At 67.0% G+C, this 57,671-nt stretch carries 42 protein-coding genes, 1 tRNA gene and 3 pseudogenes (1 of these 46 running past the window's edge); 25 read left to right on the top strand and 21 right to left on the bottom strand.

Translation table 11 applies throughout. The annotated features are described in order from the left end of the window. A protein-coding gene (locus tag AB4Z47_RS10400; RefSeq protein ID WP_441949851.1) for a 5-(carboxyamino)imidazole ribonucleotide synthase crosses the window boundary here: on the bottom strand, window positions 1–185 show its start. It extends 1,036 nt beyond the left edge of the window; 185 of the gene's 1,221 nt are visible here — the first part of the coding sequence; its start codon is at window positions 183–185; its stop codon lies beyond the left edge, outside the window. Window positions 186–224: 39 nt separating this feature from the next. Between AB4Z47_RS10400 and AB4Z47_RS10395 the strand changes: the two genes are divergently transcribed. Beyond that, window positions 225–764 carry a GtrA family protein gene (locus AB4Z47_RS10395; protein ID WP_441949850.1) on the top strand — a complete coding sequence of 180 codons (540 nt, stop codon included), beginning with the start codon at window positions 225–227 and terminating at the stop codon, window positions 762–764. Between the two features lies 1 nt (window position 765). Here AB4Z47_RS10395 and AB4Z47_RS10390 read toward each other — a convergent pair whose 3' ends face one another. The 5 genes from AB4Z47_RS10390 to AB4Z47_RS10370 form a co-directional block, all read right to left on the bottom strand. Further along, a complete protein-coding gene (locus AB4Z47_RS10390) occupies window positions 766–2,073 on the bottom strand; it encodes a sensor histidine kinase (protein WP_441949848.1) in 1,308 nt (435 codons plus the stop codon). 1 nt (window position 2,074) lies between these two features. Continuing rightward, on the bottom strand, window positions 2,075–2,752 hold the full coding sequence (locus AB4Z47_RS10385; protein ID WP_441949846.1) for a response regulator transcription factor: 678 nt from the start codon (window positions 2,750–2,752) through the stop codon (window positions 2,075–2,077). Between the two features lie 16 nt (window positions 2,753–2,768). Further along, on the bottom strand, window positions 2,769–3,311 hold the full coding sequence (locus AB4Z47_RS10380; RefSeq protein ID WP_441949844.1) for a PH domain-containing protein: 543 nt from the start codon (window positions 3,309–3,311) through the stop codon (window positions 2,769–2,771). A 195-nt stretch (window positions 3,312–3,506) separates the two neighbouring features. After that, window positions 3,507–4,307, bottom strand: a complete 801-nt coding sequence (locus tag AB4Z47_RS10375) for a biotin--[acetyl-CoA-carboxylase] ligase (protein ID WP_441949843.1) — start codon at window positions 4,305–4,307, stop codon at window positions 3,507–3,509. Window positions 4,308–4,329: 22 nt separating this feature from the next. Then, the gene (locus AB4Z47_RS10370) at window positions 4,330–4,518 is read right to left on the bottom strand and encodes a hypothetical protein (protein ID WP_441949841.1); all 189 of its coding nucleotides are present in this window, start codon (window positions 4,516–4,518) and stop codon (window positions 4,330–4,332) included. Between the two features lie 204 nt (window positions 4,519–4,722). Here AB4Z47_RS10370 and AB4Z47_RS10365 point away from each other — a divergent pair, with 204 nt between their 5' ends. The 3 genes from AB4Z47_RS10365 to AB4Z47_RS10355 all read left to right on the top strand — a co-directional run bounded on the left by AB4Z47_RS10365 (window position 4,723) and on the right by AB4Z47_RS10355 (window position 7,474). After that, window positions 4,723–6,363, top strand: a complete 1,641-nt coding sequence (locus AB4Z47_RS10365; RefSeq protein WP_441949839.1) for an acyl-CoA carboxylase subunit beta — start codon at window positions 4,723–4,725, stop codon at window positions 6,361–6,363. Between the two features lie 143 nt (window positions 6,364–6,506). Next, complete coding sequence (locus AB4Z47_RS10360) at window positions 6,507–6,845, top strand: acyl-CoA carboxylase subunit epsilon (RefSeq protein WP_441949837.1); 339 nt, start codon at window positions 6,507–6,509, stop codon at window positions 6,843–6,845. After that, a complete protein-coding gene (locus tag AB4Z47_RS10355; RefSeq protein WP_441949836.1) occupies window positions 6,842–7,474 on the top strand; it encodes a Maf family protein in 633 nt (210 codons plus the stop codon). Before AB4Z47_RS10360 ends, AB4Z47_RS10355 begins: the two co-directional genes overlap by 4 nt. On the opposite strand, the gene AB4Z47_RS10350 is transcribed toward AB4Z47_RS10355, so the two are convergent. Further along, window positions 7,403–8,188 carry a helix-turn-helix transcriptional regulator gene (locus AB4Z47_RS10350; RefSeq protein ID WP_441949834.1) on the bottom strand — a complete coding sequence of 262 codons (786 nt, stop codon included), beginning with the start codon at window positions 8,186–8,188 and terminating at the stop codon, window positions 7,403–7,405. The two genes, AB4Z47_RS10355 and AB4Z47_RS10350, sit on opposite strands and share 72 nt — an antisense overlap. Before the next feature lie 334 nt (window positions 8,189–8,522). On the opposite strand from AB4Z47_RS10350, the gene AB4Z47_RS10345 reads away from it, so the two are divergent. The 3 genes from AB4Z47_RS10345 to AB4Z47_RS10335 all read left to right on the top strand — a co-directional run bounded on the left by AB4Z47_RS10345 (window position 8,523) and on the right by AB4Z47_RS10335 (window position 12,035). Then, window positions 8,523–8,711 carry a hypothetical protein gene (locus AB4Z47_RS10345; protein ID WP_441949832.1) on the top strand — a complete coding sequence of 63 codons (189 nt, stop codon included), beginning with the start codon at window positions 8,523–8,525 and terminating at the stop codon, window positions 8,709–8,711. 443 nt (window positions 8,712–9,154) lie between these two features. Beyond that, complete coding sequence (locus AB4Z47_RS10340; RefSeq protein WP_441949830.1) at window positions 9,155–10,960, top strand: acetyl/propionyl/methylcrotonyl-CoA carboxylase subunit alpha; 1,806 nt, start codon at window positions 9,155–9,157, stop codon at window positions 10,958–10,960. 139 nt (window positions 10,961–11,099) lie between these two features. Then, window positions 11,100–12,035 (top strand): patatin-like phospholipase family protein, encoded by a 936-nt coding sequence (locus tag AB4Z47_RS10335; protein ID WP_441949829.1) that lies wholly within the window; start codon window positions 11,100–11,102, stop codon window positions 12,033–12,035. A 38-nt stretch (window positions 12,036–12,073) separates the two neighbouring features. Here the strand turns inward: AB4Z47_RS10335 and AB4Z47_RS10330 are convergent, their stop codons facing one another. Further along, window positions 12,074–14,125 carry a protein kinase domain-containing protein gene (locus AB4Z47_RS10330; protein WP_441949827.1) on the bottom strand — a complete coding sequence of 684 codons (2,052 nt, stop codon included), beginning with the start codon at window positions 14,123–14,125 and terminating at the stop codon, window positions 12,074–12,076. Window positions 14,126–14,382: 257 nt separating this feature from the next. Between AB4Z47_RS10330 and AB4Z47_RS10325 the strand changes: the two genes are divergently transcribed. Together AB4Z47_RS10325 and AB4Z47_RS10320 are read left to right on the top strand one after the other, a co-directional pair. After that, the gene (locus AB4Z47_RS10325; RefSeq protein ID WP_441949826.1) at window positions 14,383–14,769 is read left to right on the top strand and encodes a DUF1707 SHOCT-like domain-containing protein; all 387 of its coding nucleotides are present in this window, start codon (window positions 14,383–14,385) and stop codon (window positions 14,767–14,769) included. Further along, entirely contained in the window at window positions 14,769–15,113 is a 345-nt protein-coding gene (locus tag AB4Z47_RS10320; protein WP_441949824.1) for a hypothetical protein, read from the top strand. The genes AB4Z47_RS10325 and AB4Z47_RS10320 overlap by 1 nt, the downstream gene beginning before the upstream one ends. Before the next feature lie 133 nt (window positions 15,114–15,246). Here the strand turns inward: AB4Z47_RS10320 and AB4Z47_RS10315 are convergent, their stop codons facing one another. The 3 genes from AB4Z47_RS10315 to AB4Z47_RS10305 all read right to left on the bottom strand — a co-directional run bounded on the left by AB4Z47_RS10315 (window position 15,247) and on the right by AB4Z47_RS10305 (window position 18,435). Next, complete coding sequence (locus tag AB4Z47_RS10315) at window positions 15,247–16,404, bottom strand: YVTN family beta-propeller repeat protein (RefSeq protein ID WP_441949822.1); 1,158 nt, start codon at window positions 16,402–16,404, stop codon at window positions 15,247–15,249. 170 nt (window positions 16,405–16,574) lie between these two features. Next, a complete protein-coding gene (gene lat, locus AB4Z47_RS10310; RefSeq protein WP_441949820.1) occupies window positions 16,575–17,918 on the bottom strand; it encodes an L-lysine 6-transaminase in 1,344 nt (447 codons plus the stop codon). 64 nt (window positions 17,919–17,982) lie between these two features. After that, window positions 17,983–18,435: an Lrp/AsnC family transcriptional regulator gene (locus AB4Z47_RS10305; RefSeq protein ID WP_040686931.1), complete on the bottom strand. Its 453-nt coding sequence runs from the start codon at window positions 18,433–18,435 to the stop codon at window positions 17,983–17,985. A gap of 112 nt (window positions 18,436–18,547) precedes the next feature. On the opposite strand from AB4Z47_RS10305, the gene amaB reads away from it, so the two are divergent. The 6 genes from amaB (at window position 18,548) to AB4Z47_RS10275 (ending at window position 27,196) form a co-directional block, all read left to right on the top strand. Beyond that, complete coding sequence (amaB, locus tag AB4Z47_RS10300; RefSeq protein WP_441949818.1) at window positions 18,548–20,077, top strand: L-piperidine-6-carboxylate dehydrogenase; 1,530 nt, start codon at window positions 18,548–18,550, stop codon at window positions 20,075–20,077. A gap of 74 nt (window positions 20,078–20,151) precedes the next feature. Beyond that, window positions 20,152–20,225: transfer RNA gene (locus AB4Z47_RS10295), tRNA-Met, on the top strand. Between the two features lie 653 nt (window positions 20,226–20,878). After that, a complete protein-coding gene (locus AB4Z47_RS10290; RefSeq protein WP_441949816.1) occupies window positions 20,879–21,025 on the top strand; it encodes a hypothetical protein in 147 nt (48 codons plus the stop codon). Window positions 21,026–21,082: 57 nt separating this feature from the next. Then, window positions 21,083–22,177 carry a hypothetical protein gene (locus AB4Z47_RS10285; protein ID WP_441949814.1) on the top strand — a complete coding sequence of 365 codons (1,095 nt, stop codon included), beginning with the start codon at window positions 21,083–21,085 and terminating at the stop codon, window positions 22,175–22,177. A 192-nt stretch (window positions 22,178–22,369) separates the two neighbouring features. Continuing rightward, on the top strand, window positions 22,370–23,431 hold the full coding sequence (locus AB4Z47_RS10280; RefSeq protein ID WP_441949812.1) for an LLM class flavin-dependent oxidoreductase: 1,062 nt from the start codon (window positions 22,370–22,372) through the stop codon (window positions 23,429–23,431). A gap of 153 nt (window positions 23,432–23,584) precedes the next feature. Then, the gene (locus AB4Z47_RS10275; RefSeq protein ID WP_441949975.1) at window positions 23,585–27,196 is read left to right on the top strand and encodes an ABC transporter ATP-binding protein; all 3,612 of its coding nucleotides are present in this window, start codon (window positions 23,585–23,587) and stop codon (window positions 27,194–27,196) included. Window positions 27,197–27,593: 397 nt separating this feature from the next. Here AB4Z47_RS10275 and metG read toward each other — a convergent pair whose 3' ends face one another. Further along, window positions 27,594–29,378 (bottom strand): methionine--tRNA ligase, encoded by a 1,785-nt coding sequence (gene metG, locus AB4Z47_RS10270; RefSeq protein WP_441949811.1) that lies wholly within the window; start codon window positions 29,376–29,378, stop codon window positions 27,594–27,596. A gap of 368 nt (window positions 29,379–29,746) precedes the next feature. Then, window positions 29,747–33,220 (bottom strand): indolepyruvate ferredoxin oxidoreductase family protein, encoded by a 3,474-nt coding sequence (locus tag AB4Z47_RS10265; protein WP_441949809.1) that lies wholly within the window; start codon window positions 33,218–33,220, stop codon window positions 29,747–29,749. 926 nt (window positions 33,221–34,146) lie between these two features. Between AB4Z47_RS10265 and AB4Z47_RS10260 the strand changes: the two genes are divergently transcribed. Then, entirely contained in the window at window positions 34,147–34,635 is a 489-nt protein-coding gene (locus tag AB4Z47_RS10260) for a hypothetical protein (RefSeq protein ID WP_441949808.1), read from the top strand. Between the two features lie 281 nt (window positions 34,636–34,916). Beyond that, window positions 34,917–36,092, top strand: a complete 1,176-nt coding sequence (locus AB4Z47_RS10255) for a lipase family protein (protein ID WP_441949973.1) — start codon at window positions 34,917–34,919, stop codon at window positions 36,090–36,092. A 219-nt stretch (window positions 36,093–36,311) separates the two neighbouring features. Here AB4Z47_RS10255 and AB4Z47_RS10250 read toward each other — a convergent pair whose 3' ends face one another. After that, window positions 36,312–36,857, bottom strand: a complete 546-nt coding sequence (locus AB4Z47_RS10250) for a histidine phosphatase family protein (protein ID WP_441949806.1) — start codon at window positions 36,855–36,857, stop codon at window positions 36,312–36,314. Window positions 36,858–36,964: 107 nt separating this feature from the next. On the opposite strand from AB4Z47_RS10250, the pseudogene AB4Z47_RS10245 reads away from it, so the two are divergent. The 6 genes and pseudogenes from AB4Z47_RS10245 to AB4Z47_RS10220 form a co-directional block, all read left to right on the top strand. Further along, a pseudogene (locus tag AB4Z47_RS10245) lies at window positions 36,965–40,876 on the top strand (Lhr family ATP-dependent helicase); the annotation flags it as partial. Between the two features lie 309 nt (window positions 40,877–41,185). After that, window positions 41,186–42,115: pseudogene (locus AB4Z47_RS10240) on the top strand (Lhr family helicase); the annotation flags it as partial. Between the two features lie 54 nt (window positions 42,116–42,169). Continuing rightward, window positions 42,170–42,952 carry a DNA-formamidopyrimidine glycosylase family protein gene (locus tag AB4Z47_RS10235; protein ID WP_441949804.1) on the top strand — a complete coding sequence of 261 codons (783 nt, stop codon included), beginning with the start codon at window positions 42,170–42,172 and terminating at the stop codon, window positions 42,950–42,952. Between the two features lie 110 nt (window positions 42,953–43,062). Further along, on the top strand, window positions 43,063–43,245 hold the full coding sequence (locus tag AB4Z47_RS10230) for a hypothetical protein (RefSeq protein ID WP_441949802.1): 183 nt from the start codon (window positions 43,063–43,065) through the stop codon (window positions 43,243–43,245). Between the two features lie 57 nt (window positions 43,246–43,302). Continuing rightward, entirely contained in the window at window positions 43,303–44,667 is a 1,365-nt protein-coding gene (gene hpnE / locus AB4Z47_RS10225) for a hydroxysqualene dehydroxylase HpnE (protein WP_441949801.1), read from the top strand. A gap of 44 nt (window positions 44,668–44,711) precedes the next feature. Then, window positions 44,712–45,284, top strand: a complete 573-nt coding sequence (locus AB4Z47_RS10220; protein WP_441949799.1) for a TetR/AcrR family transcriptional regulator — start codon at window positions 44,712–44,714, stop codon at window positions 45,282–45,284. Between the two features lie 93 nt (window positions 45,285–45,377). Here the strand turns inward: AB4Z47_RS10220 and AB4Z47_RS10215 are convergent, their stop codons facing one another. Next, the gene (locus AB4Z47_RS10215) at window positions 45,378–47,111 is read right to left on the bottom strand and encodes a glycerol-3-phosphate dehydrogenase/oxidase (RefSeq protein WP_441949798.1); all 1,734 of its coding nucleotides are present in this window, start codon (window positions 47,109–47,111) and stop codon (window positions 45,378–45,380) included. Window positions 47,112–47,464: 353 nt separating this feature from the next. Here AB4Z47_RS10215 and glpK point away from each other — a divergent pair, with 353 nt between their 5' ends. Next, complete coding sequence (gene glpK / locus AB4Z47_RS10210; protein WP_441949796.1) at window positions 47,465–48,964, top strand: glycerol kinase GlpK; 1,500 nt, start codon at window positions 47,465–47,467, stop codon at window positions 48,962–48,964. A 184-nt stretch (window positions 48,965–49,148) separates the two neighbouring features. Here glpK and AB4Z47_RS10205 read toward each other — a convergent pair whose 3' ends face one another. The 4 genes from AB4Z47_RS10205 to AB4Z47_RS10190 all read right to left on the bottom strand — a co-directional run bounded on the left by AB4Z47_RS10205 (window position 49,149) and on the right by AB4Z47_RS10190 (window position 54,215). Then, window positions 49,149–50,327, bottom strand: coding sequence for an aminotransferase-like domain-containing protein (locus AB4Z47_RS10205; protein WP_441949794.1), 1,179 nt, complete (start codon window positions 50,325–50,327; stop codon window positions 49,149–49,151). A gap of 93 nt (window positions 50,328–50,420) precedes the next feature. Further along, window positions 50,421–51,428 (bottom strand): hypothetical protein, encoded by a 1,008-nt coding sequence (locus tag AB4Z47_RS10200; RefSeq protein ID WP_441949792.1) that lies wholly within the window; start codon window positions 51,426–51,428, stop codon window positions 50,421–50,423. A gap of 75 nt (window positions 51,429–51,503) precedes the next feature. Continuing rightward, window positions 51,504–52,478, bottom strand: a complete 975-nt coding sequence (locus AB4Z47_RS10195; RefSeq protein WP_441949790.1) for a hypothetical protein — start codon at window positions 52,476–52,478, stop codon at window positions 51,504–51,506. 333 nt (window positions 52,479–52,811) lie between these two features. Next, window positions 52,812–54,215 carry an NAD(P)H-quinone dehydrogenase gene (locus AB4Z47_RS10190; RefSeq protein WP_441949789.1) on the bottom strand — a complete coding sequence of 468 codons (1,404 nt, stop codon included), beginning with the start codon at window positions 54,213–54,215 and terminating at the stop codon, window positions 52,812–52,814. A gap of 169 nt (window positions 54,216–54,384) precedes the next feature. On the opposite strand from AB4Z47_RS10190, the pseudogene AB4Z47_RS10185 reads away from it, so the two are divergent. Beyond that, window positions 54,385–54,711 (top strand): annotated as a pseudogene (locus AB4Z47_RS10185) (gamma-glutamylcyclotransferase family protein); the annotation flags it as partial. A 44-nt stretch (window positions 54,712–54,755) separates the two neighbouring features. Here AB4Z47_RS10185 and AB4Z47_RS10180 read toward each other — a convergent pair. Both AB4Z47_RS10180 and AB4Z47_RS10175 read right to left on the bottom strand, forming a co-directional pair. Next, the gene (locus tag AB4Z47_RS10180) at window positions 54,756–55,916 is read right to left on the bottom strand and encodes a M20 family metallopeptidase (protein WP_441949787.1); all 1,161 of its coding nucleotides are present in this window, start codon (window positions 55,914–55,916) and stop codon (window positions 54,756–54,758) included. An 83-nt stretch (window positions 55,917–55,999) separates the two neighbouring features. Further along, window positions 56,000–57,142 carry a M20 family metallopeptidase gene (locus AB4Z47_RS10175; RefSeq protein WP_441949971.1) on the bottom strand — a complete coding sequence of 381 codons (1,143 nt, stop codon included), beginning with the start codon at window positions 57,140–57,142 and terminating at the stop codon, window positions 56,000–56,002. Between the last annotated feature and the right edge of the window lie 529 nt (window positions 57,143–57,671).

The following is a 57,671-nucleotide window of genomic DNA, read 5'->3' as shown; positions in this document are numbered from 1 at the left end:
ACCACCTCGGGGCTCACCTGCGCAGCCGGGTCGTCCGGGTTCTCCGCGAGCACGCGGAGCCGCTGGCCCAGCGCGATCGCCGCCTGGTGGGTCATACGCGACAACTGTCCGCCACCGACCATGGTGACGGTGGGCATGGTTGACGGATCGAAAGAACGTGCGCTCACGTCGGACAATACTGTCACGTCCGGTGCGAACGAGCCGTACCGGTACACTCCGGTCTTGTGACATTCGTCGACGAGGTGGTCAGCGTCCTCCCCAAGCCGCTGCAAGACATCGCGTACCGGCAGCGGGAATTGATCAAGTTCGCGATCGTCGGCGCGACCACCTTCGTGATCGACAGCGGCATCTTCTACATGCTGAAGTGGACGGTGCTCGCCGAGAAACCGGTCACCGCCAAGATCATTTCCGGCGTCATCGCCGTGATCGCGTCCTACATCCTCAACCGGGAATGGTCGTTCAAGAACCGGGGCGGACGCGAACGCCATCATGAGGCAGCGCTCTTCTTCGGCGTCAGCGGCGTCGGCGTTGTGCTCTCCTTCACGCCGCTGTGGATCTCCAGCTACGTTTTCGATCTGCGCCAGCCCAATGTGAGCTTCACCCTCGAGAACGTCGCCGACTTCATCAGCGCCTTCGTCATCGGCAACCTGCTGCAGATGGCCTTCCGTTTCTGGGCGATGCGCCGCTGGGTCTTCCCCGACGAAATGAACGAGATCGTCGCGGAATTCGAGGACCTCGTGGAAGAGGAATTCGGCCACAGCTGAGTCACCTCGGCTCGGCAACCACCGAGTTGGGCGCCCGGTACGCCGACGACCCGAGGAAAACCGCGAACAACGCCGGCCTGCGTCGCTGCAATTCCAGGCGACCGCCGTCGGCCTCGACCAGCGCCCGCGCCAGCGCCAGTCCCACGCCGGTAGAACCGCCTGCCGAGAACCCCCGATCGAAGATGTGCGGCGCCAGCTCGTCGCGTACCCCGTCGCCCTCGTCTGCGACTTCGACACATACCAGCGGCTCGCGATCACCGCCCGGCCGCACCGTGCGCACCGATACCGTGCAGGTCCCGCCGCCATGCATGAGCGCGTTGTCCACCAGCACTGCCACCGCCTCGCGCAGCCGCGAGCCGGTGAGCGGCGCGCGCAGCGACTCGTCCCCGATCAGCGTCAGCGTCCGGCCCGCCTCGGCGAACGGGTGGGTCCATTCGGCGATCACGCCGCGCAGCTCGTCCATGACCGGCACCGGATCGCGGTCCGCCGCGTCCTCGTCCCGCGAGGCCCGCACCAGATCGTCGATTGCTTCGGTGAGCCGGTCCACCTGGGCCATCGCCTCCTCGGCCTCGTGTACCACCTCCGGATCGGAGTGCGCGGAGAGCTCGTCCAAGCGCAGCCGCACGGCGGTAAGCCTGCTGCGCAGCTGGTGCGACACATCGGCGACCAGGGCGTGCTCCCGCTGCAGCCGCCCGGCGATCTCCACCGTCGCCGAATCGAGCACGTCCGAGACGCGGTCCAGTTCCGAGATACCGTGTCTACGCGCATCGGGCCGGAAATCGCCCATCGCCAGACGCGCAGCGCGCGCCGCGACGTCGCGCAGCGGATCGGCCACCCGGCGGGCGGTGACCACCGCGACCGCAACCGCCGCTCCCAGCGAGGCGAGCACCGCGAGCCCCACCACCGCAACCGCCTGACGTTGCATGGCGTGCATCGGCGCCGAGGGCACCTCCAGGCGCAGCGACCCCGATGTGCCCATCGACAGCGACTCCACCAACGGGTCGGACACATCGTTCGCCCCGACGTCCTGCCGGGAGGCGTTGTCCTGCGGCGACGGGTAGACGATGGTGAGCTTGCCGTTCTCGGGCACCAACGGTGCCACCGACCGTGTGTCCAGCTCGCCGAGCACCGTGCCGTCGCCGCGCTCCTGCGCGATGATCTCCGCGGCCATCCGGTCCAGCCGGTTCTGCAAGTCGTTGCGGGTGATGTCCTCCACCCACAGCCAAGCCGTATAGATGAGCGGCACGCCGAGCACGACCGTGGTGAGGGTCAGCACGGTGAGCATCGAACGCAGAATCCGACGACGCATGTCAGTCGGTGTTCAGTCGGAAGCCGACACCGCGGACGGTGACGATGCGCCGCTCGGCCATCGGGCCTTCGTCGCCGATCTTGCGGCGCAGCCAGGACATGTGCATATCCAGGGTCTTGGAGCCGCGCAGCTCGGCGTCACCCCACACCTCGCGCAGGATGGTCTCGCGTGGCACCACCTGCCCGGCCCGGTCGATCAGCACCTTGAGTAACTCGTATTCCTTGTTGGCCAGACCGATTTCGACGCCGTTCACCAGCACCCGTCGCGCCGCCGGTTCCATACGGATGCCGCCGACTTCGATCGCGTCGTCACCGATTCCGCTGCGGCGCAACAATGCTCGCACCCGGGCCAACAGCTCGGCGAGCCGGAAGGGCTTGCCGACGTAGTCGTCGGCGCCCGCGTCCAGCCCGACCACGAAGTCCACCTCGTCGGTGCGCGCGGTGAGCATCAGCACGGCCAGATCCGCGCCGCGGGCGCGCACCTGACGACACACCTCCAGCCCGTCCATGCCGGGCAGGCCGAGGTCGAGGATGAGCAGATCGTGGTCGCCCTCCAGTGCCCGCTTCAGCACGGCGGGCCCGAAACGCTCGACGGTCACCGAATAACCCTCACGCCCGAGTGCGCGCGACAGCGGCGCGGCGATGGCCTCGTCGTCCTCGGCCAACAGTACAGCGGTCATCTGCCCAGGTTACGGCTTATCGGTAGCCGCCACGGTCGTCCCAGCCGCCGCGACCGCTGTGGCCGCGCTCCACCTCGAACACCTGGTGATACAGCAGCGCGTGCACCTGCTGCACGGCCGGGATGTCGTCGTACTCGAGCGGTTCGGAGGAGGACGACTCGATGATCAGCGTCCCGGTCCCGAGCATCCGGTCGAACAGCCCGTGCCGGAACTGGACACTCGAGATCCGGCTCATCGGAATGTCGATGCCGGTGTGTGTGAGCACGCCCTGGCGCACGAGCACTCTTCGGTCGGTGATGATGAAATGCGTCGACTTCCAGCTGACAACCGGTGCGACACAACGCCATCCGAGAACGACCAGGTACACCACCAGCACCGCGATCAGCAGCACGGATCGTGTGCTTTCCTCGGCTTTGCGTGAGATGAGCCCGCCCGCGAAACCGGCGAGTGCGGTGGCGACGATGAGCGTCACGATGGGCCAGAACAGCATTTTCCAATGCGGATGACGATGGAGTATCAGCTGTTCTTCGGGCGCCAGCACATCCTCCGGATAACCCATGTCAGGCACCCTACCGCGTGCGGATGCCGGAATAGCCGACAGTGCAGCGCGTGGTGCTACACAATCGTCTGCCAGCGTGTCGATTCCGCAATGTTCGCCGGGGAGACCGTCTACCCCGCCTTCCAGCCCGTCTAACGCATTCAGCCCCCGCACTTTCCGGTTCCCGAGCGATCGGGAAGTGCGCACTCGAGTGGGTCAGTTCTCCGCGCGCAGATGGGCGACGTCGGCCGCGGATACCGCCTGGTCGCCGATGAGCAGGCGGCCGGCGTCGTCGACGCCGTCGGCCACGCCGGTCAGCACCTGGCCGCCGGGCAGCTCGGCCCGGACCTGGGCGCCGATCGTGGCGCACCGTTCGCGGTAGGCGGCGGCCAGCTCGGCGTTCGCCCAGTTCCCGTCACGCCACGCGGTGAAGCGGCGGGCGAATTCGGCCAGCAGCGACCGCACCAGCACCGTGCGGTCGGTCTCCTTCGCGCCCGCAAGGGTGAGCGACGTGGCATGCGGCACCGGCAGTTCCGCCTCAGTGAGGCTCACGTTGAGTCCGACTCCGATCACCACGGCCGGCGCGCCGCCACCTGCCGCGACCTCGGCGAGGATGCCCGCGACCTTGCGTCCGTCGATCAGCACGTCGTTCGGCCACTTGAGGTCCGCGGCGACTCCCGCCGTTGCGCGCAGCGCGTCCACCACGCTGACGCCGGTCAGCAGCGACAGCCAGGCGAGCAAGGTCGGGTCGATCCCGCGCAACCGCACCAGCAGCGACATCGCGATCTGCGCCCGCGGCGGGCTGACCCAGGTCCGCGCATGTCGACCGCGGCCGTGCTCCTGCGTCTCCGCCAGCAACACCAGGCGATCGGCGTCCGGCTCGCCCGCCCGCGCGATCAGGTCCGCGTTCGTGGACCCGGTCGTCTCCACCACGTCGATATGGGAGAAGAACGACAGCTCGGGCGACTCGATGACACTGCGCCGCAATTGCTCTGCATCCAACGGTGGCCTCTGCACACCGGGCAGGCTACTCGCCGCGCTATCCGACGAGGTCGTACACGCCGATCCGGTCGCCTGCCGCCATCGCCACCCCATCGCCTTCCGCGGACTCGCCCTCGACGGATTCGGCCCAGTATTCGGGGTCGACGTACTTCGCCTCGGTCTGCTCGGTCCGCATCCACGCCGCGGCGGCGGCGTATTCGGTGACCGTCCTGCTCCATTCCCACATTGCGGGCTCCTCCCCTGAGCTCGAAAATCGGTCGTTATCAAGCTATCTGGACACCCCCCGGCGGCGATACTCGTTTTCCGCCGATGGCGCCCGTCGATCGACCGGGAACTTTGCGCTCCGCAACCTGATCTAGCTGGGGTTTTACTCGCCGGTAGCCCGGCCTCGGTTAGAAAGAAGCACTGGCACTCGTTACACTCCGGAGCCATGACGAGTGTCCAGCAGCAGCCCGCTTCAGGTCCGGCGGGCTCCCCCGATATCCACACCACCGCCGGGAAGCTGGCTGACCTGCGGAATCGGCTGGAAGAGGCCAAGCACCCGATGGGTGAGGCCGCCGTCGACAAGGTGCACGCGAAGGGCAAGATGACCGCCCGCGAGCGCATCCTTGCCCTGTTGGACGAGGGCTCGTTCGTCGAACTCGACGCGCTGGCACGCCACCGCAGCGTGAACTTCGGCCTGGAGAACAACCGGCCGCTCGGCGACGGCGTGGTGACCGGCTACGGCACGATCGACGGCCGCGACGTCTGCATCTTCAGCCAGGACGTCACGGTGTTCGGTGGCAGCCTCGGCGAGGTCTACGGCGAGAAGATCGTCAAAGTGATGGACTTGGCCCTGAAGACCGGCCGTCCGCTGATCGGCATCAACGAGGGTGCGGGCGCGCGCATCCAGGAGGGCGTGGTCTCGCTCGGCCTCTACGGGGAGATCTTCCACCGCAACATCCAGGCCTCCGGCGTGATCCCGCAGATCTCGCTGATCATGGGCCCGGCCGCCGGTGGCCACGTGTACTCCCCCGCGCTGACCGACTTCGTGGTGATGGTCGACGGCACCAGCCAGATGTTCGTCACCGGGCCGGACGTCATCAAGACGGTGACCGGCGAGGACGTCACCATGGAGGACCTGGGCGGTGCGCACACGCACATGACCAAGTCCGGCGTCGCGCACTACGTCGCCTCCGGCGAGCAGGATGCGCTGGACTACGTCAAGGACCTGCTGTCCTACCTGCCGAGCAACAACCGGGCCGAGGCGCCGCGGTTCCCGGCCACCGACCCGATCGCCGGCGCGATCGAGGACTCGCTCACCGACGAGGACCTCGAGCTGGACACGATCATCCCAGACTCACCGAACCAGCCCTACGACATGCACGAGGTGATCCGTCGTCTGCTGGACGACGACGAGTTCCTCGAGGTGCAGGCCGAGCGCGCGATGAACGTCATCGTTGGCTTCGGCCGAATCGACGGCCGCAGCGTGGGTATCGTGGCCAACCAGCCCACCCAGTTCGCCGGCTGTCTGGACATCGACGCCTCGGAGAAGGCTGCTCGGTTCGTGCGCACCTGCGACGCGTTCAACATCCCGATCGTCACCCTGGTCGATGTTCCCGGCTTCCTGCCCGGCACCGGCCAGGAGTACAACGGCATCATCCGGCGTGGCGCGAAGCTGCTCTACGCCTACGGCGAGGCCACTGTGGGCAAAATCACGATCATCACCCGCAAGGCCTACGGTGGCGCCTACGACGTCATGGGTTCCAAGCACATGGGTGCGGACGTGAACCTCGCCTGGCCGTCCGCCCAGATCGCCGTGATGGGCGCTTCCGGCGCCGTCGGATTCGTCTACCGCAAGCAACTGCAGCAGGCCGCCGCGGAGGGCGGAGACGTCGATGCGCTGCGGCTCGAGCTGCAGAACGAGTACGAAGACACGCTCGTGAACCCGTACATCGCCGCCGAGCGCGGCTACGTGGACGCGGTCATCCCGCCGTCGCACACGCGCGGTCAAATCGTGTCGGCGCTGCGATTGCTCGAACGCAAAATGGTTACTCTTCCGCCGAAGAAACACGGCAACATCCCGCTGTGATCAAGCGATATCCTCGTAGGCCGCGCACACTTGCGCAAGACGCGATGAGTGGATCCGAGGATGATCTGCTTTGTTCGGGTATTTCGAAATATGGGAACGCCTGATCAATCAACGCGATCGAGGCAAAGAGAGGATCTGGCACCGTGACGACCGTGGCAGAAGAAGATGTATTGAGCGCCGTCGAACTGGAACTCGCAGTCGACCCGATCGTCGATCAGGTCCGAGTGGCCGCCGACGCGAACGCGGCCGCCGCGGTGCCGGCCGGAGCCACCGTGGAGCCCTTCTTCCGTGTAGTGAAGGGCGCACCTACCGACGAGGAACTCGCCGCGCTGGTATGCGTCCTGTCCGCCGTCGCCAACGGTGCGGCACCGGCGGGCCGGTCCGGTCCGGCGGACCTGTGGGGTCGCCCGACGCTGATGCACCGCGGCAGTTCGCCGTTCTCCCCGTACGCCTTCCCGCAACTGTCCCACCTGCGCGAGTGACGCGCCTGGTTCTCGCTTCCGCGTCCCCTGCCCGCAGGGAAGTTCTCCGTTCGGCGGGCATCGACCCGATCGTCCGAGTATCCGACGTGGACGAGGATGCGGTGGCCCGTGCCCTTCCCCATGACACCGCGCCCCAGCTGGTCGTGGTCGAGCTGGCCCGCGCCAAGGCGGCAGCCGTAGCCGCCGACATTCCCGAACTCGCCGCCGATTGTGTTGTGGTGGCCTGCGATTCGATGCTGCTCGTCGATGGCGAGCTGCAGGGCAAGCCATACACTCCCGAGGTCGCACGCGCCCGCTGGGGCTATATGGCGGGGCGCAGTGCGGACCTGGTGACCGGCCACTGTGTGCTGCGACTCCGGAACGGACAGGTCACCGCCGAGGCGGTCGACCACAGTTCCACCACGGTGCATTTCGCCGAGCCGGAGCCCGACGAGCTGGACGCCTACATCGCGACCGGCGAGCCGTTGCAGGTGGCGGGCGCGTTCACCCTCGACGGTTTGGGCGGCTGGTTCGTCGATCGCATCGACGGCGATCCGTCCAGCGTCATCGGAATCGGGCTACCACTGCTGCGCCGATTGCTTGATGACGTTGGGGTCGGAGTTACGCAGTTGTGGGGCCACACGGCCTGACGGCGCGGTCAGCGGCTCAGGAATCTCCACATCACCACCCGCGGGCACCGTCGCCGCCTCGTGGGCTTCGGCGTGCCGCGCGGCGATGAGTTCCAGTCGCGCCACACATAGCTCCGGCTCGACGAACGGATGCATCTGGACATCGACCTCGCCGCGCGCACCGTTGCGGTCGAGCACCTCTTCGATCAGGCCGAGATGCACGCCGCACACCACCTCGGAATGCGTCCGCGCGAGCTCGCGCAGCGGACAGGCCGTCAGCCGGATCAACACCCGCTCGTCGGTCTCCGAGGAAGGGTCGCGTTCCGGTGCGAAGCCGAGCTCCGACATCAGCGTCATGGTGACGTCTTTGGCGTCCTCCAGCGATTCGATCCGATGGTCACCGACATCGAGTTTGGCACCCCAGGACCGGCCTGCCGCGACGGCAGCCTCCGACCGACGCCGCGGATCCGGCCCCAACTGGTCAGCGAGAACCTGCGCCAAATCCTGGTAGCCGACCGATCGCTGTACGGCGCTGTATCCGATGCGCGGACGCCCGCGGCCGCGGGGTGGCTGCTGGAATTGCCGGACGAGGGATTCCCTGGTGAGCACGTCTAAGTGAAACCGAACCGTGGTGACGTGCTGTCCGGTGATCCTGGCCAGTTCTTGGGCATCGAGAGGTTCGCTGGCGCCACGTAGGATCGCGAGCAGTCGCCGCCGCGGCCAAGAATCGGACATAGCTCACCCCTCCTCTCGGGAGACTTTATCGGATGTAGGTGCCATTAATTCGCCCCTCAGCCGATTTGTGATCTGAAACGAGAGTCACTATCGCCTCACACCATCGCTGTGAGACCCGAAGCGCCGTCACCACCGCCTACACACGCGTGAAGGACCACTCCGTGGCTGTTACTCCGGATCCTCATTCCTCATTCGGTTCCTACGCACATCCTCACCGACTAGTAACCACCGAATGGCTGTCGGCAAACATCGGTACGAAGGGACTCGAGATCATCGAGTCCAACGAAGGACATATTGCTCTACGACATCGGGCACGGTCCCGGCGCCACGAAGCTTGGATTGGCGACGCGATCGGAACGATCCGGTCACGCCCGACTATATCGACGGAATCCGCTTCACCGAACTGATGCGCGCCAAAGGAATCGCAGTCGACGACACGGTGGTGATCTACGGCGGTCGAGGCAAAGCGCAGGCGGCGCACACGGCATGGGTCTTCACCTTGTTCGGGCACGAAAACGTGTGATTGCTCCACGGTGGGCGGGCGGCATGGATCTTCGAAGCACGCGACACGACCTTCGAGCCCGCGCACGGTGTCGGCCGCGAGTACCCGACCGTGCGCCGCGACGGCAGCACCACCCGCTTCGACACCGTCCGCAACTACGACGTTCCTGGACCGAATAGGGCAACGCGGTGCGGATGCCGATCGCCAAGGGAGATGATTCCGGCGAGGTCCCTTCGGGCGCCTCGCGGCGCGCCCGCAGCAGGTAGGGCGGGCCGCGGTCCCGAACACCACCCGCGTAGGTTGTGATCTGCGACCTACTGTTGAGTAGGGCTAGCCGAGTTCGGTGTCTGTTGGCAGACTGCCTACACTCGCCCGAGACGTAAGTTTGTCGATTTCGGGAGCGGAGCCCTGCGCAGCGACCCCACCCCCCGCGAAGCGACCAAAGATTGCACACAGGAGGCTCAGTGCCCAGCCATGCCAGCGCACGGATCACGAAGGTACTCGTAGCTAACCGAGGCGAAATCGCGGTGCGCGTAATCCGGGCGGCCAAGGACGCCGGCATCGGCAGCGTCGCGGTATATGCCGAGCCGGACGCCGATGCCCCGTTCGTGAAGCTTGCCGACGAGGCCTTCGCCCTTGGTGGGCAAACCTCGGCCGAGTCGTACCTCGTGTTCGACAAGATCCTCGATGCTGCTGCCAGGTCCGGCGCCGACGCCATCCACCCTGGCTACGGCTTCTTATCGGAGAACGCCGATTTCGCCCAGGCCGTCATCGACGCCGGGCTGATCTGGATCGGCCCTTCACCGCAATCGATTCGCGACCTGGGTGACAAGGTCACCGCGCGCCATATCGCCGAGCGCGCGAACGCGCCGATGGCCGCGGGCACCAAGGACCCGGTCAAGAACGCCGACGAGGTTGTGGAGTTCGCGAAGAAGTACGGCGTTCCGGTCGCCATCAAGGCCGCGTTCGGCGGTGGCGGTCGTGGCATGAAGGTCGCGCACTCCATCGAGGAGATCCCCGAGCTGTTCGAGTCGGCCACCCGCGAGGCGACCGCCGCCTTCGGCCGCGGCGAGTGCTTCGTCGAGCAGTATCTGGATAAGGCCCGCCACGTCGAGGCGCAGGTCATCGCCGACAAGCACGGCAACGTCGTGGTCGCGGGCACCCGCGATTGCTCGCTGCAGCGGCGCTTCCAGAAGCTCGTCGAGGAGGCCCCCGCACCGTTCCTGACCGACGAGGTGCGTGCGAAGATCCACGCCTCGGCCAAAGCCATCTGCAAGGAAGCCCACTACTACGGGGCGGGCACCGTCGAATACCTGGTGCAGGGCGACACTGTCTCGTTCCTCGAGGTGAACACCCGCCTGCAGGTCGAGCACCCGGTCACCGAGGAGACCGCGGGCATCGACCTGGTGCGCCAGCAGTTCCGGATCGCCAACGGCGAAGAGCTGGAAATCAAGGAAGACCCCAAGCCGCGCGGCCACTCGTTCGAGTTCCGCATCAACGGCGAGGACGCGGGCCGCGGCTTCCTGCCCGCCCCCGGCCCGGTCGCGGTGTACAAGGAGCCGACCGGCCCCGGCGTCCGCGTGGACTCCGGCGTGGTGCAGGGCAGCGTGATCGGCGGTCAGTTCGACTCGATGCTGGCCAAGCTGATCGTCACCGGCGAGAACCGCGCACAAGCGCTGGAGCGGGCGCGACGCGCCCTGGCCGAGTTCGAGGTCGACGGCCTTGCCACCGTCATCCCGTTCCACCGGGCGATCGTCGAGGACCCGGCGTTCATCGGTGACGGCGAGACGTTCGAGGTCTACACCAAGTGGATCGAAACCGAGTGGGTCAATACTGTCGAGCCGTTCAGCGGGAGTGCCGCCGCAGCCGACGAGGACGAGGATCTGCCCAGGCAGAAGGTAGTCGTCGAGGTTGGTGGGCGCCGGGTCGAGGTGTCGCTTCCTGGCAACTTCACCGTGGGCGCCGGAGCCGCTGGAGYGGCGAGCAACGGCGCCGGGGTGATCCGCAAGAAGCCCAAGCCGCGCAAGCGGGGCGGCGCGGGCGGCGGCGCAGCCTCCGGCGACGCGGTGACCGCACCGATGCAGGGCACCGTCGTCAAGGTCGCTGTCGAGGAAGGCCAGTCCGTCGAGGCGGGTGACCTGATCGTGGTGCTCGAGGCGATGAAGATGGAAAACCCGGTCAACGCGCACAAGGCAGGCGTGGTCACCGGACTGTCGGTCGAGGCGGGCGCGGCGATCACCCAGGGCACGGTTCTCGCAGAAATCAAGTAGGCACAAGGCGAAGACCGTCTACGAGCGGGCGCTGGACACAACCTCCACGCCCGCTCTGTTCGTTCGCCGACTCTCCCTGGCTACGCGAGCTGCCTCGTCCCGGCCTGACACTCACGCGGCGGTGTCGTATCGTCGTTCGGTGACCAGCTCGAGCATTTCCCCTGTCGCGGAGGTGATCCGCGCCCGACATGCCTCGTCCAGCCGTGCCGACGGGCATCGGCTCGTGCTCGTCGTCGAGGGTGGCGGCAGCCGCGGCGTCTACTCCAGCGGCATGGTGTCCGCGCTGGAGGAGCTGAGGCTCGCCCGGGTCTTCGATGCGGTCTACGGCACGTCCGCGGGCGCGATCAACGGTGCCTGGCTGCTGTCCGGGCGCGCGGTGCTCGGCACACGCCCGTGGACCGATCCGGAGATCATGCGGCGAGCCATCGACCCGGCTCGCCTGCTGCGCGGAGGTCCCGCGTTCGACCTGCGCTACCTGGTGCACCAGGTGTACGACGGCATCGAGCCGATGGACTTCTCTGCGATCCTGACCAACCCCACAACGTTTCATCCGATCGCCACCGACACCCGCACCGGTCAGGCGGTCGACCTGCACCCGCACATCACCGACAAGCGCACGCTCCTGCGCGCGCTGCGTGCCTCGGCGGGATTGCCCATCCTGGCCGGGCCGCCGGTCCCCCTCGGCGGCTCCACCTACTTCGACGGCGGCCTGTCCGAAACCGTGCCGATTCGCGCCGCCGTTCGCGCGGGCGCCACCCACGCGCTGGTCCTGCGCACTCGCCGCGTAGACGAGAAACGCCCGCCCGCCTCCCGGCTGCACCGGATCGTGGGCGGAGGCTACCTGCGCGCCGCAGCCCCCGGCGCGTACCGGGCCTGGCTGGAACGCCCCAACCAGCAGGACATCGAGGACAGGGCGCTGGCCGACCTCGGCGACTCCGTCCTGCAGATCCACCCTCCAGTCGGGTCTCCCGACGTCGACAGCACGGCCCGCGACACCACCCTGCTGGCCCGCGCCCTGGGTATCGGCCGCCAAGCGGTCCGCACGGCTCTCGCCGACACCGCCCGCGTCGCTTGACGCGTCTCCGACCGACGGACTCGGGCGTCGCGGCTGCGTCAGTTGAGGTGCACCTGTACGCCGTTGGAGAGGAAGAAGTCGTGGAGTTCGAGGTGGTCGGGGCTGGCTTGCGGCGGTAGATCGAAGACCAGTTGGGTGGTGGCCGACTGGCCAGGGCGCAGCTCGAACGAATAGCCGAGGCGCTGTTGGGTGTTCTGCCACATGGTGGCGGTGGCATTGTGCTCGAAGGGGGTCCCCTGGGCGTCGAACAGGCGCTGGCCCATCGGCAGGAACCACTTCACCTCGTCGGAGATGTTGCGGACGGCGAGGGTGACTATCAGGAACGAGCCTGCGGCCGTCTGCAATCCGACCCGCGACACGTCCGCGTCGACCTTCGTCACGACGAACTCGAATTTGCCGTCCCGGACCGGGATGTCCACCGAGGCCGGTGCGGCAGGCCCCGGCAGCGACCGATCCTTCGGCGGTCCGGGATGCTCGTCGGCACGCACCGAGGGCGGCGAGGCGGGCGCACCGCCACCCGAATCACTCGTCTTGCTCCCGACGGCGATCAGCGCGAAACATCCGGCGGCAAGCGCGAACGGTGCCAGGAAGATCACGATCAGCGCACCGATCACCTTCGACATCGAGCTCCGCCGCCGCGGCCGTCGCCGCAGCGCCGGGACGAGCGGGCGTGCCTGAGGAGGCCGGTAGGCAGGACGGTTGACCGGAGCGGGGAAGACCCTGCGCGCGGGCGTGCCCGCCCGCGGATACGGCAGCGGCAACGGGGCATGCCTCGGGGCCAGCACCCGCGCCGGGAGTGCGAGCAGCCGCGCCTGCCATCCGCCTGGGTTCGGCCCGGTGCCCGACTGAACCGCCGGATACGGTCCGTTCGGGTACCACTGCTGTGCGCCTGAATGCTGCTGCCCAGCAACCGGATATACCGCACCCGCACGCACCTGTGGTTGTCGCGCATCGAAATACGGCCGGTAATTGCGCTGCGGCGCATCGGGAGGAGCGGCAGCATTCGGATCATGCTGTCCCACAACAGAATTTACTTGTGGCGCGATCAGGGAGATGTCGAGCCTCGTCGCCACCAAGGTCGGCGTCGGCCCCGGCTCCGGCAGGACCTTCGTCGGCGTCGGTCCGGCGAGCGCCGCGGGAGCCTGCCCTGGGTGCGGCGAATGTTCCGCAGCGGGTTCGTCGGTCAGGAACTTCGTTGCCGGGCGGCCGGGTTCGGGGAGGTGCGTGGTCGGCGGCATCGAGTCAGCGGCGGGAACCGGTGCGGTCTGCGCTGGGACGGGCGCACCGATCGCCGCGCGCGCGGCGGCGGCGAATGCGCCTGCGGTGGAGAATCGTTCGGCCGGGTCCTTGGCCAGACCACGGTCGATGACGGCGTCGAGCTCGACCGGGACGTCGATGCGGGCCGAGCTGGCGTGCGGCGGTGCCGACATCAGGTGGGCGTGCATCTGCTGGGCGGGATCGGTGTCGCCGTAGGGCCGGGATCCGGTCAGGCATTCGTAGAGCACGCAGGCCAGCGAGTAGACGTCCGCGCGACCGTCCACGTTGCCGGTGAACCGCTCCGGAGCCATGTACGCCAGGGTGCCGATCGCCATGCCGGTGGTGGTCACGGCCGTCTGCCCCAGCCCCTGTGCGATGCCGAAGTCGATCAGGTAGGTGAAGCCGGTGGGATGAACGACGATGTTGGACGGTTTGACGTCGCGGTGTACCAGCCCGGCCCGATGCGCCACGTCGAGCGCGACCGCCACATGTCCGACGAGGCCGACTGCGACGTCCGGTGCCAGCGGCCCCTCGGCCGCCATCCTGCGCGCCAGGTCGGTGCCCTCGACGAACTGCATGTCGATGTAGAACCGACCGTCGATCTCGCCGAAGCGGTGAATCCGCGGCACGTGCGGATCGCGCAACGCGGCAACGGCCTCGGCTTCGCGCTCGAACCGCTTGCGATATCCCCCAGCGACCGCGAGTTCGGCGGGCAGGAGTTTCAGCGCCACCCATCGCGTCGCAGTAGTGTCGTACGCCAACCAGACCTGCCCCATGCCGCCCTTGCCGAGCAGCCGCTCCAGCCGGTAACCCCCGAATCGCACCTCCCCCATCGCGAACCTCCAGTCACCGTTGACATCTGGCGGACCCGGCCTTCGCCCGAACGAGCCGACAACGGAAATCAGCAGCTCACCATACGAATACCGAAAAAATCCATCCTCTTTCGGAGCCTAACCGCACCCGGCCGCGCGCACCACTGTGGGCTGGACGACAGTCCGGCGACACTCGTCTACTTATCTGCGTGGCTTGTCCGGCTTGCCGTTGCCGTGGTTCGAGTGGCCCGGCTTGTCCGCCCGCTAGCCTTTTCCTCATGGAGGAGTTACCCGAAATTCGGATCGGCACCGCAGAACGTGAGCAGGCGATGCGGCGACTGTCCGATCATTTCGCAGCCGGGCGGCTCAGCGTCGCGGAATTCGACGAGCGCAGCGGCGTAGTGGCCAAGGCGCTCACCCGTGGCGATCTGGACAAGGTGTTCACCGATCTCCCCGCCGAGCCCGTGACAGTGGCGACGCTGCCCGACGATCGGGCCGGCGGATTTCTCGCCGAATGGCCTGACCGGGTGATCGCCGCGATCCCGATCGTCGCGGTCATTCTGTTCTTCACCACCGGCAGTTGGCTCTGGTTCCTCGCCATCCCGCTCGCGGGGGCACTGTTCGGCACCCGGCGGCACCAGCGCGACGAGGAGGACAGGGACTGATGGAACCGATCGAGATCAACGCGGGCAGCTGGTATCTACGCGCCCTCCGCGCGGACGACCGCATCGATGACCGCCCCGCGCTGGCGGCCGGCGGGATCACCGACCCGGATTACGTAGCCCGGCGCAGCGCGGGCTGGGACGAGGAGACCTACTTCTCCTGGGCCGTCTGCGAACCGACCACCGCCGAGCTGGTGGCCGAGATCGGCGTGACGCCTGCGGGCGACGGCACCGCGAAGGTCACAGGATGGGCGCGGCCCGGCTACCAGCCGGCGCTGGACACCGGGATGACCACCGTCCGTCGCTTTGTCGAAGGTGGATTGGGCCTGCGCCCAGTCGTCTCCTGACCTGTCTCCGAGCACGAGGGCGGCCCCTCCTTCGGCTTCCTCATCCGCAGGCACGCATGCGTGCCTGCGACGCCGAGTTTCGCGCTGGTGTGCTTTCTTGTGTCGCACAAGCGCTTCGGCCACGTGTATGGTGTCAGCGCATAACACCGGTGTGTCCGGTGGAATAGCGTCCGGGCTGGGGCCAGATGGTGAGCCCGTGCGGTCCCCGGCCGACGCGAATGCGCGCCAGCAGGTTCCAGCTGACGATGTCGATGACGTATACCTCGCCATGGTGGCGACCGGTGGCCCAGAAGACGCGGCCGTCCGCGGAGATGTTGCCCATGTCCGGACTGCCGCCCCCGGGCACGAACCACTTGTGCACCAGCGCATTCGCCGCGAAATCCCAGACCGAGATGCTGCCTTCGTGCCGGTTGGTGATAAGCATCCGCCTGGAGTCGCGGGTGACGTAGAGCCCGTGCGTCCCTTTGCCGGTTGGTACGAACCCGATGTTGTCGAAGGTGTGCGCGTCGACCGTGTAGATACCGTTCGCGACCATGTCGGCGACGAAGAAGGTGTGGCCGTCCGGCGACAGCTTCACATCCTGCGGCTTTCCGGAGCGGCCGCCCGGCAGGTCGATCATCTTGACGACTCTGCGCTCGGCGACGTCGAAAACCAGCATCCGGCCGACGAATTCGCACGAGACCAGAGCGAAACGGCCGTCGGCGGTGAAGTCCATGTGGTCGACGCCGGCACAGTCGGGCACCGCGAGAGCGTGCACCTGCAGCCAGGTCCGTGGGTCGTAGAAGTCCAGCGACTTGTCCGCCTCCGCGACGACCAGCGCATATCGGCCGTCCGGCGTGAAATACATGTTGTAGGGATCACGCACCGGAACCGGCTGCCCCGGCTTGCCGGTGCGCGGATCGATCGGCAACAGGCTGCCCCCACCCAGCGGCATGTAGTTGGTGACGAACAGCGTCTGCATGTCGTAGGACGGCACGACGTGCTGGGGTTCCAGGCCGCCCGCAGGGAAGGTGTCGATCACCTGGAAGGTGTTCGGATCGATCACCGACACCGTGTTCGACTCGCTGTTGGGCACGTAGACGAGCGGGCGGTGGTCGACCACGCTCGGGTGCAGCTCACGATTGGCCGCATATACGTCGGTCGGCGACAGCGGCGGCGGCATTCCAGGAAGCAGATCGGTCAGGTGCGGCGGAAACGCACTGGTGGTCCGGGTGGCGACCGAGGTGTCGGCCGTAGGGCCGGTCGCCGTGCCAGCGTCGCTGGTGGCGCAGCCTGCCACGGCTGCCAGCACGGCGAGGCAAACCACGATGTCGTGGGGGTGCGCCGCTGCGGTCCTTGCGCTGTCGGTTCACGCGCCGCACCGGGTGGTGAAGACGAGAGGATATGGCTGGGAAGCCTAGGAGGTGAATCCGGGATTCCGGCGCATCCGCGCCGAGGACACCGGAATGCCCGGACCATCCGTTATGCAGGTGATTCGACAGCGGTGAGCACCCTGTCCAGCGCGTCGACGGCCTCGTCCAGTTCGGCGGCGGTAACCGTCAACGGTGGGCGGAAGCGGATGCCCCGCTCCCCGGTGCCGAGGATCAGCACGCGCTCGCGCACGCGCAACGCGGTCAGCACCTCGTCGCGCAGCCCAGCCGAGGACAGTGTGATCGCGCACATCAGTCCGCGCCCCCGCGGATCACTGACGTCGGAGTGGTCGACAGCCAGCGATTCCAGCCGATCGAGTAGGTGTGCGCCGAGCAGACGGGACCGTTCGATCAGCTCGTCACGCTCGAGCACCTCGAGGATCCGCCGGGTGCGCACCATGTCGGTAAGGTTGCCGCCCCAGGTCGAGTTGAGCCGGGAGCTGACCACGAACACGTTGTCGGACACCTCGTCCAGGCGCCCGCCCGCCATCACGCCACACACCTGAGTCTTCTTGCCGAAGGCGACCACATCGGGCTCGAGCCCGAGTTGCTGGTAGGCCCAGGTGGTTCCGGTCATGCCGACACCGGTCTGCACCTCGTCGAGAACGAACAACGCGTCGTTTTCGTGACACAGCCGCTGCATGGCCTGCAGAAACTCCGCACGCAGATGCCGGTCGCCGCCTTCGCCCTGAATCGGCTCGGCGATGAAACATGCTATGTCGTGCGGGTATTCCGCGAAGGCGCGCCGCGCCTGGTCCAGAGCACTGGCCTCGGCGTCCTCGATGTCGAAGGCCTCGGTGTGGTACGGCGCCTTGATGCGGGGCCAGTCGAACTTGGGGAAGCGCGCGGTCTTCACCGGGTCGGTGTTGGTGAGCGACATGGTGTAGCCTGTGCGGCCGTGGAACGCGCCGGTCAGATGCAGCACTTTGGTGCCGAGTTCCGGTGCGCGGCCGTGAGATTCGTTGTGCCTGGACTTCCAGTCGAACGCGATCTTGAGCGCGTTCTCCACCGCGAGGCCGCCGCCGTCGACGAAGAACAGGTGCGGTAGCCGTGGATCGCCGAGCACCCGCACGAAGGTCTCGACGAAGCGGGCCATCTCGACGGTGTAGATGTCGGAGTTGCTCGGCTTGTTGAGCGCCGCGGTGGCGAGTTCGGCGCGGAACTCCTCATCGTCGGCGAGGTCGGGATGGTTCATGCCCAGCGCGTTGGACGCGAAGAAGCCGAACATATCGAGGTAGGAGCTGCCGTCACGTTCGTCGACGAGACGGCAGCCGCGGGACTGCCGTAGATCCAGCACCAAATCGAAGCCATCGGCAAGGATGCTGGCCGACAAGATCTCATGTACCCGGGCGGCGGGGGTGACCGCCGGGCGGGTGCGTTCCAGTTCGATGGTCACGCCCTGAGGGTACGTAAAAATTTACGAAATCTCTACAGAATAGAGGATTAATTACGCGCTATGACTACCTGTCATAGAATGTCTGCAAGATGATGGTGCTCCGGGTTCTGACATTGGCGGTCGCTCTGATCTCCTGCAGCAGCTGCTCGAGGTGCCTCGGGGACGCCACGCGCACGAGCAGGACGTAGCTCTCGTCGCCCGCGACCGAGTGGCACGCCTCGATACCGGGGATGTGCTGCAACACCGCGGGCGCGTCATCAGGCTGCGACGGGTCGAGAGGAGTGATCGCGACGAATGCCGACAAGAGCTGGCCGAGCGCTTCGGGATCGACGTGGGCGGTGTATCCGCGGATCACTCCGCGTGCCTCGAGTCGACGGACCCGTGATTGCACGGCGGACACCGACAAACTTGCCTTCTCGGCCAGATTCGACAGTGTGGCCCGTCCATCGGCCATCAGTTCACGAATCAGCAGGCGATCGATGTCATCGAGTACGGGTCGAGCCGGTGTATCCGCCATCAGCGAAGGCTAACTCAGGCGGCCCGCCTCGTGTCCGAAACCTGACCCCCACCCTCCCGCTATGTGGGATAGATACGCCGCGACGCGGCTGAAAGGTACAGCGGAACAACACATGACTGAAGTACTCGGCGCCAAGACCACCCAGGAACTCGCTGCTCGCACGGCCGCGGTATTGCACGGGCTCGGCGCGCGACTGCCCGAACCCGGTGCGCTGCCCGCGCGCACTCCGATCACCGGAGGACAGCTGCTGACCCTGCGAGCCAGCTCGCTCGACGAGGTCGATGCCGCGATCGGCCGGGCCGCCAGTGCATTCCAGGCGTGGCGCCGCGATCCTGCCCCCGCCCGGGCGGCGGTGGTGCGCAGACTCGCAGAGCTGCTCACCACGCACAAGAGCGAGCTGGCCGAGCTGGTGACGCTGGAGGCGGGCAAGATCCCCGCCGAGGCCGCGGGCGAGGTGCAGGAGATGATCGACATCTGCGAGTTCGCCATCGGACTTTCCCGGCAGCTCTACGGACATACGATGCCGTCGGAGCGGCCGGGACACCGATTGATGGAGACCTGGCATCCGCTCGGCGTGGTCGGGGTGATCTCGGCGTTCAACTTCCCCGTCGCGGTGTGGGCTTGGAATACGGCGGTCGCGCTGGTCTGCGGCGACACCGTGGTGTGGAAGCCGTCGGAGACCACACCGCTCACGGCGGTGGCCTGTCACGCCCTGCTGCGGCGCGCCGCCGTCGACGTCGGCGCGGATCCGGAAGTGCACCAACTGATTCAGGGCGCGAGCGAGGTCGGGTCCCGGCTGGTGGAGGACGAGCGGGTCGCGTTGGTCAGCGCGACCGGCTCAGTGCGGATGGGCCGGCTCGTCGCACCGCGGGTGGCCGATCGGTTGGGGCGCTGCCTGCTGGAACTGGGCGGCAACAACGGCGCCATCGTCACGCAGTCGGCCGATCTGGAGCTGGCGGCACGGGCGATCGTGTTCGCGGCGGCGGGCACGGCCGGGCAGCGGTGCACCACGCTGCGGCGCCTGATCGCGCACCGCGATGTGATCGGCCCGCTGGTCGACCGGCTCGAGCGCGCGTATCGGCAACTGCCCGTTGGCAATCCGCTCGACGACGGCGTGCTGGTCGGTCCGCTGATCGACGGCAGGGCCTATACCGGGATGCGCGCCGCGCTGGACCGGGCGGTCGCGGACGGCGGCGAACTGGTCTGCGGCGGCGAGCGAGTGGAGGGATTCGGCGACGACGCCTACTACGTGCGGCCCGCTATCGTGCGCATGCCCGCGCAGACCGCCGTAGTGCGCGAGGAGACCTTCGCACCGATCCTGTACGTGCTCACCTACGACGACTTCGATCGCGCGATCGCCTTGCACAACAAAGTGCCACAGGGCCTTTCGTCTTCGATCTTCACCACCGACCAGCGCGAGGCCGAGCGCTTCCTCGCCGCCGACGGCTCCGACTGCGGTATCGCCAACGTCAACATCGGCACCTCCGGCGCCGAGATCGGCGGCGCCTTCGGCGGGGAGAAGCAAACCGGCGGTGGCCGTGAATCCGGTTCGGACGCCTGGAAGGCCTACATGCGCCGGGCCACCAACACCGTCAACTACTCCACCGAACTGCCCCTCGCCCAGGGCATAAAGTTCGGCTGAGCAGCCCACCGCACCCCTGTCCACCTGCACGATTCGGCGTTACGCGCACACCTGTGTAGTGTTGTGCATACCGACGCGGGGTGGAGCAGCTCGGTAGCTCGCTGGGCTCATAACCCAGAGGTCGCAGGTTCAAATCCTGTCCCCGCTACAAAGACAGACGGCCCGGAACACATAGTTCCGGGCCATTCTCTTGCGCTCCGGGAACCTCAGCCGGGCGCAGGTTTCCGGATCCGCATCCTTGTCGGCCTCGAGACGCCCGGTAGGTAGTTCGCGCCGCGAACCGCTGCGTCCCGATCCATCCCGGACCGAACAGGCGGATAGGTCTCGCGTGTGAATGCCACATCGGCGTCGCTCGCTGACCGCCTTCGGCCTGATCCCATCTGCCCGGTCTCACGTAGGCCTGGGTTCGACAACCAGCGCGACCATGTGAAGACGCCCGAGTATCGAACTCGTATCGGTCGTTGTACAAGGACGCCTCGGCAGCCACGCCGCCCCGTCGTGCGAACCCCCGCGGCCGGCCAGCTCTTCGCGTAGCGCTCCAGCTTGCAGTGCCGGACACCACAGTGGCGGTCGTGGCGAAAAGCCGGGCCGGCGGGTCCGGCGGCATTATGCGCACCCACCTGACCAGGGAGCGGCCGATGCACTGGCCAATTGCGTACTGGGCCAATGCATCCCGCGGAGTGTGATCTACGTCTCATCCGTTGCCTCACGCTGGCGTAGTCGCTGCGCCCTGGCTAGCTTTGACATTGGCACTGGCATTCAAATAAATTCGCCTACCGCCAATGCCGGGGAGGGCTTCTAATGGACATCACTGCTGACGAAAACAATTCTGTTCCCGTCAAGACCGGTAACGTCGCAGACATGTGCAACTTTGGCACCGACGAATCAGGTACGAACGGTATCGTCGGGCCGGAATATGATCGATTCACCAACGCCTGGTCGAACTGACAACTGAACTCGCGAATATAGTTTTCTGTGAGAACAGTGGGTGACACAACGCGTCGAGTGCTGGATCATTACAATTCCGGCGCTCGGCGCGTTCTCGCTTTATATAGTTCGGGTTCCGACGAAACATCGGATAACCCGAATTGGTCGAGCGACGAGATCCGAGCGGCGTTACTGGTTCCGGCAGCGCAATACCGTGAACGGCAGAAGCAAGCATACCTCTTTGATACCTTAGTGCTCGAGTCGCATAGCGTGCACAACGTTCAAGATAATAGGGCGACTCGGAATGAACTGGCCCGAGATCTGGGCAAGAATGACTTCTTCGAAGCGTCGTGTGCGATCAGAGCGATTGAGCCCCGTGGCGTAGAACGACTTGCCCATGATCTGCTCGATGAGACTCGAGACACGTACTTGGAGGCAATGCGATCAATTCTCGGAGGCACAGTTGAAGAAGGGCGTCTATCTGAAGTCTATTCCAATCTACTGACCGAGAACAGCGATCAATACCCCGTGCACAGGATCGCCGAGGATCTCGAGACGGAAGTGAGAAGACTCGGCATCCAGGACTCAGTGAGAATTGTACGTTCGTCACGGTCCAAAATTTCGACGAACATCACGATAATTTCACCACGCAGCGCTACGATATTTCTCGCCGAATACGGCGGGCTGGAGTCCTATCGCGCTGCTTTCCATGCGTTGGGGCATGCGCTCTACGCGGTGCAGACCGACATTCTCGAGGAAGATCTGCTCGGCGTCAATATCGCAGCAACGGAGGTATGCGCATTCGCTGCTCAAGAAATTGCGCTGAAGTCAGTCGCCCCAGAATCACGCGCTCTGTTGGATATAATGCCGACCTATTATGCCCGACTATACGCGCTGCGCCTGATAGACGAGTATCGGTTCTACCGTAGTGGACCCGATGACGTCATGAGCCGACACGAGTATGCGGCACGGCTGGGAATAATCCCAGAATCCGACTTCCGCCCAGGAAGACGGCTGTCCGCTGTCGACTTCGTCATTGGCTTCTTCGCGTACCTACAACGCGAAAGGACGACAAACATGGAAGAAGTCCGAGCAGCCGCAACCTCCAACTGGCACCATTTGACCGCGTTTGGTTGCCTTACCCCAGACGTGGAAGATATCAGCACAGGATAAGTGCTGGTCGCGGAATCGTCGCTCGATCGGGACGCAAGCCGTAAACCGCGTCGCGGACGGTGTTTATGCGCGGTTTACGGTGGTGACGGATACGACTCCGACCCGATGGATTCACCCAGGAGAGCGATTGGGTGTTGTCTCGGCGAAATACCGCGCATGACATGCTTACCTTCGCCTCAACCGGAGGATTAAATGGTTGAATTCATCGGACTCGGGCTTACGAACGATTTTTCGGAAACCCACCCTCGCACTACGGCGTACTTCGACCACGATTTTACCAAAGCAATGATCGAAGCGCACGAATCCAATGGCTGGGATGGGGTCATCGTCCAGTATACTGCAGCCGGTGTGGACCCCAGCATGGCGGCAGCGTACGCAAGCACCGTCTCCAGTCGCATAAAGCTGATCATCGCGGTCCGGCCGAACACCTGCTTTCCCACCTTTCTGGCGAAGCAGCTTGCCACTCTGGACACGATTACCGGCGGCGGTCGTATTCGCCTCCACGTAATCGCTGGCGGTTACGCTGCCGGCCAGGCGGCCGAAGGCGACTCTCTGGAGAAAGACAAACGATACGACCGGGCTGGTGAATTCATAGATCTGTGCCGAAAGGCGTGGACAGTGGATTTCCCGTTCAGTTACTCGGGAGAATACTATTCGGTCAGCGGGTTCTATGCGAAGATACGGTGCGTGAGCGAAGAAGGTCTATTCGTTTCGACCGCCGGCACGTCCGAAGCCGCTCTCCGGATGGCTGCCAGATATTCTCATCGACATGCCGTCTATGGGCTGCCACTCAATGAAACGAAGTTGGTCGTGGATATGCTGCGGCGGTATTGCGACGAGATCGGCCGAGATGAATTGCCGGAAATGCAGATGCAGTTTCGACCGATTCTTGGTTCAACGAACGCCGATGCGCGTGTGCGGGCTGGCGAACTGCTGAATACACTGCGGTCCAACCTGGGGGGAAGGGCGAAGAATCGAGAGCCGCAAACCGGTAGCGCGAAGTTGGCATTGGACGTGCTAAGTCGTGGGGAGTGGCATGACGACTGCTTCTGGGCCGGACCTGCAGGGGAGACCAGTGGCGCTGGAAGCAGTACCGCACTGGTAGGCACCGGAGAACAACTCGCTGAAGCGCTCTGCAAATATCACGAGTATGGCATCACTGCTTTCGGACTTAACGGCTATGACACTCTGGAGGATGTTGTCTCGTTTGGCCGAGAAGTGATTCCCATCGTAAGAGCGGAACTGAAAATTTGACTCCGCGCCATAGGTACCCGGAGCAATGGATCAGGTCGATCCGCAATGAGCGGTGAGACTTATGCAGGCGTACACGCTCCTCGGGGCTGGATTTATCGGTTGTGGAGCGTCTGTCGCGCCGGCCCGGGCCTGATAGTCACAGTATCCTTGACGGTGCTCGCCGGGGCGGTGATCGAGGTGGTCACGCCGCTGGCTGCCAAGCACGCACTCGACCGCGCCCGGGTAGGAGATGTACGGGCCATCGCGGCCGTGGCGGGTGTCATGGTGTTGTTGGCGTTACTGCAGTTCGGCTTTTCCTATGGTCGTCGCTGGCTGTCTGGTCGTCTGGCGCTCGATGTCCAGCACCATCTGCGGGTCCAGTTGCTCACTGCGGTGCACCGCTACGACGGAGCTGGGCAGGGCCAGCTGAAGACCGGGCAGGTCGTCTCGCGTTCGATCAGTGATCTGCAACTGGTGCAGACCTTGGTATCCATGGTGCCGCTGGCGGGCATGTCACTTCTGATGTGTGTGCTCGCCGCTGGCGTGATGCTGTCTCTGTCTCCGTCTCTGACGCTGGCTGCGCTGCTGACGGTGCCCGCGATCGTCCTGGTGGTGTACCGGGCCCGGCCGCGACTGCATGCGGCCACCTGGTCCGTCCAGCAACGCGCGGCCGAGCTGGCACAACACGTACAGGAGACCGTGACCGGTGTGCGGGTGGTCAAGGGGTTCGGGCAGGAGGCCCGGATGGTACAAGTGCTGGAAGGGTATGCCCGGCTGCTGTACGCGGAGCACATGCGGGCGGCCGGCATCAACTCCCGGTTCACGCCGACGGTGGCTGCGATCCCACTGGCAGGGCAGGTTGTTGTGGTCAGCCTGGGCGGGTGGCTGGCGTTGCGCGGGTCGATCGGGCTCGGTACCTTCCTCGTCTTCGCGGCCTATGTGGTCCTGATGACTGCCAGCGCGCGCACCGTCTCGAACGTGGTCGTGCTGGCACAACTGACCCGCGCTGCCTCCGAGCGGGTCTTCCAGGTGATCGACGACGCCCCCATCAAGGTCGGCCCGTCCACCCCCCAACCACTGCCGACCGGTCCCTTGGGCATCGAATTCCGTTCGGTTACATTTGGTTTCGAGCCGGGCCGCCCAATTCTGCGCGATTTCGAATTGACAGTACAGCCCGGGGAGACGGTGGCGATCATTGGTCCCGCTGGCTCCGGTAAGTCTGCGCTTGCGCAGCTGCTGCCGCGATTACATTCTCCCGATAGTGGGCGGATCGTCCTGCACGGTGCCGGTGGCGAGGTCGATCTCGCAGAGGTCGATGTGTCCGAGTTGCGCACCGCCGTCGGGGTGGTGTTCGACGAACCATTCCTGTTCTCCGATACAGTCGCGGCGAACATCGCGCTGGGCCGACCCGATGCCATCGACGCAGAGATCCGCCAGGCTGCCAGGCTGTCCGCCGCCGACGATTTCATCAGCGCCCTCCCCGATGGCTACGACACTGTCGTCGGTGAGCGCGGCCTGACCTTGTCCGGCGGTCAGCGTCAGCGTCTGTCTCTGGCCCGCGCCTCGCTGGCCGATCCCCGGATCCTGGTGCTGGACGACGCCACCTCCGCCGTAGACGCCATCACCGAGGCCAGCATCTTCGACGTGCTCTCCAGCAAGGGCCCGGGTGCTGCGGGCTCGCTGGGACGCACCACGATCATCCTCGCCACCCGCGAATCCACCCTCACTCGCGTCGACCGTGTCATCCGCTTGCCGGGCGCTCCGTCGACCGAACAAGGTAATCTCTGGCCCGGCGGCAAATCAGCTGAAATAGTTGTGCAACAAGACTTCTCGGAATCCGATGCGCCGCCAGAGGTTCAGGACGAGCTGATGCGGCTCCCGGCGGCGACCGAGCAGCCGGGGCTGGACGAACGGGAGTTGGAGCGGCCGGATCCGCGCTTCCGTCTGCGGCGTGTGTTACGGCCGGTGCGGTGGTTGCTGGCGGCTGTAGTGGCGTTGCTTGCGCTGGACGCGGTCATCGGAGTGGCATTTCCCGCATTGACCCGCCACGTCCTGGACTCTGGCGTGACGGCGCACCGGCCAGAGGTACTTGCCAGCACCGCGCTCGCAGGGGCTGCGCTGGTGGCGCTGGCCTGGCTCGGCGGTGCGCTGGGTGCGATCTTATCGGCGCGTAGCGGGGAGCGGATGCTGTATGGATTGAGGGTGCGAAGTTTTGCACACCTACAGCGGCTCGGGCTCGACTTCTACGAACGCGAGCTATCCGGTCGAATCATGACCCGGATGACCACCGATATCGATGCGTTGTCAACGTTTCTGCAGACCGGCTTGGGCACCGCGCTCGTCGGCCTGGCCACCACTGTGGGTGTTGCTGGGGCGCTGGTGGTCATCGACGCCGGCCTCGCGATTGTGATGTTCGCAATGCTGTCTCCACTGCTGGTCGCAACGGTGTGGTTTCGCCGAGTGTCGGCGGTGGCCTATTCAGCAGCGCGAGAACGAGTCTCTGCCGTAAACGCCGACTTCGCTGAGAACGTCGCCGGTCTGCAGACCATCCAGGCCTACCTGCATGAGCAAGCGGCGGCCCGCCAGTTCACTGCCTACTCCAACGATCACCGCACCACCCGCCTGCGGGCACAGCGCGCCCTCGCCTTGTATTTCGCATTCGTCGTCGCCTGGGCCGACTCAGCGCAAGCTGCCGTCGTATCGGTCGGTGCCTGGCAGATCGCGCACGGTACAACCACCGCAGGCACACTGGTCGCATTCGTGCTGTACCTGAGGCTGCTGTTCAACCCGATCATGCAGCTCTCGCAGGTCTTCGACAGCTACCAACAGGCCCGGGTGGGCCTGAACCGCATCGGCGCACTGCTTCGCACTCCATCCTCGATTGCGCCCGATCCGGCACAGCCGGTAGCCCTCGCCGACCGGCTGCGCGGTGACATCGTCTTCGACGCGGTGCGCTTCCGCTACGCCGAGTCGAAGACCTTCGCTCTGGACGGTGTCTCGCTGCGCATCCCGGCCGGATCCAGCTTCGCTCTGGTCGGTGAGACAGGCGCGGGCAAGTCGACCATCGTGAAACTCCTCGCGCGGTTTTACGACCTGCCGCAACCTAGCACCGACACCCCCGATGCCGAGGCGGCGACCGGTTCGATCCGGGTCGGAGGCATCGACATCCGCAACTACCGCCTTGCCGACTACCGCTCCCACCTCGGCATGGTTCCACAGGAAGCGCACCTGTTCACCGGAGACATTGCCAGCAATATCGCTTTCGGAAAGCCTTCTGCCACGCCGGCCGAGCTCGAGCAGGCCGCCGCCTCGGTCGGCGCGTTGAAGATGATCGCCGGGCTTCCTCGAGGCATGCGCCAACCGGTCGGCGAAAACGGCCGTGGCCTGTCGGCAGGTCAGCGCCAGCTGATCGCGCTCGCTCGTGCCGAACTAGTTCGCCCTGATTTACTGCTGCTAGACGAGGCGACCGCAGTCCTCGACCCGGACAGCGAGGAAAAGGTACTAGCCGCAAACGAGTCGTTGCGGCGGGCGCGAACCGAACACAGCCGCACCTCGCTGATAGTCGCGCACCGCCTCACCACGGCGGCGCGGGCAGATCGCATCGCGGTCGTCGCGCACGGCCGGATCGCCGAAATCGGCACCCACACCGAGCTACTCGCCACCCGCGGCTACTATTACCGCCTCTGGGGCGCCGCAACAGGCATGCGAAGGGAATTCTCGGGCCTGGACGAGCCGTCACGTATTACGGTTGCGCTGCCCGGCAGTGCCCACATCCCCGGGCACTGAGCTCAGCTCCGGTCCATGCAGGGCCAGCACGCCATCGGTGGTCCGGTCCTGCATTGTGGAATCGCTCTGCCTGTCGGCTGCAGCGCGGTGCTCCTCCGCACGATGGCTCCCGAATGCTCACAGACGAGGGTCGGCCATCGATCGGCATCGTCACTGTGAGGTGGACTGCTGATCCGCGGCTCGCGGATCTGAGCACGGCGGTCGTACCGGAGATCGGACTGGTCGACGAACCTTCGCGCATCCAGCCCGCCACATGACCGGCTCTGACGGCCTACGAGTCGCTACCGCAGACTCCAACCATTGCTGCGCTGGGACCAGGTTCGACAGACGATCACCACACGCCGCAAACATCCGCCTGGCGTGAGCCGGCCTCACGCCATGTGGCAAATCCGTGGATCTAGTCCTTGATTCGCGCCAATTCCTCATCCACCGTCGTCGGGTCGAGTTTGCGGAACACTGGGGCCGGGGCCTGTAAGCTCCTCCCCTCGGGAAGCTCCGTCGGTTCCCAGCGCTGGCCCACCTCATAGTCACCGGTGATGATCGGGTATCCCGCACCACCGTCCAGATCGTCGACCTCCGCGATGCGCGGGAGTGGTGAGTGTACCCCCTCCCCACCGAGCAATTCGTGAATCTTCTGCGCCGCGTGCGGCAAGAACGGCGAAAGCAACGTATTGCAGTCGGCGACAGCATGAAGCACGGCATTGAGAACCGTGCCCATCCGGTCGAGGTCGTCAGCCAGCTTCCACGGTGTCTGATCGGTGATGTACTTATTGACGACGCCTACGACCCGCATCGCTTCCTGCATCGCTGCTTTCTGCTTGTGCTGCTCGATGAGCGCGCCGATGGTCCCGAAGGCCGCTGTGGTCACCGCGAACAGGTCCTCTTCCGCCGCCGTGCGGTGACCCCGAGGCGGAACGGCACCGAAGTACTTGGCCGCCAAGGTGATCGACCGGTTGACCAAGTTGCCCCACCCGGCCACGAGTTCATCATTGTTCCGCCGCACGAACTCAGCCCACGTGAAGTCCGTGTCCGTCGACTCCGGACCGGCGACAGCGATGTAATAGCGCAGCGGATCCGGCCCGTAACGATCGAGTATGTCGCGGAGCAGAATCACAATTCCGCGCGATGTGGCGAACTTCTTACCCTCCATAGTCAGAAATTCGCTCGAGACGACCTCGGTGGGCAACGCCAGTGTCCCGTATTGCCCCGGTTCACCGCCTTTGTCGCCCTCGCCGTTGTAGGCCATCAGCTCAGCGGGCCAGATCTGGGCGTGAAAAGTGATGTTGTCCTTGCCCATGAAGTACCTGGACTTGACGTTGTTTTCAGCTGCCCACCACTCACGCCACTGATCCTCGGATGTGCCGAATCGGCGCGCCCACTCGATGGATGCGGACAGATAACCAACGACCGCGTCAAACCAGACATACAACCGTTTGTTCGGGTTCTCCTCCCAACCGGGCAAAGGCACCGGAATACCCCAGTCGATATCACGCGTCATCGCCCGTGGCCGAACATCTTTCAGCAGATTCAGCGCGAATTGCAAGACGTTCGGCCGCCAGTCCGTACGCGAGTGCAGCCACTTCTCCAGAGATCCGGCTAACGCAGGCAAGTCGAGGAAAAAGTGTTCCGTCATCTTGAAGATCGGCGTTTCGCCATTGATCCGGGATTTAGGATCGATGAGATCCTGCGGGTCGAGCTGATTTCCGCAGTTGTCGCATTGATCACCCCGCGCACCGTCGTAGCCACAGATCGGGCACGTTCCCTCGATATAGCGGTCCGGGAGCGTCCGTCCGGTCGAGGGCGAGAACGCACCCTGTGCTGTTTGGGCGATCAGGTAGCCGTTGCGGTGCGCGGTGAGGAACAGCTCTTGCGAAACCGTAAAGTGATTCCGCGTTGTCGTCCTGGTGAACAAGTCATACGAAAGACCGAGCCGCGTAAGATCGTCGACGATTACCCGGTTGTACCGATCCACCAGCTCCTGCGGCGTCACTCCCTCTTTCTCCGCCTGAACCAGGATCGGCGTGCCATGCTCATCGGTGCCAGAGATCATCAAAACCTCATGGCCCGCCATCCGCATGTACCGGCTGAATACATCAGACGGTACACCGAAGCCCGAAACGTGGCCAATGTGGCGTGGCCCGTTCGCATACGGCCAGGCGACTGCGGCGAGAACTTTAGGCATTCGTGTCTACTCTCCCCGGTGTTGCGTGGTTCAGCGCCGCAGCGAATGCTGTTGGTCAGACGGGCAAGTCTCTGCCAGGGCGCAGGTGGATCACAATGCTAACACCCGGGCGGAACCGAGCTCGAGCTGCAATCCCGGAAAGCACGGAGGCGCCTTTCGAGTACGAGCCGGGCGGAAAGGGCTCCCGCAAAGTCCGGTTTCAGCATGTCAGGAGTAGTTCGACGGTTCGGTTGAAGTCATGTGCGTGATCTCGTAGGGCTGCGGTGATGTCGGTGTGGCCGGCAAGGCGAAGCAGGCTGATGGCGGTGTTGCGGAGTGTGGCCATGAGCTGGATTCGATTGTCGTGGCCCGCGATCTGACACGACCGGCTAGACCCGTGGCGGTTCGATACCGAGTTCGCGCAGGCGGACGCAGTACCGCTCGACGTTTGCGAGCTTGATGTCCTCGTAGCCGCGTACCAGGTCGTATAGGCTCGCGGCCGCAACGGCGCGGTCGTAGTTCTCCGCGTCGAGGGTGTCGGCGAGAGTGGTCACCATCTCTGTGTAGTGCTCGAGCAGGGCGCGCTCGACCCGGCGCACGTGCGCGTAGCCGAACGGGTCGAATGTGGTGCCGCGCAGGCGCTTTCCTTTGGCCAGTAGACGCAGTGCGAAGTGGCTCCGGGGCCCGATGCCGATCTTCTTCTCGCGCCCCATCGCGCGCAGGATCGGCGGGTGCAGCCGGTAGGTCAGATTCGCACCGTCGGGCAGCTGCGCGGCGACGTCGTCGAGGAAGTCCGGATCGGTGAGCCGTCGCGCCACCTCGTACTCGTCCTTGTAGGCGGTGAACTTGTACAGGCCGCGCGCTACCTGCTCGCTGAACTCGGTGCGGTCGCCCACTCGGCTCTGTGCCTCCCAGATCCGCTGCACGGTACGCAGGTACTCGCGAGCAACCTTCGCGCTGTGGAATCCGATCAGCTCGGCGGCCCGCGACTCGACCAGCCGCCGGGTCTCCCCCGTCGCGGTGAGCCCCTCGAAAAGGCCTGCCGGAACAGCGATCTCGGACTTCGACCGCCGGTGCCGGGTGGTGGCCGCGGCGAACTCGTCCGGACGGGCGACCGCGACGCGTCCCCAGCGGAAAGCGGCGATGTTCGCCTCGACCGCGACGCCGTTGATCGCGATGGCCTCTTCGATCGCCGGGGCGGGCAGCCGCAGGCCGCCGATCTGGTAGGCGGCGCCCACCAGGAGGAAGTTGGCGGCGGCCGTGTTGCCGAACAGCGCGTCGGCCGCGGCCAGCGTGTCGAACGACCGCACCGAGCGCGACACCTGTGCCAGCCGGGACAGCAGCTGCCCCTCGTCCGGGTAGGCGACCGACTTGTCGTAGACCATGTCACCGGTCGGTGTCTTGCTGGTCGAGGCGACGGAGATGGTGACCGCCTTCGAGCCGTAGGCGAGATTCTTGTTGTCGGTGGCGGCGAGCAAGTCGAAGGCCACGATGCAGTCCGCCGAGGCGGGCGTCAGCCGGTTCGCCGGTTCCAGTTCGCCGAGCGCGAACCGCAGGTGTGAAACGACCGGGCCGGCCTTCTGGCTCATTCCGATCTGGTCCAGGCTCGCGACCTCGTAGCCGGCACGCACCGCTGCGGTTGCCAGCACCTGGTTCACGGTGACTATGCCGGTGCCGCCGATACCCGCGAGGAAAACGTTCTGCGTCGATGTCGGCGCGGCGGAGGTGAGTTCGGGCAGTCGCGGCGGCTCGGCATGCCGAATCCTGGTGCGCCGCTTCGTCTTCGCCGGATCGCGCAGCTCGACGGTGACGAACGACGGGCAGTCGCCGTCCAGGCAGCTGTAGTCGGTATTGCAGGAGGTCTGGGCGATCCTGGTCTTCCTGCCGAATTCGGTGTCCACCGGCTGGACCGAGAGGCAGTTGCTCTTGACCCCGCAGTCGCCGCAGCCCTCACACACCGCCTCGTTGATGATCACCCGGGTGCGACGCACCGGGAGTGTGCCGCGTTTGCGCTGCCGGCGCGCGTCGGCAGCGCAGTGCTGGTCGTAGATGAGCACCGTGACACCGGGAATTTCACGCAGGGTGCGCTGGGCCTCGTCGAGCCGATCCCGATGCCACAGTAGGGTTCCCGCCGCGAGATCGCGCTTGCGGTAACGCTTGGGTTCGTCGGCGCAGATGATGACTTGCCGGACACCCTCGGTGGTGAGCTTGTGCGTGAGCATCGGCACCGTGAGCGCGCCTTCGGCGTGCTGCGCGCCGGTCATCGCGACGACGTCGTTGTGCAGAAGCTTGAAGGTGATATTCACGCCAGCGGCGACGCACGCCTGCACGGCGAGCTGGCCGGAGTGGAAATACGTTCCGTCGCCGATGTTCTGGAACAGGTGCGGCACGTCGGTGAACGCGGCCTGACCGATCCACTGCGCGCCCTCACCGCCCATCTGAGTCAACCCGGTGACTTGGCTGTCGGTGCGGCCCGACATGGTCACCATGGTGTGACAGCCGATGCCGCCACCTGCCAGCGAGCCGTCCGGAACCGCGGTGGAGCGGTTGTGCGGGCAACCGCTGCAGAAGTAGGCGGCGCGCTTGGCGGGGAGGACGGACAGCGACAGCGGTTGCGGCAGAGCACGTTTCATGTCGACGTAGCCATCGAGTGCGCGGCGCAGCGGCGGAGTGATGCGTCCGGTGGTGAGTTCGCCGTCGGTCGCGAACAGCGGACGGCGCTCGGCGTCGCGTTTGCCGATGATCTCCGGTGCGCTCGGCGTGCCGTACAGGATGTCCCGGATCTGGGTTTCGACGAACGCGGTCTTGTCCTCGACGACGATCAGCCGCGAGAGCCCGTCGGCGAACTCCCGGACCCGCTCGGGTGCGACGGGGTACGGCATGCCGATGCGCAGTAGTCGCACTCCTGCGCGGTGCAGCGCGTCATCGTCTACCCCCAGATCGATCAGCGCCTGGCGGACGGCATCGAAAGTTGTTCCGGTCGCGGCGATTCCGACCGTGGCGCGGACCGGGTTCACCTCGATCACATCCAAGCCGTTGCGCGTGCTGTAGGCCTGCACCAGCTCCCAGCGCGGACCGTAGAGGTCGGCCTCGGCGAGCACACTATCGGCCGGCGCTGCCATCGGACGCTGGCGATAGGTGAAGGGGTGACCGTCCCAGCCGACCTCGGGCACGACGATGTCGATGTCGCCGACCGAACCCTCGACGGTCCACGCGCCGTCCGCGACATCGGCGACGATCTTCAGCGCCACAAGGCATCCCGAGGCGCGCGACAGGGCGACACCGTGCAGGCCCATGGTGATGACCTCGCGGGCGTTGCGTGGGAACAGCACCGGGATGTTCATTGCCGCCAGCGAACGCTCGCTCACCGCGGGCACGGTGGAAGATTTCGACGCCGGATCGTCGCCCACCAGAAGCAGCACGCCGCCGCGGGCGTTCGCGCCGTACATATTGGCGTGCCGCAGGGCGTCCGTCGCACGGTCGAGCCCGGGGCCCTTGCCGTACCAGACCCCGACGACGCCGTCATGGGTGGCATTGCCGTCGGGCAGATCCGCCTGGCTGCCCCACACAGAGGTGGCGGCCAGTTCCTCGTTCAACCCTGGGACGAAAGAGATGTCGTGCTCAGCGAGGACATCGGGCATCCCGGCCAGCATCTTGTCGACGCCGCCGAGCGGACTGCCCTGGTACCCCGACACGAACGTGCCGACCCTTCGCCCGGAGCGCAGGTCACGCACGTGTTGCTCGACCAGCTGCCTGGCGATCGCCTGGACACCCGTGAGGACAACGGTGCCCCCGCCGACGCGGTAACGGTCGGCAAGGTCATAGGGAGCTGCGATCAGATCGCTGTCAGCGAGCTCGGTCATAGCGATCCACCCGTCCGCTCGGCACCGATCGGGCACCTCGCATCATTGAGCACTTATTGCCGATATCCTGGCCCCGAAAGAACTGAACGCACAATAGTTGGTCACAAAATTGAGCAATCTGCCCAATTCATAGAGATCGAGATGAGCACCACCTATGCAGGGTGCGAGGTCGATGTACCGGCGCATACACACGCTATCGCGGGCGCGGCGAGCCGCGATGTCGCCCAAGCGAGCAGGCGAGCAGGCGAGCAGGCGAGCAGGCGAGCAGGCGAGCAGGCGAGCAACGATCTATCCCGACGCGATTCGCTGCGATACCCGCACCTAGAACGCAACCACATAGGCCTCACTCCCACTTCCGTGCACAGCGAGACCGAGCATTCCCCGTCCGCACCGCCGCGTCCGCGACAAAGTCGCCAGCATCGGCCGCTCCATACACAAGACCCCGAGGAGCCGCGAACACCGAAGCGCGAAGAGCAAACAAATAGACACCGCGCTCGCCACCCGACACAACCACCTCGGCCCAACCCACAGTTCCGWGCRCAGCGAGACCGTGCATTCCCCTGTYCGCACCGCCGCGTCCGCGACAAAGTCGCCAGCATCGGCCGCTCCACACACAAGACCCCGAGGAGCCGCGAACACCGAAGCGCGAAGAGCAAACAAATAGACACCGCGCTCGCCACCCGACACAACCACCTCGGCCCAACCCACAGTTCCGAGCGCAGCGAGACCGTGCATTCCCCTGTTCGCGGCCCGGCTCGCGTCCGAGCGGCCGCCGCGTCCGCGACGAAGTCGCCAGCGGCGGCCGCTCGGACGCGAGCCACCAGGGGGCCGCGAACCCGCCGCGCCCGCGCGGCCAAAGACACAGCGAACACGCAGCGCCGCGGGCGCTGCAAAAACAAGAGCTGTGTGAAGGTGGAGGAATGGGTATGCGGAGGAGGGTCGCGTCCGGAATCGTCGCGATGACCGCGGTCGCGGGGTTGACCGCGTGCGGTGGGCAGCAGGCCCCTCCGGCAAACTCGGGCATCACGCCCTCGACGGAGGCGGCCGGGGGTGCGCCGGCGGGGATGCCGGCCGACCTTGGTCCCCGGCACTACGCGGGCGGAACGATGGTCGTCGTCCCGCACTCCGCGGATCTGGAACCCAGTTCGGCGATGGCTTTCTCGGCATACGACATCGAGGACGGCATGGACAGACTCGCGATCCACATCCCGGGTCCGGTGGGCTGCTCGAGCATCGGATTCACGGCGCAGGTCGAGGAATCGGCCGAGCTGGTGAGCGTGAAGCTCATCCGCGGACTGCACCGCGGCATGCCGCCGTGCCAGGGAGCAAATCCAGAGCAAAAGCGTGAGTACGGCGTGGTCGTGATCAATCTGCAACATCCGCTGGGCAACCGGGCGGTGTTGAGTCTCGCCTGAACGGGCAATATTCCGTTCGATGATGTCTTTCGAAGCGGAGTAGCGTCACATCTTCGGCTATCGCCTATCCCAAAGCCGAAGGGCTGTGCTAATCTTCAGCAAACATTTTGCATTCGCTCCGGCTGCCGTTGCCTTCTTTCGATCCACGCAGTGAACGAGGTGGTTCGCTGCGACTTCCCATACCGTGCCGGTCCATCCGAAATACCGACCGCGGGAATGAGCCCCGTCGGTCGGTGTATCGGTGGCGGCTGACCTTCGAAGGAAAAACCGTGACCAGAGTCGTGTTCCGGATCGCGATCCTACTGTTGAGCATCTTCTCGGTCGGCCTGCTCGGGCCACCCGCGACAGCACAGCCACTGTATCCCACTCCGGACCCCGATCCCTTCTACGCCGCGCCGCCGAACCTTGCCGCATTCCAGCCAGGTGACGTGGTGCGCGCCCGCAGGATCGACAGCGGTCCTTACACGGGGACCGACGACTGGCAGGTGGCGTTCCGCTCCACCAACTCACAGGGCAATCCCGTCATGGGAGTCACAACCGTCCTGCTTCCCCCCGGGGTGCAGAACCCGCCGCTGGTCTCTTACCAGGCGTTGATCAATTCCCTCGGCACCCGGTGCAGCCCGTCGCGCTCGCTGTTCAACGGCGAATTGGACGACGCGGCCGGCATGATGCTGCCCATCAGGCGAGGCTGGGCGGTCTCGGTCCCGGACTACTTGGGCCCCACCTCCGCCTACAGCGCGGCGCGACTGAGCGGAATGATGACCCTCGACAGCGTCCGGGCCGTGCGCAAAGTCGCCGAGCTCGGTCTGGCCGACTCCCCGGTCGCCCTCGCCGGCTACTCGGGTGGCGGTCTTGCCACCGCGTGGGCGGCCGCGATGCAACCCACCTACGCGCCGGACCTGCACCTCACCGCCGCCGTCGCGGGCGGCATCCCCGCCGACCTCGGGGAGATGGCACACGCGCTCGGCTTCAACTCGCACCCCGGGTTCGGCCTGGCCTTCGCCGCGGCCATGGGGCTGGAACGCGAATACCCGGACCGGGTGCCGGTCTCCGATCAGCTCAACGAAACCGGGCTGTGGTTCCGGGATCTCACGCGCGATGCCTGCCGCCGGTTCCTGCTCAACGAGGGCGCCTTCCGCAGCGCGGAGCAGATGGCGGCGTCCAAGAACCTGATGGACAGCCCGGAGGTGCTCGCCGTACTGCGGGAGAACAGCCTGCGCTACTTCGAGGGTGTGCCGACCGTTCCGACCTTTATCTGGCAGGGCCGCTTCGACACGCTCACCTCTTTCGGTCCCGTCGCCGAGGTCGCCAACCGATATTGCAGGGCAGGGGCCCGGGTACTGTTCCACCCCTACGAGATCTCCGAGCACATGACCACGGCCGTCGCCGGATTCGCCGAAGCATGGAACTACATAGACGCCAGGTTCCGCGGCGAACCCGCACCGATCAACTGCTAGCCGTACCGGAACACGCGGCCCCGGAGAGACCTGCTCCGGGGCCGCTCCACGTGCGGTTCAGCTGAAGGATCGAGATGCTAGGCCCACCGCGCCTACATGAGCACCCGCCTGGCCGCGGAAAGGGGCTGGTACGGCAGAGGCGGGTCCCCTCGGCCAGACCAGGATCGCGCCGTCGCGCGGCTGCTGGTCGCTCTCGCCACCGGACGACCGTGCCCCGCGTCAGGCTGTGAAGTGCAGCGTCCATTCACCGCGATAGTGCAGACGGGTGACGCTGCCCGGCGGAATGTCGATCCGCCAGAACGATTTCGGCGGGGCGTCCAGGGTCACCAACAGCGCCGCCCGAATGACCGCCGGATGGGTGACCGCGATGGTGGACTTTCCCTCCGCCGCGACCTGCGCCAACCAGTACCTGGTCCGCTCGATCACATCCACCACGGACTCGCCGCCGTGCCCACGGAACGCGGGGTCGGTGAGCCAGGCGTACAGCTCGTCCTGCGGCACCGACATCAGTTCCCCGCCGCGCCACGCGCCCGCGTCCAGATCGCGCAGCCGGGTGTCCTCGTCGCCGGGCAACCCCAGCAGGGCGGCGGTTTCCACGGTCCTGCGCTCCGGTCCGGTAAGCACCCGCGCGGCGGTGAGTGGCCCACACTCCTTGATAGCCCGGCGGCCGGCCTCGGTCAGCGATTCGTCGACCGGAAAACGTGCCTTTCGCATCGCCTCGGTCATACCATGGCTGACCAGGTCGACTCTGAGCACCTTTTGCACGGATCGAAGCGTACGGCGCGACGCCGACGGCCGTACTTCGATTGCTCCCGCTTCGGCCGTGGAACGGTCCGGACGTGCTTGTCGGTGGCCGGGTGCACACTGATGCCATGGCCCAGTTCTCCCGTGCGACCCAGGAGTGGTTCGACGGCGCGTTCCCCGGGCCGACGTCCGCTCAGCTCGGGGCGTGGGATGCCATCGCGGCGGGCGACCATACGCTGGTCATCGCGCCGACGGGGTCGGGCAAGACGCTCTCGGCCTTCCTCTGGGCGATCGATCGGCTGGCGACGCGAGAACGGCCCGCCGAGAAGACCGGGACCTCGGTGCTCTACGTCTCCCCCTTGAAAGCACTCGCGGTGGACGTGGAGCGCAATCTGCGGGCGCCGCTGGTCGGCGTCACGCAGACCGCCGAGCGGCTCGGACTCGATCCACCGCGGATCACCGTCGGAGTCCGCTCGGGCGACACCAGCGCCGCGCAGCGCCGGTCCATGCAGCGCACCCCGCCGGACATCCTGATCACCACGCCGGAATCGTTGTTCCTGATGCTCACCTCGGCGGCACGGGAGACGCTGCGGGATGTGGGCACGGTGATCGTCGACGAGGTGCACGCGATCGCCGGTTCCAAGCGCGGCGCGCATCTGGCGTTGTCGCTGGCCCGGCTCGACCTGCTGACCAGGCGACCAGCACAGCGGATCGGCCTGTCCGCCACCGTGCGGCCCCCGGAGGAGGTCGGTCGGTTCCTGGTCGGCGAGGCGCCGATCAGGCTGGTCGCACCGCCCGCGCCGAAGACGTTCGACCTGTCGGTGCGCGTTCCGGTGCCGGACATGACCGAGCCGGGCGACTCCGACCAGCCGGGATCGATCTGGCCGCACGTGGACGAAGCGATCGTGGATCTCGTTCTGGAACATCGGTCCTCGATCGTGTTCGCGAACTCCCGCAGGTTGGCCGAACGTCTCACAGCCAGGCTGAACGAGGCCTATGCGGCGCGGCTCGGCGAGCCGGTGCAGACCGTGCCCGATGCGGCGCGCGCGGGGCCCCCCGTGGTTACGCAAGCTGCCGCCTACGGGCCCGGCGCGCGCGCCGGGCACAAGCCGCCCGCCCAGCTCGGGCCGTCCACCGAGGTGATCCAGGGCGCTGAAGCGCTGCTGGCGCGGGCGCACCACGGTTCGGTGAGCAAGGAACAGCGCGCGCTGATCGAAGACGACTTGAAGAGCGGACGGCTGCGCTGCGTCGTCGCGACCAGCAGCCTGGAGCTCGGCATCGACATGGGCGCGGTCGATCTGGTGGTGCAGGTGGAGGCGCCGCCTTCGGTGGCGAGCGGGTTGCAGCGGATCGGGCGGGCCGGACACCAGGTCGGCGAGATCTCGCGCGGGGTGATCTTCCCGAAGCATCGCACCGACGTCATCCATTGCGCGGTGGCCGCCCAGCGGATGGCCGCGGGGCGGATCGAGGCGATCCAGATCCCGGCGCACCCGCTGGACATCCTCGCCCAGCAGACGGTCGCCGCGTGCGCGCTCGACCCGATCGACGTCGACGCGTGGTTCGAGGTCGTGCGCGGCACGGGAAGTTATGCGTCACTGCCACGTTCGGCCTACGAGTCGGTGCTGGACCTGCTGTCCGGCCGGTATCCCTCGGACGAGTTCGCCGAGCTGCGGCCCCGGCTGGTTTGGGACCGCGACGCGGGAACGCTCACCGGGCGGCCCGGCGCGCAACGCCTGGCCGTGACCTCGGGCGGAGCGATTCCGGACCGCGGCATGTTCGCGGTGTACATGGTCGGTGAAAAGGCTTCACGGGTTGGCGAACTCGACGAGGAGATGGTCTACGAGTCACGGGTCGGCGACGTGTTCGCGCTCGGTGCGACGAGCTGGCGGATCGAGGAGATCACGTTCGACCGGGTGCTTGTGACGCCCGCGTTCGGACAGCCGGGCCGGTTGCCGTTCTGGCACGGTGACGGGCTCGGGCGGCCCGCGGAACTCGGTGCGGCGCTCGGTGAGTTCGTGCGCATGGCCGGACAGGAGCGTGTGTCCGAGTCGTCTTCGGTGGTAGGAACGCGAAATCCGGTGCGACGCAAGGGCATTTCCGTGTCAGGGCGGTCGAAATCCCCGGACTCGGCGGCGCCCCATGTATCAGCACCCGGTTCGGTCGCGCCGGGCGCAGTAGCCGTCGGTTCGGTGAATTCGGCTCGCGCGCGAGCCGAGCGCGCGGAACCCGGCCGCACGGCCGACACTCCCGCTCAGCGGCGATCGCGGCGAAAATCCGCCGATCCCGGAGCAGGACCGGCGCAAGACAGCATCACACAACTCATGGGCTCGGCCGGCCTCGACGACAACGCGACAGCGAACCTGATCGCGTTGCTGGACGAACAGCGCACCGCGACCGGACATCTGCCCACCGATCGCACCCTGGTGGTGGAGCGGTTCCGCGACGAACTCGGCGACTGGCGACTGGTCCTGCATTCGCCGTACGGCCTGCCGGTGCATGCGCCGTGGGCGCTGGCCATCGGGGCGCGGCTGCTCGAGCGGTTCGGTGTGGACGCCACGCCGAACGCCTCCGATGACGGCATCGTCGTGCGGCTGCCCGATACCACCGACGATCCGCCCGGCGCCGAGCTGTTCGTCTTCGAGCCCGACGAGATCGACGACATCGTCACAGAGCAGGTCGGCGGCTCGGCGCTGTTCGCTTCCCGGTTCCGCGAGTGCGCGGCGCGCGCACTGCTGCTGCCCCGCCGTGACCCGGGCAAGCGCGCCCCACTGTGGCAGCAGCGTCAGCGCTCGGCCCAACTGCTCGACGTGGCACGCAAGTTTCCCGAGTTCCCGATCCTGCTGGAGACGGTGCGCGAATGCCTGCGCGACGTCTACGACCTGCCGTCGCTGCGCGACCTGCTCGGCCGGGTGGCGCGACGCCAGGTGCGGCTGGTCGAGGTGGCGACCGCGACGCCGTCACCGTTCGCGAACGCCCTACTGTTCGACTACATCGGGCAGTTCATGTATGACGGGGACAGCCCGTTGGCCGAGCGCCGCGCCGCCGCGCTCTCGCTCGACTCCGGGCTGCTCGCCGAACTGCTCGGCCGGGTCGAGCTGCGCGAGCTGCTGGACGCCGCGGTCATCGAGCAGACCGAACGGGAGTTGCAGCGGCTCACGCCGGAACGCCGCGCCAGAGACGCCGAAGGCTTGGCGGATCTACTGCGGCTACTCGGTCCGCTCACCGCAGCCGAGGCCGCCGAGCGCTGCGATGAGGACCCGGCCGCATGGTTCGCCGGCCTCGTGACTTCGCGTCGGGCACTGGAGGTTTCGTTCGCGGGCCGGAACTGGTGGGTGGCGGTGGAGGACGCGGCGCGGCTACGCGACGCATTGGGGGTGCCGTTGCCGATCGGCACGCCGTCGGCCTTCATCGAGCCGGTGGCCGACCCGCTCGGTGATCTGGTCGGCCGCTACGGCCGCACACACGGCCCGTTCGGCGTCGAGGCGGTCGCGGCACGGTTCGGTCTCGGCACCGCCGTCGCCGCCACCGCGCTGCGCCGGCTCGCCGCCGAAAAGCGGGTGGTGGAGGGCGAATTCACGCCCGCTGCCACCGGCTCCGAATGGTGCGACGCGCAGGTGCTGCGCCGGCTGCGCCGCCGGTCGCTCGCTGCGGCCCGGCACGATGTCGAGCCGGTCTCGACCGCCGCGCTCGGCCGCTTTCTTGCCGCATGGCAGCACATCGACACGGGCGAGTTGCGCGGCGTCGACGGCGTGGCGACCGTCGTGGAACAGCTGGCGGGCGTGCCGATTCCGGCGTCCGCCTGGGAATCGCTGGTCCTGCCCGCGCGGGTGCGCGACTACTCCCCCGCCTTGCTCGACGAACTCATGGCGACCGGCGAGGTGATCTGGTCCGGTCACGGCGCCATCACGGCCAAGGACGGCTGGATCGCCCTGCACTTGGCCGACCAAGCCCCGTTCACCTTGACGCCATCGGACGAGATCGACCTCTCGGAGATTCAGTTGCGACTGCTCACCGCCCTTGGCGCGTCCCTGGTGCCGAGGACTCCACTTCCTCCCACCCAGGACCCGATCGGCCGAGCACCGGTGTCACTCGACGAACCGGATCCGCCCGGCGAGGCCGTGGAAGACTTCCGGATGCCCACGGATTCGACCGACCAACGCTCGGCGCGCCGCAGGCCGCAGAACGCTCGCGACTCGGCGAACCATGCACAGGAATCCGACGGGAGCGGGCCCGGCTCCATGAGCGCGAATCGGGACGCCGCCGGACGACGATCACCGTCCGAATACTCCCTGGCAGGGTGGTTGGACGCTTCCGCATCCAGCGCCCCTCAACTCGTACCGGTGCCGCAGGCCGGCGGCGCGTTCTTCTTCCGACAACTCTCGGACGCGACCGGCCTGCTCGACGACAGTGCGGTAGCCGCTGCGCTATGGGAATTGGTCTGGGCGGGCATAGTTTCCGGCGACACGTTTGCCCCCGTGCGTGCGCTGCTGTCCGGCACGACGCGGACCACCACCGCGCACCGGACACCGCGGCGCGCGCCGCGCGGTCGGGCCTACCTGCCCCGACCGAGCATGCCGACCCGATCCGGCCCGCCCGCGGTCGCTGGGCGGTGGTCGCTGCTGCCGGAGCGGGTATCGGACAACACCGTGCGCGCGCACGCGACAGCGGACCTGCTTCTGGAGCGATACGGGGTGCTGACCAGAGGCTCGGTGCAGAACGAGGGTGTGCGCGGCGGCTTCGCGCTGATGTATCGGGTGCTCACCGAGTTCGAAGATCGCGGGCGCTGCCGCCGAGGCTATTTCGTCGACTCGCTGGGCGGCGCCCAGTTCTCCACCACCGACGTGGTGGACCGGCTGCGCTCCTTCGACACCGACCGCGCTCGTCCCGACTCCAGGCAGCCGACCGGTACGGTGCTGGCACTGGCCGCGTGTGATCCCGCGAACCCGTACGGCGCCGCGCTGGCCTGGCCGAAGGGCAACGTCGAGGGCGGACATCGGCCGGGACGCAAAGCCGGCGCCCTCGTCGTGCTCATCGACGGTGAACTGGTCCTGTACCTGGAGCGGGGTGGCAAGACCCTGCTGACCTTCACCGAGGTCCCGGAGGCTCGCCGCCGCGCCGCGCAGGCGCTGGCCGACCTGGTGCATCGCCGCCGGGTGGACTCGCTGGTGATCGACCGCGTCGACGGCGACACCGTGCACGGCAACACCTTCGCCGGTTTCCTCACCGAAGCGGGCTTCTCCGCCACCCCGCGCGGGCTGCGCCTGCGGAGCCGCCCGTGAACCCGCGCACCCGGGCGAGCCGCGGTGCCGACGCCCCGGAACCGGAGCCGCCGTATGCCTGAGGGCGACACGGTCTACCTGGCCGCCGGACGTCTCCGCGCCGCGTTGGCCGGAAAAGAATTGACACGCAGCGATTTCCGGGTGCCGCGGTACGCGACGGTCGACCTACGCGGACAGGTGGTCGAGAGCGTCGGCAGCTATGGCAAGCATCTGTTCATCCGGACACCGAGCTCGAGCATCCATAGCCACCTGAAGATGGAGGGCAGCTGGCGCGTCTTCCACTGCGGGCAGCGGTGGACCGCACCCCGAGTTGCCGCGCGGGTCGTGCTGAGCACCGACGAGGTGGAGGCCGTCGGGTTCTCGTTGGGCACTGTCGAGGTGGTGCGGGTGGGCGAAGAGCACCGGATCGTCGACCACCTCGGGCCGGACCTGCTCGGGTCGAATTGGGATGCGGCCGAAGCCGTCCGGCGGCTGGAGCGGTATCCGAATCAACCTGTCGGCGTCGCGCTGCTCGACCAGCGCAATCTGGCCGGCATCGGCAATATCTTCCGCAGCGAAGTCTGCTTTCTGCGCCGAGTCCACCCGGCCACCAGGATCGGCGACGTCCCTGACCTGTTCGCGCTGGTCAACGAGGCGCACCGGGTGCTGACCGAGGCCGCCGACAAACCCCCGCGCCGCCCGCTGGCCTATGGCCGCACCCACCGCCCGTGCCAGCGCTGCGGTACACCGTTGGTGGCCGACCTGCTCGGCGACACCGCCCCCGACTCCGACCGCGTCGTCCAACGAGAACGCGGCATCTACTTCTGCCCCCGCTGCCAGCCGATCCCGGTTACCTGAACCCGACGGGACGCCGCGACCGAAGGCTATTTGCCACTCCATTGCTAACGATCCAGGCCCGCGCCACGACATGCACTGTGGCAGTCCGGACCCAGCACAGGAGCAGACACATGACGACGGTATCGCAATCGAGCACGCGGCTGCTCCTCGCGATCTCCACGCGTCTTCTGGTCGCCGCCATGGCGACCCTCGCCACCGTCGCGTTCACTTACCTTCTGCTGCACCCGAATTCGTCGACCCGCGCCCCAGATTCCCCGCGCGCACCTGTGGCGACGATGTCGCCGCGTCCTTGACGCGCGACCAAACCACCCACTTGACTTACAAGTTGTTAGTTAAGCGGGGAGTGCATCATGAACGATCCACGACGGTACGTGGTCATCGGCGGCGGTCTGGCCGGGCTCGCTTCCGCGGTCTGGCTGGCGGAAGCGGGCAAGCAGGTCACCCTGCTGGAGCGCAGGGGCAGACTCGGCGGACGCACGCACGCGATGCGGGTCGAGGCTGTCGACGACCCGCCGGATAACGGCCAGCACGTGATCGCCAGTAGCTACGACCACCTGTTCCGCTACCTCACCAGCATCGGTACCCGCCGGTATCTCGCCTTCCCACACCACGCCACGTTGCGCTGGCCCGACGGCCGTAGCGTCACCATGCACACCAAGGGGCTCGGCGCGCTGCGCGCCCTGTCCGGTGCCCACCCCGACGCCGGCCCGCTGGAACGCGTACGCGCGAGCGTGGCCACACTCCGGCTCGGCTGGCAGTGCCTGCACCAGCCCGCAGACCTGCCCGACCTCACCACCGAGCAATGGTTCGACCGGGTCGGCATGCCCGCGAAAGCACGCGAGGCGCTGTGGGACTGGCTGGCGCTCGGGCTCGCGGCGGAACCCGTACAGCAGGAATCGGCGAAAGTGCTCGCGGACTTGATGGCCACCGGCATCCGCCTCGCCATCGAACACCGGCAACCCTTCACAATCGGCTACCCGACCACCGACCTGGACACCCTCTATATCGCCGGGGCGCTGAAGATGTTCGAGAAACACGGTGTGCAGGTGCGCCACCGGGCCGTGGCGCGCCGGATCAACATCACCGAAGGCAGGGTCACCGGCGTCGCCCTCGCCGGCGGAACCACGGTACCCGCCGATGCGGTGGTCTGCGCGGTACCCAACTCCAACGTCGGCGGCCTGCTCGACGACCTGCCCGAACACCCCGAGATCTACGCGGCCGCCGAGAAGCTGGGCTATACGCCGATCGTCAGCACCAACCTGTACCTCGATCGCCCGCTGGGCACCACGGCCGAGTTCGAGGCACTGATCGGCGGCACCGGGGTGATCGACGAGGTCTTCGACCGTCAGCTGATGACCGGCCGCAGCACGGCGAAAGCGTGGCTGTACTGCCTGACCACCAGCGGCGCGTACGCGCAGATCCACAAGTCCGCCGACGAGATCGTCACCGAGCAGATGGATCTGCTGCGCCGCTACTACCCCTCGGCGCGGGACGCGAAGGTGGTGCAGGCACAGGTGGTCCGCATGCCGAAAGCGACTTTCTCCCAGGTCGTCGGCACGCATGGGCTGCGGCCCGACCAGCGGACTTCGGTGCCCACCCTGGTGCTCGCGGGCGACTGGACCGCCACCGACTGGTCGGCGACGATGGAGAGCGCGGTACAGAGTGCGGCCAAGGCGGTCGAACTGCTGCTTTCGCTACCCTCGGTTCCGTGGTAGGCACCGCCGAGTCACCGAATGCTGCCCCGCCGCCGAGGCGCCGGATGTCCGCGAACGACCGGCGCGCCCAACTGCTGGACGTGGCGCGCGACATCGTGGCCACCGAAGGCTTCGGCGCGGTAAGCATCGATCGGGTGGCACGCGAGGCGCGGGTCACCCGTGCGCTGGTGTATCAGCAGTTCACCGATCTGGCCGGGTTGACGACCGCGCTGCTGGACCGCGAGTCGGCGATCGCGCTGGCCGGAATCAGCAGCGTGGACTGGAACGCCGACGTGGACCAGGTCAGCCAGGGCATCCTGGCCTACCTGCACGCCGCGCCGATCAGTTGGCGCATCATGCTCAGCCCACCCGACGGCGGGCCGCCCGATCTGCGGGACCGGCTCGCGCTCGGCCGCGCCTACGCACGGGCGATCGGCGCGCGCCACCTGTCCCGGTACACCGGGGTGAGCGTCGATCCGAACGGCGCGACCGAGCGAATCCGGTTGGCCGCCATGGAGGAGCTGGCCCGTCTGCACCTCGCCGACCCGATCCGATACCCGGACGAGCTGATGCTGCGTTATCTACGGTCGCTGGTCGACTGGGCAATGCGTATGGAAGCGCCCGGCCCGACGCACTGATCCGGCCGCTTGCCGCTGATCGCACTGTGCTGCTGGCGATCTGGATGAGGTTGCTACAGGTGGTCGAGCACGAAGCGCGGGCCGACGACCGGATCAGCCTTCCAGTGGCACGGGCTCCAGGAGCTCCGGGCGGGGTTCGGGCGCCGCGACGCGCAGGGCGTCGGCGGAGGCGTCGTCCGGCTGGGTCTGCGAACGGATCTCCGCCTCGACGCGCGCCTGATAGGTCCGGACCTCCCGGTCGATCTCGTCGGCGTCCCAGCCCAGGATCGGCGCGACCAATCCGGCCACCTGTTCGGCGCAGTTGGCGCCCCGGTGTGGGTACTCGATCGAGATCCTGGTCCGCCGGGCCAGAATGTCGTCCAGGTGCAGCGCGCCCTCGGCTTCCGCCGCGTAGACCGCCTCCACCTGCAGATACGACGGAGCGTCCGTGATCGGTTGCAGCAGTTCGGGTTTGCCATCGGCGAAGGCCATCACCTGGTCGATCAGCGAGCCGTAGCGGTCGAGCAGGTGCTTGATCCGATACGGATGCACACCGTATGCCTCGGCCAGCTGCACCGTCTGGTTGACCAGCGCGAAGTAGCCGTCCGCGCCCAGCAGCGGTACCCGCTCGGTGATCGAGGGCGAGACCCGGGCCGGAATATCCTGTGCCGCTTCGTCTACCGCGTCGTAGGCCATCACGCGGTAGGTGGTGTACTTGCCGCCCGCGATGCCGACCAGCCCGGGCGCCACCCGGGCTACGGCGTGCTCCCGCGACAGCTTGGAGGTCTCGTCGCTCTCGCCTGCCAGCAGCGGCCGCAGTCCCGCGTACACGCCGTCGATGTCGTCGGGGGTGAGCGAGGTGACCAGCACCTGGTTCACCCGGTCGAGCAGGTAGTCGACGTCGGCCTTGGTGGCCGCCGGATGCGCTAGGTCGAGGTTCCAGTGGGTGTCGGTAGTTCCGATGATCCAGTGCGTACCCCAGGGGATGACGAACAACACCGAGGTTGCGGTGCGCAGGATGATCGCGGTGTCGCTGACGATCCGGTCGCGCGGCACCACGATATGCACCCCCTTGGACGCGCGCACATGGAACCGGCCCCTCTGCTGCGAGAGAGCCTGGACCTCGTCGGTCCACACGCCGGTCGCGTTGATCACCACGTGTCCGCGCACCTCGCCGGTGCGCCCGTCTTCGGTGTCGCGCACCTTAACGCCGACTACCCGGTCGGCCTCGCGCAGGAAGCCGACCACCTGGGTGGAAGCGCGGATCACCGCGCCGTAGTGTGCGGCGGTGCGGGCCACGGTCATAGTATGGCGCGCGTCGTCGACCACCGTGTCGTAGTAGCTCACACCGCCGATCAGTGCGTCGCGCCGCAACCCCGGCGCCAGCCGCAACGCGCCGGCGCGGGTCAGATGCCGTTGCCCGGGAACGGATTTGGCACCGCCCATGGTGTCGTAGAGGACCAGCCCGGCCGCGACGTACGGACGCTCCCACGCTCGATGGGTCAGCGGATACAGGAAGCGCAGCGGCTTGACCAGGTGTGGCGCCAGGGTGGACAGCGCGAGTTCACGCTCCCGCAGCGCCTCGCGCACCAGTCCGAACTCCAGCTGTTCCAGATAACGCAGTCCGCCGTGAAACATCTTCGACGACCGACTGGAGGTGCCCGAGGCGAGGTCGCGCGCCTCGACCAGCGCGACCTGCAGGCCCCGGGTAGCCGCGTCCAACGCGATCCCGGCGCCGACCACGCCACCGCCGACCACGACCACGTCGAAATGGTCCTTGTCGAAGCGCTCCCACGCCGTTCTGCGCTGCTCCGGGCCGAGGAACTGCGAAACCGGTTTCTTGGTCATGCTCGACTCCTCCAACCGATGCGGATGTATCCGATCGAGCTGTTCAACTCCAGGCTAGGCGAATCGCCTTCGCTCGACCGGCCGTGGCCCCGTCTGTATCGCCATGCACTACTCATCGGTAACAAGACCCACCCTAACCGAGCGACCGGCCATCACGCCGCTCCGCGCAACCCCACCGTCACAAACCCCTCTTTGCGGGCGTGAACCGAGAGTCGGGCGAGCGACGTCGTGGGCCGCGACGAAGTCGCCAGCGGCGGCCGCTCGGACGCGAGCCATAAGGGGGCCGCCAACCCGCCGCGCCCGCGCGGCCGAAGACACAGCAAAAACAAGCACAGAGCTGCAAAATACAACCCATGCGTCGCTATGTGGCTGCTATCGATCAAGGCACGACCTCGAGTCGGTGCATCGTCTTCGACCGGCAGGGGCGCGTCGTCGGTGTAGCCCAGCGGGAACACGAGCAGATCTTCCCGCGACCAGGTTGGGTCGAGCATGATCCCGAAACCATATGGCGCAATACCGAATTCGTTCTCGGCGAGGTGCTGGAGCGCAGCGGGCTCACCCGCGACGACATCGCCGCGGTCGGGGTAACCAACCAGCGCGAGACAACGGTGGTGTGGGATCGCAGGACCGGCAAGCCGGTGCACAATGCCATCGTCTGGCAGGACACCCGTACCGATCGGCTGTGCACCGAGCTGGGCGGCGAGGCGGGACCGACCCGCTACCAGGACCGCACCGGCCTTCCGCTGTCCACCTACTTCGCGGGGCCGAAGCTGCGCTGGATCCTCGACAACATCGAGGGCGCGCGGGACCGCGCCGAGGCGGGCGAGCTGTGTTTCGGCACCGTCGACAGCTGGGTGCTGTGGAACCTCACCGGCGAGCACGTCACCGACGTGACCAACGCCGCGCGCACCATGCTGATGGATCTTCGTTCGCTGCAGTGGGATTCGCGGATCTGCGCGGAGTTCGGCGTGCCGGAGGCGATGCTGCCGCGGATCCGCAGTTCCTCGGAGGTGTACGCGGAGATCAATTCCGGGCCGTTGGCCGGGGTGCCTGTGGCCGGCATCCTCGGCGACCAGCAGGCCGCCACCTTCGGACAGGCATGTCTGGCGCCCGGTGAGGCCAAGAACACCTACGGCACCGGCAATTTCATGTTGCTGAACACCGGTACCACGCCGGTGTTCAGCAACCACGGCCTACTCACCACGGTGTGCTATCGCGTGGGCGACGCGGACGCCGTGTACGCGCTGGAGGGCGCCATCGCGGTCACCGGCTCGCTGGTGCAGTGGTTCCGCGACAATCTCGGCATCATCTCCGCCGCCGACGAGATCGAGCCGCTGGCTCGCAGCGTCGCCGACAACGGCGGTGCCTACATCGTCCCTGCCTTCTCCGGACTGTTCGCGCCGCGCTGGCGACCGGACGCGCGCGGCGTGATCGCCGGGCTCACCAGGTTCGTCACCAAGGCGCATCTCGCTCGGGCGGTGCTGGAATCCACTGCCTTCCAGACCCGCGAAGTGGTCGATGCGATGCGCGCCGACGCCGAGTCCGAACACCTCGGCCTGGAGCTGACCACACTGAAGGTGGACGGCGGCATGGTCGGCAACGACCTACTCATGCAGTTCCAGTCCGACATTCTCGACGCGCCCGTGGTGCGCCCCGTGGTCAACGAGACCACCGCGCTCGGCGCCGCCTACGCGGCAGGTCTGGCCGTCGGTTTCTGGCCGAGTACCGACGACATCCGTGCCAACTGGGCCGCCGACAAGACCTGGCACCCCATCATGTCGCCACAGGCCCGCGACGATCACATGGCCGCCTGGAACAAGGCCGTCGAACGCACCTACGGCTGGGTGGATTAGCGAACAATCAATACCGTCTTCGCCTCCCGGCGCAACCGCATCGACCCACTCCCGGTTCCGAGCGAAGCTGTTCAGGGGCGCTGCGCGCTCCGCCGTGGGTGGGGAAATTCGCTATTTTCGTGTCAGCGAGACCGAGCATTGCCCGTTCGCGGCCCGGCTCGCGCCCGAGCGGCCAAAGACACAGCTATTCACCTACTGCACGGGCCAAGCGGACGGTTGCCTCCTGAAGCGTCTGCGCCTCGGAAGTGGTGAAGCACAGGCGCATCGAATTGCGGTGGGCGCCGGATACCGAGAAAGCCTCGCCGGGGACGTAGGCTACGCCGAGATCGACCGCGCGGGGTAGCAAGTCCACGGTGTCGGTTCCATCGGTGAAGTCGGCCCACACGAACATGCCGCCAGCGGCTTCGGTACTCACCACGCGGTCACCGAAGTGCTCGCGCAGTCCCCCCACCAAGACACGCGCCCGCTCACCGTAGACGCGCCGGATCTTGTCCACATGCGCCATCAGCCAATCGGTGTCGGCGAGCAGATCGGCGGCGATCTGCTGAGTCAGGGCCGAACCGCACAGGTCCGCACCCTGCTTCAGCAACTCCACGCCCCTGCACACCGCACTCGGTGCGATCATCCACCCCACCCGCAGTGTCGGCGCCAGCGTCTTCGACGCACTCGACAGCCGGATCACGTTGGGCGAGTAGGACGCAACCGGCTCCGGTGATGGCCGATCGAACCACAGCTCGCCGTACGGATCGTCTTCGATCACCCAGAACCCGTACCGTTCGGCGAGTTCGGCAAGTTCACGGCGACGCCCCGGGCTCATGGTGACACCACGTGGATTGTGGAAATTGCTCACCGTGTGCACCAGCGCGGGGCGCTCCCCACGGCCGAGCAGTTCGACCAGCGCGTCGACGCGCATGCCCTCGGCGTCCAGCGGAACCGTGACAATCCGCGATCCCGCCGCCCGGAACACCTGCAGCGCACCGACGTACGCCGGGTCCTCGACCACGACCAGTGCGCCTGGATCCAGCAGTACCTCGGCAAGCAGCGACAGCGCCTGCTGCGAGCCGTGCGTGACGAACATCTCCTCGAGCGGCACCGGCCGACCGAGCCGTGCCGTCTCGCGTGCCGCCAGCACCTCGCGCAGCGGTCCCCAGCCGGCCGATTCGGTGTACTGCAGCCGTGCGCGGTCCGCGAGCGCCGACTCGGCCGCCAGCGCGATCCGGTCGCGCGGCATGAGCAGCTCGTCGGGCAGCCCACCGGCCAAGCTGATGACGTCGGCGCGGGCGGTCAGCTTCAACAGGTCACGAATCGCCGAGCTCGTCAGGCCGTGGAGGCGCCGGGCCAGCGGCGGAGTGGTCGGCGACATGAAACCTCCGAAGGACGCCACGGTACGCGATGCCTCACTGTCCCACATCGCCGACCAGAATATGAAATTCGATTCCCAATATATGAGAAAGTTTCAGCGTTCCCGGATGACGGACACCAGTTTCTTGCCATCCCGGTCGACGGTCGTGACACTCTGCTGGTACACGATCGTTGTGCCGTCGGGGCGATGCTCGGTCAGGTCGACGTTGAAGGTGCCCGGACCCAACTCGGTGATCCGCACGCAATGCGTGGTGCCCACCGGAATCTGCTCGTCGATGGCCTGCTGGAGGACGGCGGCGGTCGAAAAATCCGCATCCGGCGCAACGAACGACCTGGCCCGTTCCCCACTGCGCGCAACGTAGAACGCGTTTTGGAACCCGAGAATGGCCCCGGCCCCGCTGGCGGTGTCGCCGGGGCCGTTGCCGACGGTCACTTTGCCGTCCTTGCTGGACGGGCAGCTCAACGCCGCCGTGGTGCTGCCGACGTCGGGAGCGGCGCTGGTGTCGCCGTTGTTGCGGGAGACCACGATGATGGTCACCGTCAGCGCGATCAGCACGACCACCGCCGCAAGCGCGCCGAGCACGCGCCCCCGTGACGAGGAACCGGACCGGCGAGCGGGCGGGGGCGTCGCAGGAACGCGCAGCGCCAGCCGCATGGCGATCGGGTCCTCGGCCCAAGACAGGCCCGAATCGGACGGTGGAGGAGGTTTAGGCACGCCGCTCTCGGCGGTCGACTGGTTCCACCACGAGCCCTGCTCGCCGCCCATGGGCGGCGGGTGCGCGGCCTCCGCGGCAGGCTGCTCGGGCTCGGTAGGCGCGGGCATCCGTTCGGAGTAGACCGTGGAATCCGGCGCGCGATACTGCGGCGGCGGCGCCGGCGCCGCCTCCGGGTCACCTGCGGGACGCCAGGTGAGTTCGGGGTGGTCGGTCGGCTGCTGCGGCACCTCCCAGCGCGGTCCGGTGTCGGCGCCCATCGGCGGACCGAACTCCGAAACGGGCGGCCCGAATTCGGAAACCGGCGGTCCGAACTCCCCCAACGGCGGACCGAATTCCGACCCGGACTGGCCGGATTCGTTTTCCCTCGCATCACCCTCGGAGGTCACACCCAATCCTTTCCCCAGGACACACGAGTGGGGCGGTCGCGAACGACCGCCCCACTCGCCGAAATCAGGCTCGTGTCAGTACTGGAGTGAACCACCCCACTGGGCGGTGACGCCAGCCACCTCAACGGTCTGCGGAGCAATATCGCCCGACTGAAGCGGAAGCTTAACCTGTGCGGCAGCCTCGAGGGCAGCGGCGCCGCCCGGCTGCTCCCGGATCCAGTTCTCCACGGCGGCCTTGGCCGCGTTCAGCTGAGTGGTATCGAACACCGCGGTGGTGTTGTTGTCGGCCAAGCCCTCGCCACCGGTGTAGGTGGTCAGCTTGACCGTGTTCTTGTCGACGAACTCCACCGAGACGCCGGCCTCGCCCGCACCGGTGGGCGTGTTGTAGCCGATCGTGCCGACGTAACCCGCCTCGTTGCTGAAGTGGTGGGTGTTGGCCACGTAGCCCGGCAGCAGCGTGCCACCGTCGACGTTCGCGCCGATCTCCGCGTGCGGACCGGTCATCTCCACGACCGGCGCGGGTGGGGCGGCCTCCATACGTGGCGCCTGCCACCGCGGCTGCGCCTGCGTCGAGCTCTCCGGCTGCTTCGCCTCGGCGTTGTCGCCACCCGGGGTGTCCGGCTGGGTGCCATCCGGCTGCGCGGGCGGCTGGGTGCCCTGCTCCGGCGTGACCGCAGCCTGCGGCTCGCCCGGCTGCTGGCCGGGGACCGGCAGCGGCGCGACCCGCGGAGGAGTCACACCCGGCTGCGTCGGCCGGGACAGCCGCGGATCCTTCTGGTCCGGCATGGCATGGTCCGAGTCCGGGGTGGTGACGCCGGGCTGGCTCGGCGTCGGCGTGCTCTCCGGCTTGTCGGGATCCTGCTTCGATTCCGGCTTGTCCGGATCCGGCTTGGTGGTCTCCGGCGTGCTCGGCGTCTCGTTCACTCCCGGCTGCGCAGGAGCAGGCGTCGGCGGAGTGGTCGGCTGATCGTTGGGAGCCGCCCCCGCCGGCGCCGCTAAGAGAGTGGCCACCGCAGCCGCGGTGGCCAGTGGCAACGAGGTGCTCGCCATCGCTCGCTGCGTTCGACTCGGCTTACGATGTTTCACTTTTCGCAATCCTTCCCCGGGTGCGGACCGGATCGGCCGCACTCAGTGGTCCCTGGGTGAGACGCCTGATCGTCGAACTAAAGCCGAGTCGTTCGCCGTTCCGATTTGGAAAGGACCTATCCCCCCATACCGAACCTCGCGACCGCCCTCCGATCGCATCTCTGCCGAGGAGTGAACCACATGTGTGCACGATGGGCAACGCGGCGAATAACCAAGGGTGGCAAGAGCACCCGCGCCGAACGCCTGTGCCATGTTCACGGGGCCATATGTCCGATAACGGACACGGCACCGCACGCGTCAATCCAGGTCGTCGTGCCGCATCAGCAGGCGCGCTGCCTCGGTCACCGAACCGGTGAGCGACGGGTAGACCGAGAAGGTCTGCGCCAGGTCGTTGACCGTCAGATTGTTCTGCACCGCAAGCGCGATCGGCAGGATCAGCTCCGAGGCGATCGGCGCGACGACGACGCCGCCGATCACCACGCCGGTCGCGGGCCGACAGAAGATCTTGACGAAACCACGCCGCAGCCCGGACATCTTGGCCCGCGGGTTGGTGTTCAGCGGCAGCATCACTGTGCGCGCGGGAATCTCGCCGTTGTCGATGGCGGTTTGGCTGACACCGACGGTCGCGATCTCCGGGCGGGTGAACACCGCGGAAGCGACGGTCTTCAAGCGGATCGGGCTCACGCCCTCGCCGAGCGCGTGGTACATCGCGATGCGGCCCTGCATCGCGGCCACCGAGGCAAGCGGCAGCAGGCCGGTGCAGTCGCCCGCGGCGTAGATGCCCGGCACCGACGTGCGGGACACCCGGTCCACCCGCAGGTAGCCGCCGCGGTCGAGTTCGATGCCGACCCGCTCCAACCCGAGCCCCTCGGTGTTCGGCGTGGAGCCGACGGTCATCAGTGCGTGCGAGCCGGAGACCGTGCGGCCGTCGGACAGCTTGACCACGATACCCTCGGCGGTCCGCTCGACCGCGTCGGCACGCGCGTGCTTGACCAGCTCGACGCCGCGCTCGGCGAGCGCGTCTTCGAGGACCAGCGCCGCGTCGGCGTCCTCGCCGGGCAGCACGCGGTCCCGGCTGGAGACCAACTTCACCCGCACACCCATCTCGGTGTAGGCGGACACGAACTCGGCGCCTGTCACGCCGGAACCGACCACAACCAGGGTCTCCGGCAGATTCTCCAGGTCGTAGAGCTGACGCCAGTTGAGGATGCGCTCGCCGTCCGGCTCGGCACCGGGCAGCACGCGGGGACTCGCGCCGGTCGCGATCAACACCACCCCGGCCTCGACGGTCAGCTGGGCGCCGTCGGCCAGCTTGGCGAGCACCCGGTGCGCGGCGAGACCCGAGCCGGGATCGATCAACTCGCCGCGCCCGGACAGCACCGTCACCCCGATGGTCTGCAGTTTCGAGCGGATATCGGAGGACTGCGCAAGCGCAAGCGCCTTCACGCGCGCGTTCACCTCGGACAGCTGCACCCGCGCCTGGTTCGGGTCGAGGGTGATGCCGAGATCGCGGGCGCGGCGCAGGTCGGTGCGCACGCCGGTCGAGGCGATGAACGTCTTGGAGGGGACACAGTCCCACAGCACACACGCGCCACCGATGCCATCGGCATCGATCAGCGTCACCGACGCGCCGTGCTGGGCCGCCACCAACGCCGCCTCGTAGCCGGCTGGTCCACCACCGATGATCGCGATGCGGGTCATTGATACCTCCGCTCGAGCTTCGCGCCGGGATCTCCGGCACGTAGTAGACGTTATCCGGCAACCGCCTCGCCCCTCAGATCGCGTTACCGGTGCGCAACAGTTCCGCGGCGCGCGCCGTAGGTGCGGCAATCAAACGCAGTCTCCGACGGTTATTGGCTACCCTTTGCAGGTGCCGATCTACGCCGCTTATGGGTCCAACATGGACTCAACGCAGATGCTCGAGCGCTGTCCGCACTCCCCCATGTCCGGGACGGGCTGGTTGGAGGGCTGGCGGCTCACCTTCGCGGGTGACGACATCGGTTGGGAAGGGCCTCTCGCGACGGTTGTCGAGGAGCCGGGTTCCCGGGTGTTCGTCGTGCTCTACGACGTGTCCCCGGAGGACGAGCAGCGGCTGGACCGCTGGGAAGGCTCGGACTTCGGTATCCACAAGAAGATCCGCCTGCGCGTCACCCGCAACGCGGACGGTGGCGGCGAACCCACGCTGGCCTGGCTGTGGTGTGGCCGCCCCGAAGGGTCGGCCACACCGCTGTGAAAAAGAACTCAGCGCGCGTTCAGCACGAGTTTGGTCAGCACCCGGACGCCGACCGCAAGCGCCCGCTCATCGATGTCGAAGGTCGGCTGGTGCAGATCCAACTGCTCGCCCTGCCCGGACCAGACGCCGAGGCGCGCCATCGCACCCGGCACCTCCTCGAGGTACCAGGAGAAATCCTCGCCGCCGCCGGACTGCATGGTGTCGGCCAGCGCGTCGGGGCCGAGCCCGCGGATCACGTCCTCGAACATCCGGGTGGAGTGCTCGTCGTTGACCACCGGCGGCACACCGCGCCGGTAGTTCAGCTGGTAGCGCACGCCCGTCGGTGCGAGCAGGCCGTCGACGATCTCGCGCACCATCGGCTCCAGCAGCGACCAGGTCGCGTGGTCGCCGGTGCGGACGGTGCCGGTGAGCATGCCCGTCTGCGGAATCGCGTTCGGCGCTTTGCCCGCGCTGACCGCGCCCCACACCATCACCGTGCTGGTACGCGGGTCGATGCGGCGGCTGAGCAGACCAGGCAGGCCGGTGATCACCGTGCCGATCGCGTAGACCAGGTCGCTGGTCAGATGCGGGCGCGAGGTGTGGCCGCCGGGCGAGTCCAGCACCAGCTCGACGGTGTCGGCGGCCGAAGTGATCGCGCCGACGCGAATGCCGACCCGGCCCACCTCGAGGCGCGGGTCGCAGTGCAGCGCGAAGATCCGCTCGACGCCCGCCAGCGCGCCTGTGGCCACGACGTCGATCGCACCTCCTGGCATGACCTCCTCCGCTGGTTGGAAGATCAACCGCACTCCGACCGGCAGCTCGACCTCCGCGAGCGCCAGTGCGGCGCCGAGCAGAATCGTGGTGTGCGCGTCGTGGCCGCACGCGTGCGAGACGCCCGGCACGGTGGAAGCGAAGGCGAGTCCGGTGAACTCCTGCAGCGGGAGCGCGTCCATGTCGGCACGCAGGCCGATGCGCGGTCCCTCCGGCCCCATGTCACAGATGAGTCCGGTGCCGCCGGGAAGTACCTGCGGCGCGAGGCCGGCCTTGGTCAGCCAGGTCGAGACGAACTCGGTGGTGGCGAACTCGGTGCGGGAAAGCTCCGGGTTGGCGTGGATGTGCCTGCGCCATTGGACGAGGTCGACCGTGTGCTCGGCCAACCACGACTCGACCGCTTCCTGCCCGGTTCCCACGGTGTCCGACGATGCCGGGCTCCCGGAACCCTCCGTGGCTACGCACGGGCCCGTCGCCCGCGCCGCCGAACGGCCGGTAGTGCTCACCGAATGTCCTCCTGTCGTTGAACGAGCCGTTGCAACAACCTGTCCCTATGTATGTCATCGCGGGCGACGGCGATTGCGGTACGCGCGAGCGCGAGCGCGCCATCGAGAACCGCCTGATCCGCCGACGCGTTGATGCTCGCCGCGGCGAAGCCCGGCTGATGTGTCACCGCACCACCGGCATCGATGCCGATAACCGGGTGTATGCCCGGAATGACGTTGGTGACGTTGCCCATGTCCGTGCTGCCCAGCGGCCGTTGCGCCTCGAGTTCCGGTGCGATCGGCACACGCCCCAATCCGGCGATCTGCTCACGATAGGCGAACAGTAACTCCGGATCCGGGGTGAGCTCGGTGTACGTCGGCGCGAGCGTCCGGATCTCGTGGGTGCAGCCGGTCGCGAGGGCACCCGCCTCGAAACAAGCCGACGCTCGTCGCATCAGATCGTCGAGGGATGCGGAGTCGACTGCGCGTAGGTAATACAGCAGTTCCGCACGTCCGGGCACGATGTTGGGAGCTACGCCACCGTCGCCGACTATACCGTGCAGTTGCTGGCCGGGCAGGAGATGTTGCCGCAGCAATCCTAGAGCAACCTGTGCGACGGTGGCCGCGTCGCCCGCGTTGCGGCCCAGCTCCGGGGCCGCGCTGGCGTGCGCCTCGCGCCCGTGGAAAACCACCGACACGTCGGCAAGGGCCAGCGAGCGGGCACCGACGATGTCGAGCGGACCGGGGTGCACCATCATCGCCATCGCGACGTCGTCGAACACCCCGCGCTCCAGCATGAGCACCTTGCCGCCGCCGCTCTCCTCGGCGGGCGTGCCGAACACCAGCACGGTGATACCGAGCGCGTCCGCGACCTCGGCGAGGCCGAGCGCGGCGCCGACCGCGGCGGCGGCGATGATGTTGTGGCCGCAGGCATGCCCGATCTCGGGGAGCGCGTCGTACTCCGCGCAGATACCGACCGTCATGGGCCCGCTGCCGTAGCGTGCACGGAACGCGGTGGGCAGTTCGGCGACGCCGGTCTCGATCTCGAAGCCGCGTTCGGCCAGCGGAGCGATGGCCTTGGCGACGCTGCGAGTCTCCTCGAACGCCAGCTCCGGTTCGGCGTGGATCGCATGCGAGAGCGCAATCAGCTCGGCGGACATCGCTGTGATGGCTGCATCGGAGCGGCCGACCACGTCGTCGACACCAGTGCGCGCAGCGTGATCGTCGCGATGCGATTCATGGTCTCCGCTGCGCGGTGGTGGCATGAAACACAGTCTCGCATTGCGGCTGTGTCTATTTGCCAGCGCCTGCGGCGCTGGGTGTTCGCGGCCCCCTGTGGCTCGCGTCCGAGCGACCGCTGCTGGCGACTTCGTCGCAAACGCAACGGCCACTCGGACGCGAGCCGGGCCACGAACAGCGAATGCTCGATCTCGCTACGCTCGAAACCAGGAGTGCCGCCGATGCGGTCACGTCAGCCGGCGAACTCAGCATTGATTCGCCCACCCTCTGCACCGCGCATTCGCCACCCCCGGCGCAGCCTATACACCGTGGGAGCCGCCACCGGCGACTTCGTCACAAACACCACCACCCGAACACGAACCGGGCCACGAACAGCGAATGCTCGATCTCGCTACGCTCGAAACCAGGAGTGCCGCCGATGCGGTCACGTCAGCCGGCGAACTCAGCATT

The sequence above is a fragment of the Nocardia sp. 2TAF39 genome (assembly GCF_052114905.1).
Lineage (GTDB): Bacteria > Actinomycetota > Actinomycetes > Mycobacteriales > Mycobacteriaceae > Nocardia.
Note: the sequence above shows the minus strand (reverse complement) of the source record. Positions and strands in the feature narration are given on the sequence as shown.

What these genes read in the sequence shown, in the direction of transcription:
- AB4Z47_RS10390 (WP_441949848.1), bottom strand. Translation starts at nt 2,073, where the DNA reads ATGCGTCGTCGGATTCTGCGTTCGATGCTCACCGTGCTGACCCTCACC.
- AB4Z47_RS10385 (WP_441949846.1), bottom strand. Translation starts at nt 2,752, where the DNA reads ATGACCGCTGTACTGTTGGCCGAGGACGACGAGGCCATCGCCGCGCCG.
- AB4Z47_RS10380 (WP_441949844.1), bottom strand. Translation starts at nt 3,311, where the DNA reads ATGGGTTATCCGGAGGATGTGCTGGCGCCCGAAGAACAGCTGATACTC.
- AB4Z47_RS10370 (WP_441949841.1), bottom strand. Translation starts at nt 4,518, where the DNA reads ATGTGGGAATGGAGCAGGACGGTCACCGAATACGCCGCCGCCGCGGCG.
- AB4Z47_RS10365 (WP_441949839.1), top strand. Translation starts at nt 4,723, where the DNA reads ATGACGAGTGTCCAGCAGCAGCCCGCTTCAGGTCCGGCGGGCTCCCCC.
- AB4Z47_RS10350 (WP_441949834.1), bottom strand. Translation starts at nt 8,188, where the DNA reads ATGTCCGATTCTTGGCCGCGGCGGCGACTGCTCGCGATCCTACGTGGC.
- AB4Z47_RS10330 (WP_441949827.1), bottom strand. Translation starts at nt 14,125, where the DNA reads ATGGGGGAGGTGCGATTCGGGGGTTACCGGCTGGAGCGGCTGCTCGGC.
- AB4Z47_RS10325 (WP_441949826.1), top strand. Translation starts at nt 14,383, where the DNA reads ATGGAGGAGTTACCCGAAATTCGGATCGGCACCGCAGAACGTGAGCAG.
- AB4Z47_RS10320 (WP_441949824.1), top strand. Translation starts at nt 14,769, where the DNA reads ATGGAACCGATCGAGATCAACGCGGGCAGCTGGTATCTACGCGCCCTC.
- AB4Z47_RS10305 (WP_040686931.1), bottom strand. Translation starts at nt 18,435, where the DNA reads ATGGCGGATACACCGGCTCGACCCGTACTCGATGACATCGATCGCCTG.
- amaB (WP_441949818.1), top strand. Translation starts at nt 18,548, where the DNA reads ATGACTGAAGTACTCGGCGCCAAGACCACCCAGGAACTCGCTGCTCGC.
- AB4Z47_RS10290 (WP_441949816.1), top strand. Translation starts at nt 20,879, where the DNA reads ATGGACATCACTGCTGACGAAAACAATTCTGTTCCCGTCAAGACCGGT.
- AB4Z47_RS10280 (WP_441949812.1), top strand. Translation starts at nt 22,370, where the DNA reads ATGGTTGAATTCATCGGACTCGGGCTTACGAACGATTTTTCGGAAACC.
- metG (WP_441949811.1), bottom strand. Translation starts at nt 29,378, where the DNA reads ATGCCTAAAGTTCTCGCCGCAGTCGCCTGGCCGTATGCGAACGGGCCA.
- AB4Z47_RS10265 (WP_441949809.1), bottom strand. Translation starts at nt 33,220, where the DNA reads ATGACCGAGCTCGCTGACAGCGATCTGATCGCAGCTCCCTATGACCTT.
- AB4Z47_RS10260 (WP_441949808.1), top strand. Translation starts at nt 34,147, where the DNA reads ATGCGGAGGAGGGTCGCGTCCGGAATCGTCGCGATGACCGCGGTCGCG.
- AB4Z47_RS10235 (WP_441949804.1), top strand. Translation starts at nt 42,170, where the DNA reads ATGCCTGAGGGCGACACGGTCTACCTGGCCGCCGGACGTCTCCGCGCC.
- AB4Z47_RS10230 (WP_441949802.1), top strand. Translation starts at nt 43,063, where the DNA reads ATGACGACGGTATCGCAATCGAGCACGCGGCTGCTCCTCGCGATCTCC.
- hpnE (WP_441949801.1), top strand. Translation starts at nt 43,303, where the DNA reads ATGAACGATCCACGACGGTACGTGGTCATCGGCGGCGGTCTGGCCGGG.
- AB4Z47_RS10220 (WP_441949799.1), top strand. Translation starts at nt 44,712, where the DNA reads ATGTCCGCGAACGACCGGCGCGCCCAACTGCTGGACGTGGCGCGCGAC.
- AB4Z47_RS10215 (WP_441949798.1), bottom strand. Translation starts at nt 47,111, where the DNA reads ATGACCAAGAAACCGGTTTCGCAGTTCCTCGGCCCGGAGCAGCGCAGA.
- glpK (WP_441949796.1), top strand. Translation starts at nt 47,465, where the DNA reads ATGCGTCGCTATGTGGCTGCTATCGATCAAGGCACGACCTCGAGTCGG.
- AB4Z47_RS10205 (WP_441949794.1), bottom strand. Translation starts at nt 50,327, where the DNA reads ATGTCGCCGACCACTCCGCCGCTGGCCCGGCGCCTCCACGGCCTGACG.
- AB4Z47_RS10195 (WP_441949790.1), bottom strand. Translation starts at nt 52,478, where the DNA reads ATGGCGAGCACCTCGTTGCCACTGGCCACCGCGGCTGCGGTGGCCACT.
- AB4Z47_RS10190 (WP_441949789.1), bottom strand. Translation starts at nt 54,215, where the DNA reads ATGACCCGCATCGCGATCATCGGTGGTGGACCAGCCGGCTACGAGGCG.
- AB4Z47_RS10175 (WP_441949971.1), bottom strand. Translation starts at nt 57,142, where the DNA reads ATGTCCGCCGAGCTGATTGCGCTCTCGCATGCGATCCACGCCGAACCG.